The sequence below is a fragment of the Gordonia bronchialis DSM 43247 genome, from assembly GCF_000024785.1.
Taxonomy (GTDB): Bacteria; Actinomycetota; Actinomycetes; order Mycobacteriales; family Mycobacteriaceae; genus Gordonia; species Gordonia bronchialis.
In genome coordinates, this window is record NC_013441.1 from 1655400 (window position 1) to 1712197 (window position 56798).

Below are 56798 nucleotides of genomic sequence, written 5' to 3' on the forward strand. Positions count from 1 at the left end.
TCACGAGCGCCTCTTCGGCGGCGTTGCCCTCGGCGGTCACGACGGTCAGCGTGGCGCCCGCGGTCTCGTTGGGGGAGGTCTTCTCCGAGCCGAGGAAACGCCAACCGATCACGCCGGCGACCACGACGACCACCACGACGATGGCGGCGATGACGGGCCAGCGGCGCCGCCGGGCGATCTCGATGTCGCCGTCGGATGTTCCAGGTGTGTTCTCGCGTGTGGTGGAGCCGGTGGAACTGGACATGTCTGGGGGCCTCTCAGCGGTTGACGCGGCGGGACTTCTCGGGGGTGAGGGTGCGCACCAGTGCGTCGCCGACGATCTGGATCAACGCGACGGTGATGACGAGGACGATGATGGTGGCGATCATGACGGCGTGGTCGAAACGTTGGTACCCGTAGGTGACCGCGACGTAGCCGAGTCCGCCGGCGCCGATGGTGCCGGCGATGGTGGAGTACTCGATCATCGCGATCGTGTTGATCGTGAGGCCGCCGACGATATTCGGCAGTGCCTCGGGAATCTGTGCGGTCCAGACGATCTGGGCGTTCGAGCCACCCGACGCCTTGGCCACGTCCACCACCGATGAGGGCACCGAGCGCAGCGAGTTCTCCACGATGCGGGTAAAGAACGCGATACCCGCGATGGACATCGGTACCACCGCCGCGGCGATCCCGATGTTGGTGCCCGTGACGAATCGGGTGAACGGGATGATGGCGGTCATCAGGACCAGGAACGGTAGGGATCGGCCGATGCTGATCACCCACGAAAGAGGTTGGTGGAAGACGCGATTCTCGAACAGTCCGCCGGGTGCGAGGTTGTGGACGAGCGCGCCGAGCGGCACCCCGACGACCAGGACGACGGCCATCACGATGGTGACCATGAGGACGGTGTCGACAAAGGCGGGGATGAGCAGGTCGGGGATCTCGTCGACGGGCACGGTGATGGCGGCCGTATCCAGGCGGATCATGCGGCCACCTCCACCTGCGGGCTGTCGAGAACGCGGGCGGTGATGCCGAGTTGGTGGGCGGCGCCCACGAACGACGCGGCGTGGCCGCGGGCGACCGAGACGGTCAGGTCGCCGTAGGACACCCCGTCGACGGTGGACACGTTGGCCCCGAGGACCGCGACGGCGATGCCCAGGTCGGCGGCGATGCGGGTGAGCCAGTCCGCAGGTACTGCCGCGGAGTTGTAGACCACCGAGATCGCCGACTGGACTGTGGGGGTGTCAGATGGTCTGTGTAAGTCCAGTGCTCATCAGTGAGAGGAAGATCTATGAGCATGGCGTTAGACGACAAGCAGCAGGGCCACGACGATCATCAGTTGCCTGAGCTGGCCGAGCCACGTTCGACTGCGGAGGTGGCCGAGGCGTTGGCGGCTTCGGGCATGGTCGATGAGTTGTTGGCCCAGATCGATACCGGGCAGGTTCAGATCACCGGGGACGGTGGCCTAATTCCGGGTCTGATCAAACTCGCCCTCGAACGTGGGCTGAAAGCCGAACTGACCGATCACCTCGGCTATGACAAGGGCGACCCGGCCGGTCGGGAACTGCCGAATGCCCGCAACGGGTCGACCCCGAAAACGGTCGCCTCCGAAGCCGGTCCGGTCGAGCTGAACGTCCCTCGTGACCGTGACGGCACGTTCACCCCACGTCTGGTCCCCAAGGGGTCGCGCCGGCTCGGTGGCCTCGATGACATCATCATCTCGCTCTATGCCGGCGGCATGACGTTGCGCGATATCCAACACCACCTCGCATCCACAATCGGCACCGATCTGTCCCACGAGACGATCTCCAAGATCTGCGACGAGGTCCTCGACGCGGTCGACGAATGGCAGAACCGGCCGCTGGAGGCGCTGTACCCCGTCATCTATCTCGACGCGTTGGTGGTGAAGGTCAAAGACGGCGCCCACGTCCGAAACAAACACGCCCACATAGCGATTGGCGTCGACATGGCCGGTATCAAGCATGTGTTGGGGATCTGGATACAGGCCGAAGAGGGCGCGAGGTTCTGGGCCGGGGTGTGCGCGAATCTGGCCAACCGCGGCGTCAAAGACGTGCTGGTCGTGTGCTGTGACGGGCTCACCGGATTCCCCGAGGCGATCGAGGCGACCTGGCCGCTGGCCACCGTGCAGACGTGTGTGGTGCATCTGATCCGCAACGCGATGCGGTTCGTCAACTACAAAGACCGCAAGGAGGTGGCCCGGGCGATCAAACCGATCTACACAGCCCCGGATGTCGAGGTCGCCCGCCTCGAGTGGGAGGCCTTCCGCGACTCGGAGTTGGGTGTCAAATACCCCAGTGCAGCACAGGCTTTCGACCGGGCGTGGGACCGTTTCATCCCCTTCTTGGCGTTCCCACCCGAACTGCGCAAGGTCATTTACACCACGAACTCGATCGAGTCGCTGAACTATCAATTACGTAAGGTCATCAAGAACCGCGGCCATTTCCCGAATGACGTCGCGGTCCGCAAGCTGCTGTGGCTGGCGATCTGCGACATCGAGGACAAACGCGCCCGGCAACGCGAGAAGGAACGCGGCAAGCCCGCCGCCACCCGCAAAGCCCCCGGACGACTCGTCGAGGGACAGGTCGTGACGAACTGGAAACAGGCCCTCGGCCAACTCGCCCTGGCCTACCCCGACCGCATCGAACCCCACCTCACCTAGACCGCAACAGCAAGCACACAAAAATCAGGAGTCACGTTCTTACACAAACATCTTGACAAGCTCCCGACTGTCCGGGCACCGCGGACGCGCTCGGACCACGCGGCCGGAGTGCTTGTCCCAGAGCGGATTCGGGATCGAGGACGATGTCGGCCACCCGCCCGTGTTCGACGATGCGACCGTGCTCGAGCCGGCCGACGGTGTCGGCGACCCGTACCACGGTGTCCATTTCGTGGGTGATGAACACGACGGCCAGGCCGAGGTCGTCACGCACCTCGGTGAGCAGTCGCAGAAAGGTGTCGGTGGCCAACGGGTCGAGACCGGAGGTGGCCTCGTCGGACAACAGCACCGACGGCTTGAGGGCCAGCGCCCGGGCGATGCCCACCCGCTGGCGTTGCCCACCGGAGAGCTGATGCGGATACAGTCCGGCCTTGTCGGCCAGTCCGACCCGGTCGAGCAGCTCGGCGACCCGGTTGCGGGTGGAAACCTTGGTGGCGCCGAGGTATTCGAGGGGAAGCGCCACGTTGTCCGCCGCGGTCCGGCGCGAGAGCAGGCTCGCCGACTGGAAGACGGTGCCGATACGTCGTCGCGCCTCGCGAAGCCGGGTGGCGCCGAGCGAGGACAGATCCTCACCGTTGACGATCACCTTCCCCGACGTCGGGCGCTCGAGCAGATTGAGGCAGCGGGCGAGCGTGCTCTTACCGGCACCGGACGGGCCGACGACGGCGAAGATCTCGCCCTGCTCCACCCGGAACCCCACCTCGTCGAGGACGGTCGCCGGATTGGTGGAACCGACGCCGAACACCTTGGTCAGATCGACGGCCTCGATCATCGCAATCCTCCCGAGACCAGCCGCGCGGTGTGGCGGATCGAATCGTCGATGGTGGAGCCGGCACCGCCCGGCCGGAAGGTCGAGCCGCGATGATTGTCCGGCAGCAGGTCACCCCGTCCGAACAGCTTGTGGCGCAACGTTCCCGGCAGGTAGGTGCGGTCGTAGACCCCGCGTCGTTCCAGTGCGGGCACCACGTGGGTGACGATGTCCTCGAAGGAGCCCGGGGTGACGGCATAGGCGACGTTGAAGCCGTCGACGTCGGTGTCGCTCACCCAGTCCTGGAGGGCCTGGGCGACCTCGTCGCCCGATCCGATCAGCACCGGACCCATCCCGCCGATGCCGCCCCACGCGGCGATGTCGCGGACCCGCCATTCCTCGCCGCTCTCGGAGGCCTGACTGAACGCGGCGACGGCAGACTGGATGGCGTTGCTGTGCACGTTGCCGATCGGTTCGTCGATGTCGTAGGTGGACAGGTCGATTCCCATCCAGCCGGACATGAAGACCAGTGAGCCCTCCTCACTGGCGTAGGCGCGGTAGGCCTCCGCCTTGGCGCGGGCGGCCTCCGGAGTGGAGTCGGTGATGATGGTCAGCAGGGTGTAGATACGTGCGTCATAGGGGCCACGGCCGGCTCGGACGAGCTCGTCGCGGACCTTGGCGACGATGTCGGCGAGAATCGCCTTGGTGGGGGCGGCCACGAAGATGGCCTCCGCGTTCTCCGCCGCGAATCGGCGACCACGATCGGACGCCCCGGCCTGATAGATGACCGGCGATCCCTGTGGCGACGGCTCGGACAGGTGAATCCCCGGAACGGTGAAATGTGTTCCGCGATGGCCGATGTGATGCACCTTGTCCGGGTCGGCGAAGATGCCCGCCGCGCGGTCGCGGCGCACCGCGTCCCGTTCCCAGGAGCCCTCCCACAGCTTGTAGAGGACGGTGAGGTACTCGTCGGCCTGGTCGTAGCGGGCGTCGTGTTCGGGCTGGTCGTGGGCACCCATGTTGCGGGCCGCCGCCGGCAGATAGCCGGTGACCACATTCCATCCGATGCGTTCACGAGTGAGGTGGTCCAGCGTCGACAGCCGCCGGGCGAACGGGTACGGATGCTCGAATCCGGTGCCGGTGGTGATCCCGAAGCCGAGATGTTCGGTGGCATGGGCCATCGCCGAGACCAGCAACAACGGATCGTTGACCGGGATCTGGGCGCCCTGGCGGATGGCTGCCTCGTCGTTGCCGGCGTAGACGTCGTAGGTGCCGAGTACGTCGGCGATGAACAGGCCGTCGAAGCCGCCGCGTTCCAGCAGTGTGGCGAGGTCCACCCAATAGTCGAGGGTGTTGTAGTCCCACGATCGGTCGGCGGGGTGACGCCAGAGGCCTGGTGATTGATGCGCAACACAATTCATGTCGAAGGCGTTGAGCCGGATCGGGCGTCGGGCAGATGTCGGTTCGGGCACCAGGAGATGATGGAGACGATTCCGGCGACCGGCCACGGTTGCGCGCAGCCCGATCCTAGACTTGCTCCATGCGATCAATCGAGATTCTGCAGGACGGGCTGGCCCGGGTCGCCGAGAACGTGCACGCCGTCGTCGACGGCGCCGATCCGGATGTGTTGAACCGCGCGCCGGCCGAGGGTGCGAACTCCATCACCTGGCTGGTGTGGCATCTGACCCGCGTGCAGGACGCCCAGATCGCCGATGTGGCCGGAACACCGGAGATCTGGGTGAGCGGGGGCTGGGCAGACCGATTCGCCCTGCCGTTCGCGCCCGGTGAAACCGGCTACGGTCAAGACCCCGGCGATGTTGCGCGGGTCGTCGTCGACGATCCGGCGCTGTTGACCGGCTACTACGACGCCACCCATCGTGCGAGCATCGATTATCTTGCCGGACTGTCGGATTCGGATCTGGACCGGGTGATCGACGAGAACTGGGACCCGCCGGTCACCCTGGGTGTACGGCTGGTGAGCATCGTCGACGACGACGCCCAGCACATCGGACAGGCGGCCTACCTCAAAGGTCTGAACGCGCTGCGCCGATGGTGACCGTGGTGATCGCCTTCGCGATGAACATCCTCGTCGCGGTGGCGAAATCCGTGGCGGCCGCACTCACCGGGTCGGCGGCGATGGTGGCCGAGGCCGCCCACTCCTGGGCCGATGCGGGCAACGAGGTGTTCCTGCTGATCGCGGAGCGACGCGGCGCGCGCGGACGTGACCGCCGGCATCCGTTCGGGCACGGCCGGGAAACCTATGTGTGGTCGATGTTCGCGGCCTTCGGGTTGTTCACTGTCGGCGCGGTGGTGTCGATCATGCACGGCATCAGCGCGCTCAGTGACCCCGAACCCGACGCCGACTACCTCATCGGTTATCTGGTGCTGGCCATCTCTGCGCTGCTCGAAGGGGTGTCCTTTGCCCAGTCGGTCCGCCAAGCGCGCGCCGGTGGACGCCGGATGTCCATGTCGCCGTTACGTTTTGTGGTTCGGACGTCGAACACCACGTTGCGCGCGGTGTTCGCCGAGGACGCCGCCGCCCTGACCGGTCTGGCCATTGCCGCGCTCGGCATGGCCTTGCACGAGATCACCGGGGAGGCCTTCTGGGACGCGCTGGGGTCGATCCTGGTCGGCTGCCTGCTCGCCTACATCGCGGTGTTCCTGATCAAACGCAACAGCGAGTTCCTCGTCGGACAGGTGGCAATGCCGTCGATCCGCGACGACATGCTGCGCCGGCTGCGTGAACACCCCGACATCGACCGCGTCACCTATCTGCACGCCGAATACGTGGGACCGGTGCAGTTCTACCTGGTTGCCGCGGTCGACATCGTCGGAGATCTGCCCGAACACCAGCTGGCCTCCCGGTTGCGGAGTCTGGAAGCGCAGCTGGAGGAGGACGACGTGATCGTCGAGGCCGTGCTGACGTTGTCCACCGTGGATGAGCCGTCGCTGGATTGATCGTCGGATTCCGGGCCTCGGGCGTGTGCGCGTAGGTTTGGACCCGTGGACCTCCGTATCTTCACCGAACCCCAGCAAGGCGCGACCTACGAGGATCTGCTCCGCGTGGCCCGCGCGACCGAGGATCTCGGCTTCGACGCCTTCTTCCGCTCCGATCACTATCTGGCGATGGGAGTCGACGGCCTGCCCGGCCCCACCGACGCCTGGCTCACGCTGGCGGGGCTCGCGCGCGAGACCTCCCGGATCCGGCTGGGGACGCTCGTCACGTCGGCGACGTTCCGGCATCCCGGGCAACTGGCCATCGAGGTGGCCCAGGTGGATCAGATGAGCCGTGGGCGGATCGAATTGGGTTTGGGTGCAGGCTGGTTTGAGCGTGAGCACGCCGCCTACGGAATCCCGTTCCCGTCGCTCGTCGACCGGTTCGACCGGCTCGAGGAGAGTTTCGAGATCATCACCGGACTGTGGAACACACCGACGGGACGGACCTTCGACTTCGAGGGTGCGCACTACCAGCTGAGCAATTCGCCGGCTCTGCCCAAGCCGGTGCAGGAGCCGCGACCGCCGATCATCGTGGGCGGCAAGGGGAAACGGCGCACTCCCGCGCTCGCGGCACGATTCGCCGACGAATTCAATGTGGTCTTCGAGCCGGTGGCGGAGGCGGGTGCGCAGATCGGGCGGGTGCGTGCCGCTTGTGCCACAGCGGGCCGCCGGCCGGAGTCGATGCGGTTCTCGGCCGCTCTGGTGCTCTGCTGTGGGCGCGACGAGGCCGAATTCGGCCGTCGTGCGGCCGCCATCGGGCGTGAGCCCGACGAACTGCGTGCCAACGGTGCCGCCGGGACACCCGACGAGGTGGTCGCGACCATCGCGTCCTACCGCGCGGTGGGCGTGGAGCGTATCTACCTGCAGACCCTCGACCTCGGTGATCTCGATCATCTGGAACTCGTGGCTCATCGGGTGGCCCCGCAATTGAACTGACCCGTCTGCAGCCCGGCTCACCGGTCGAAGGCGGCGTGCATCTCCCAGAACAGGATCTCGGCACCGCCCTCGGTGCGAACGTCCAGAGCGTCGGAGTCGTTGGTGCGCACCGCATCCCCCTCGGTGAGCGTGGCCGACTCGGCGAGCCTCAGATCTTCGCGTGCGACGTAGAGATGCCCATGTGGCGCGGCCGGCAAGGTCACCTCAGACTCGGGATGCATCCGTGCGATGTGAAGTGCGACAGAAGAATTGGCGATCGAGACTGCGGTGCCATCGGCGTGGTCGGGAAGTCCGGACACCACCGTCACCAGCTGGCCGGACGCGAGTTCGTCGGTGAAATCCCGCTCGGCATAACCGGGTTCGAGTCCGGCACGTTCCGGCGCGATCCACATCTGGACGACACGCAGTGCCGCGCCGTCGAATCTCGACGCGGCATTGCCCTCACTGTGGCGGATACCGCGTCCGGCGGTCATCCGCTGTACGGTGCCCGGCCGCAGCTCACCGGTGTGCCCCGCGGAATCCCGGTGGTGCAGAGCGCCGTCGAGCACCCACGTGACGATCTCGGCGTCGCGGTGCTGGTGCATGTCCAGGCTCTCGCCGGCGTCCACCCGATCGTCGTTGTGTACCAGCAACACACCGTGCGCGTTGGCCACCAGGTCGAAGTTCCCGGTCGCCGGAAACGACTGCCAGGAGTCCAGCCAGGCGTCTCGCCAATGGTGCCGGTCCCCGGCCCGGATGATCTCGAGCGACATGAGCTGATCTCCCCGCAGACGTGATGGTTGGGTTCCGTTGGAGCAACCGGGATGGTCGCGGGATCTATTCCGCGGTACATGTCGATGGTGGATAATCACCAACTATGGCCGATAGGGGTACGCAGAGTCCGGGGAGTCGTCCGCCGGAGCGTCAGCGCATCCGCAAGCTCGCGCAGGCGGCGCTGAATGCCGACGTCACGGTGGAGCAGCTCACCACGATCATCGACGACATGGGTGAGACCATCGACGGGATCGGCGACACGATGGTGGGGATGAACTCCACCGTCGAGAAGCTCGACGCCACGCTCAACCGGATGTCGAACACCCTCGATCAGGTCGACGCCACGGTGGACCGGATGGCCGAGGTGGTGGCGCGGATGGAACGCGTGGTCGGACGCGTGGAGGCCATCGTCGAGATCGGTGAACTCGCGACCCGCCCGCTCGGTGCCCTCGAATCGGCCGGCCGCAGTGTGATCGCCCGGCTCGGAATCCGGTGAGCCGCATGGAGACACGGACATTCACCGGTGCGCACGGACAGCAGATCACCTACGACGTCCATCGGCCCGCCGGGACGCCGCGTGCGCTGGTGGTCATCGCCCACGGTCTCGGCGAGCACGGTGCGAGATACGCGTACGTGGCCGAGCGGTTCGTCGACGCCGGTTTCCTGGTGGCGGTGCCCGACCACGTGGGGCACGGCCGGTCGGGCGGCAAGCGTCTCCGCATCCGCCGGTTCGCCGACTTCGCCGACGACCTGGACACCGTCATCGATCAGATGGCCGGGGATCAGATGGCCGGGGATCAGACTGGGGGAGATCAGACTGGGGGCGAGTTGCCCACCTTCCTGCTCGGACACAGCATGGGGGGTGCGATCGCCCTGGATTACGCCCTGGACCATCAGGACAAACTGGACGGGCTGGTGCTGTCCGGGGCCGCGGTGGTCCCCGGCGACGATCTGCCGGCGCCGGCGATCGCGGTGGCCAAGGTGTTGGGCCGGGTGGCGCCCTGGGCACCCACCTCGGCGCTCGACTCGTCGAACATCTCCCGTGATCCGGAGGTGGTGGCCGCCTACGACGCCGACCCGCTGGTGAGCCGTGGACGTATCCCGGCCGGTCTGGGTGGCGGGCTGCTGTCGGCGATGCAGAGCTTTCCCGATCGCCTGCCGTCGCTGCACCTGCCGCTCCTGGTGCTGCACGGCGGTGCCGATGCGCTGACCGCCCCCGCGGGCAGTGAGCTGGTCGACCGGCTGGCGGGTTCGTCCGACAAGAAGTTGATCATCTACGACGGCCTCTACCACGAGATCTTCAACGAGCCGGAACGCGACGCGGTGACCGGAGACGTCCTCGACTGGCTCGAGGCGCGAATCCGGTAGGACTCAGGCGGTCGGCACCGGCGTGGTTGTGGTCGTCGTCGGAGCGGTGACCTCGGGTGTGACGTCGGTGCTCGGAGCCGGTTCCTCGGTGGTGGCCGAGGGCGCCGTCTCCGATGTCGTGTCCGGCACCCGCGGGACCTCGGTACCGGTGACCTTGTTGGTCAGGTCCGGTGTCGCGGACTCGGTGGCCGATCCGGTGGTGCTCGGCTCGGTTGCCGACGGTTCGGTTGCCGACGGTTCCGTTGCCGACGACTCGGTACTCGAGGAGTCGGTGGTGGAGGTCTCGGTGGTGGAGGTCTGGTCGGCCGCGAGGACCGCGGGATCGAGAACCGGCGACATGGCGGCCGCCTTCTGTGCGGCAACGGTGGCCTTGACCGAACCCTGCGGATCGGGGGTGCCCTCGGCCGAGACTACCTGGGTCTTGGTGGTCACCGGCGGATTGTTCCGCAGCGCCTCGAGCACATGGGGTTTGCCGTCGGCGAGGGCGCGGCCCCAGTTCTCCCAGGTGTGCCCGCCGTAGTTGGGCAGCGAGATCACCGACGCACCGCTCTGCGCGGCCTGCATCTGGAAGAGCACCGTCGATACCGCCGACAGGATCTCCAGCGCGATGGCGCTGATCTGATCCTGGGGGGAGAGCTTCTTCATCTCCGACGCGGTGAGGAAGCCGTTGCCCGAGGAGATGATCAGGACCTGACCGTTCTCCTTGAGCTTGGCGACGTTCTTGGACGGATCGTTGTCGGCCCACCGCTGGCTACCGGGCGTGCCCCACATGTTGAGGATGCCGTTGGTGTAGTTGGAGACCATCGTCTGGGAGGCGAAGACCCCGGCGTAGCCGATGGGGTTGTCGGTCTGGTAGTACCCCGACATCGCCTGGACGACCTTGAACTGCTCGGGATGACGCTCGGCCAGGGTGACGGCCGGTCCGCCCGACATCGAGAGTCCGACGATCGCGTTGTTGTTGGGGCTGACGCCGAAGTTCTCCTGCAGGTAGTCCGGCAGCTCGGAGGTCAGGAAGGTCTCCTGCTTGATCGTCTTGTTGTCACCGCCGGCCCCGCCGTCCCAATCGGTGTAGAACGACGACGCCCCGCCGACCGGCATGACCAGGGTGGTGTCGGTGCGGCCGTCATAGACCTTGGCGGCCTGCACGTCGGTGGTCCACGCCGACCGGTCTTCACCGGCGCGCATGCCGTCGAGCAGATAGATGCCCTGGTTGCTGCCGTTGGACGCACGGATCTGGACGATGACGTACTTGTTCTGCGACTTCGACCAGACCTTGCAGTTCTGCACGTAGTTGCCGGATTTGTCCCACGTGCAGCCTGGACGCAATATGTCGGGGTGTCCGGCGAGCGCGCGGGCCGGATTGGTCGCGGAGAACAGCGAACTCGCCGCGAACAGCGCCAGGGTGAGGATGGCCACCACGGACACGCCGGTGATGATGCGGCCGCGCGGGCTCAACGTTGTGGACGACATAGAACTCCTGACAGCTGCGGCACGGCGAGAAAACTGTGCCGGGGATGCTCGGAATGTCGTCGGCGAAGCGGCCGGTGTTACAAACCCGCCACCGTCCGTTGGGGTTTGGACGGTGGCGGGTGTGGGACGGGTGGGTCAGGCGCTGTAGCCGAGCAGCGACTTCACCTCGAGGAACTCGTCGAAGGCGTAGTCGCCCCACTCTCGGCCGTTGCCGCTCTTCTTGTAGCCGCCGAATGGTGCGACGGGGTCCACCTGGGCGCCGTTGAGCGAGATGGAACCAGCCCGGATCTGCGAGCCGATACGACGGACCTCGTCGATGTCGGCGCCGGACACGTAGCCGGCCAGCCCGTACTCGGTGTCGTTGGCGATCTTGATCGCCTCGTCGACCGAGTCATAGCCGATGATCACCAGGACCGGACCGAAGACCTCGGTCCGCGCGATCTCCATGTCGTTGGTGACGTTGGTGAACACGGTCGGCTTGACGTAGTAGCCGGTGGGCAGGTCGTCGGGGCGTCCGGGACCGCCGACCACGGCGGTCGCCCCGTCGGCGATGGCGCGTTCGATGAGGCCCTGGATCTTGTCGAACTGGGCCTCGGAGACCACCGGGCCGAGCATGACGCCGGTGGTGGGGTCGCCCACGGTGAAGTTCGGGGCGGTCGCCTTGATGACCTCGGCGGCCTCATCGATCCGGTGCGACGGGATGAGCATGCGGCTCGGTGCGTTACAGGACTGGCCGGAGTTGAGCATCATCGTGGCGAAGCCACCGGCGACGTTCTCGGCGAACTTGTCGTCGTCGAGGATGACGTTGGGGCTCTTGCCGCCGAGTTCCTGGGCGACACGCTTGACGCTGGGGGCCGCGCTCTTGGCGACCTCGATGCCGGCGCGGGTGGAACCGGTGAAGGAGATCATGTCGATCCCCGGGTGGCTGGCGAGCGCATTGCCCACGCCGGGACCGTCGCCGTTGACGAGGTTGAACACTCCGTCGGGTACCCCGGCGGCGTCGAAGATCTCCGCGACGATCGCGGCGCTGAACGGCGCCACCTCGGACGGCTTGAGGACCATGGTGCAGCCCATCGCCAGTGCCGGCGCGACCTTGCACATGACCTGGTTCAGCGGCCAGTTCCACGGGGTGATGAAGCCGCACACGCCGACCGGTTCCTTGACGATGCGATGCGATCCGCGGTCGTCGGAGAACTTGTACTCGGGGAGTGCGGCAGCGGCGGTCATCAAGTGGCCCAGGCCGATCGGGACCTGGGCGGCGTTGGTCAGGCCGGTCGGCGACCCCATCTCCTCGGTGACCGCGGCGGCCAGGTCACCCATCCGGTTCTGGTATTCGGCGACGATCGCGTTGAGAACCGCGACCCGCTCGTCGACGGTGGTCTGTCCCCAGGTGGCGAAGGCGCGCCGGGCGGCGTCGACGGCGGCATCGACGTCGGCGGCACCACCGAGTGCGACCTGTCCGGCCGCCTTCTCGGTGGCGGGGTTGATGACGTCGATCAGGTTGAGCTCGGCGGGCTCGACCCACTGGCCGTCGATGTAGAACTTGTTGATCTCGCGCATGCTGCCTCCGGAGTGATCCACAGTTGTACTGATCACAACTGTTGTCTGTTTCACACTCTATGTCATCTGTTCTCACATCGAGACCGACCTGGGCGGTCCGATGTTCTACGTTCGAGACATGATCCTCATCGTCGTGAAATGGCCCATCAAACCCGAATACGCCGATCAGTGGCCCGAGCTGTCGGCCGAGTTCACCGAGGCCACGCGGGCCGAACCCGGCTGTAAGTGGTTCGACTGGTCACGCAGCCTCGACGACCCCAACACCTACGTTCTCGTGGAGGCCTTCGAGGACGACGCCGCCGAGGCACACGTGACGTCGAATCATTTCAAGCAGGCGCAGGCGGAGCTCCCCAAGTACCTGGCCGCGACGCCGGACATCATCAACACCACGATCGCCGATGACGATTGGTCCAAGCTCGGGGAGATGCAGGTCGATTAGGCGCGCGTGCCGACGGCGTCCTCGTCGTGCTCGGGTGTCTCCTGCGTCTTGAGGGCCTCGCCTTCGACGTCGACGTTGGGCAGGAGGCGATCGAGCCAGCGCGGTAGCCACCACGCCTTGTCGCCTAGCAGCGTGAGCACCGCGGGCATCAGCGTCATCCGGACCACGAAGGCGTCGAAGAACACCGCGGCCGCCAGGGCGAAGCCCATCACCTTGATGAAGGCCATGTCCTGCAGCATGAAGGCGGCGAACACCGAGATCATGATGGCGGCCGCCGCGGCAACCACCCGCGCGCTGTGCCGGTAGCCGACGATCACGGCCTGCTTGGCGTCGGCGCCGTGGACGTAGGCCTCGCGCATTCGGGTCACCAGGAACACCTGATAGTCCATCGCCAGGCCGAACACGATGCCCACCATCATGATCGGCAGGAACGACACCACCGGCTGCGGATTGTTCACGATGCCCAGGGCGCCGTCGGTGAACAGCGCCACGGTCACGCCGAAGGTCGCGGCAACGCTGAGCAGGAACCCGAGGGCCGCGGTGAGCGGCACCAGGATCGAGCGGAACACGATGATCAGCAAGATGAACGCGAGGCCGACCACCACCAGCAGGTAGGGCAGCAGCGAGCCCGAAAGACGATCGGACACATCGAGTTCGATGGCAGTCTGCCCGGTCACGCCGTAGCTGACCCCGGTGGTGCGCTGGACGGTGGATTCCATCGAGCGCAGGGTTTCGACGAGCTGATGGGTGGCCTCGTCGTCGGGGGCGTGCGAGGGCAGCACGTTGATCACCGCGGTGTCGCGGGACGGGGTGAGACCGTCGGCTCCGATCCATGCGGTCGCGACACCGTCGACGTTCTTCAGGTCGTCGACGAGGGTGTTGTAGGTGCGGACCCGTTCGGCCGGGCCGTCGATGGAGCGGCCGTCGGCCACCACCACGAGCGGACCGTTGTAACCGGGGCCGTACTTGTCCGATACCAGGTCGTAGGCCTGACGCTGGGTGGTCGACGGATCCGACGTCCCGTCGTTGGGCAACGCCAGTTTGAGGCCGGCCATCGGGATCGCCAGTGCCAGAAGAACTATCACGATGCCGCCGGTGACCAGACGCGGGTGGTCCACCACGCGGCGCACCCACCGCTGTCCGTTGTGCACCCGGGCCGGGTCATGCGGGCCCACGTCGGGTGCGTTGAGGAAGCCGAGCCGGCCCGCAAAGGTCTTGCCGCCGAACACCCCGAGGATCGCGGGCAGCAGCGTGAGAGCGACGAGGACGGCGACGATCACGGTGCCGGCGGCAGCGATACCCATCGCGGTGAGGAACGGGATGTTGACGATGGCCAGTGCGGCCAGCGCGATCACGACGGTGCTGCCGGCGAAGACGACGGCCGACCCCGCGGTACCCACGGCACGTCCGGCCGCCTCCGCTCGGCTCGAGGTTTGGTGCATCTCGTGGCGGTAGCGGGACACGATGAACAGTGCGTAGTCGATGCCCACCGCGAGCCCGATCATGGTCGCGAGAATCGGTGTCTCACTGCTGAGATCGAAGAAGTAGGTGCCGACCGAGACGCCCAGCATGCCGATCGCGACACCGACGATCGCGGTGACGATGGGCATACCCCAGGCGACGAGGGAGGCGAAGGTCAGGATCAGGATCAGGGCGCCCACGGCGATGCCGATGAGCTCCGAGGTCATGCCGAGTTCGCTGGCGGTGGTCGCCGAGCCCTTCATGGCCACGGTGAGACCGGCGGCCCGGGCGTCGTCGGCGATGGATTCCAGGCGGTCCATGGTGCTCTGGCTGAGGTCCGAAGCGGTCTCGACGGAGAACGAGGCGCCGAGCTGGGCGGCAGCGTTGTCGGCACTGATCGGTGACAACGCCTGGGCGACGTCGGCCGCCTGCTGTGGCGACTTGCCGAAGATCTGTTCCTGGCTTGCCGCGACCAGCGACCGCAGTTTGCCCGGATTCTGTTGCGTCCCATACGTGGTGAAGGGGCTTTCGATGCTCGCGGGGTCCTTCACCTGATCGATCCCGCGCAGCGAGTCGACCATCTGACCGATGGCCTGCTGATAGCGGGGTTCGGTCAGCGACGACCCCTTGGGCGCCGCGACGACGTAGGTGACCTCGACGCTGTCGCCGAACTTCGGCTTGTCCGGGAAGCGCTCCACCATCAGGTTCTGGGCCTGCTCCGACGGGATGCCGGGAATGGAGAAGGATTCCGAGGTCGGCTTCGCCAGCAGGCTCGCGCCGACACCCATACCGATCAGGACGAGCACCCAGATGGCGATCGTCTTGAACCGATTGGCATACGCCCATCGCCCCACTTTGTAGAGGTAGGTTGCCACGTTCTACTGCTCCTTCAATCGGGGAATGGGTTGGGCCAGACCGGATTCGATCTGGTCCAGCGATGCATTGAGGGTGTCGCGCACGGTGGCGCGGTCGGTGATGGCGTTCGGGTCGGTGCGGGTGACCAGGAACTCGAGGGCGGTGCGGGCGGCGGCGATGGCGCCGTGCAGCACCAGGTGTGGATACAGCGCGCTGGTGCTGTGGCCGCGGTCGACGATCAGGGCGGCCACGCGCTGCTCGATCTGTCCGATCAGATCAACGTGTCGCGAGCGTGCGGTCATCAGGGGTTCGGAATCGAGCAGCCGCAGCAACGTGGCGAACTCGGCCGGTTCGCCGAGGTCCGGGGTCGCGGTGGCGACATCGACGAGGGCGAAACGGACGGACTGCCAGAAGGATTCGTCGACAGGACGTGATTCGATCCGCTCCACGATGGAGTCGAAGAGGGCTGTCGCGAAGTAGACGAGTGCGTCTTCTTTCCCGCTGAAGTAGTTGTGGAAGGTGCGCACCGAGACCCCGGCCTCGGCTGCCACCGCGTCGATGGTGACACCGTCGATGCCGTCACGGGTCGCCATCCGCAGGACTGCCCGGGCGAGTGCGAGACGGGTGGCCGCCTTCTTGGTCTCGCGCAGGCTGGTCGCAGTCACGGGTTCCACGGTAGACAAGTTGCACACGTCTGCAAGTTTGCAGTCGGATGCAAAAATGCGAGAGTGGTCACACTGTGGCGGTCGTGGTGACAAGGTCGACTCCCGTGATGGGGAACTCAACGACGCGGCCGAACGTCTTCGCCGGCCGCAATGCGATCGTGACGGGTGGCGGTTCGGGGATCGGGGCGGCGCTCACCCGCGCTCTTGCGGCCGCGGGCGTCGACGTGACCTGCGCCGACATCGACGCGTCGGCAGCCGAACGGGTCGCTACGGGCAACGACCGGATCCGTCCGGTGACGCTCGATGTCACCGATGCGGACGCGGTGACCCGCGTCGTCGAGGACGTGGTGGCCCGCGACGGCCGCATCGACCTGATGGTCAACAACGCCGGCATCTTCTGGGGTGGTCCCACCGAGGAACTGAGTCGCGACCAGTGGAACGCCATCATCGACGTCAACATCCGGGGCGTCGTGCACGGTGTGACGGCGGCCTACCCGCACATGGTGCGGCAGCGCTCCGGGCACATCGTCAACACCGCGTCGATGGGTGGGCTGACCGCCGCCGGTCTCATCACGAGTTACGTGATGACCAAGCACGCCGTCGTCGGGCTCTCGCTGGCGTTACGCTCCGAAGCCGCCGGTTACGGCGTGGGCGTGACGGCGCTGTGTCCGGCCGCGGTGGAGACACCGATCCTGGACAAGGGCGGCATCGGCGGTTTCGTCGGACGCGACTATTTCCTTTCTGGACAAGGGGTTTCGACTGCCTATGATCCGGACCGGTTTGCCCGCGACGCGCTGGCGGCCATCGAACGCGACCGCGCGCTACTGGTCGTCCCGGTGCAGGCGCGGATGGCCTGGCGCTTCAGTCGCCTCGCACCCGGCCTGATGGGGAGGATGGCGCGGCGCTTCGTCGACCAGCAGCGGCAGCGGCACCCGGCGTGACGGGGGCTCGAGCAGACCGGAGCGTCAGTGCACGCTGGACAGAATGGCCAGCACCACTCCGACGACGGTCAGCACGCCGACGATAACCGCCATCACGATGGTCAGCCGGCGGCGGCCGTGGCGGGCAGCGTTGATGCCGACCCCGATGCAGATCAGGATCACCGCGGAGTAGAGCGAGATCCCGAGCGTCAACAGTGCCGGGGAGGTCTCGGCGAGTGCGAGCGGGGCGCCGTTGGTCATGACGTGAGTACATCATGTGGGTTGGTTCTGGCCCAATTCCCAGGACATTGGCCCGACTGCTCTTGGACTGTTCTCAGCAGCCCGGACGACCTTGGACGCCGTGAACACCGAGAACTGGAACCCCCACGGCTATGACACCCCGCCGCCGCCACAGCCACAGCCGCAACCGCCGCCACAGCCGCCCCGTCGTCTCGCCGGTCCCGTGGTGGCCGCGGCGGTCATCGCCGGTCTGATCGGTGGCGGGGTGGGACTCGGTGGCAGCCTGCTGATCGATCAGGCGGCACCGAACCGAACCGCCGTGCCCGCGCTCATCGCGCAACCGAATGCCACCAGCGCCGCCGATCTGCAGCCCGGCTCGACGACCTACGCCGCACAGGTGGCATCCAAGTTCACCGCCGACATCCGGGTGGCCACCTCGCAGGGCACCGCTGTCGGCAGCGGGATCGTGTTGTCGCCGGACGGCTATGTGCTCACCAACAATCACGTGGTTTCCGGGCGTCCGATGGCAGCCAGATCCAGGTCACCACCTCCGACGGCAAGACCTACGCGGGTGCCGTCACCGGGACCTCACCCTCCTATGATCTCGCGATCGTGAAGCTGGCCAACGCCTCCGGACTGACGCCGGCCACGCTGGGGCAGTCGTCCGGACTCAAGGTCGGCGAGCAGGTGGTCGCGGTGGGGTCACCGGAGAACCTGTCCAATACCGTCACCTCGGGCATCATCTCGGCCTTGTCGCGAACGGTGACCGCCGGCAGCCAGGACGGTGGCGGCGAGGTCGCCGTCTACAACGGTTTGCAGACCGATACGCCGATCAACCCGGGAAATTCCGGTGGGCCACTGGTGAATCTGTCCGGTCAGGTCATCGGCGTCAATTCGGCCGTGGACACCGGGCAGGGGTCCACCGGTGGTGTCCAGGCCTATGGTCTGGGATTCGCCATCCCCATCGACACCGCCCGTCGGGTGGCCAATGAGCTGCTCGCCGACGGTCATGCGACGAAACCCGTTCTCGGCGTGTCCGGTTCGCTGGAGGCGCAGAACGACAACGGCGTGGCCGGTGCGCGCCTCACCTCCGTGGAGTCCGGTGGCGCGGCCGATGCCGCAGGCATCAAGGCGGGTGACGTCGTCACCAAGGTGGGGGACGCGATGATCGGCAACTACGCCGACCTGATGGCCCAGATCCTCACCCGCGCACCGGGTCAGACGGTGCCGGTCACCGTATCCTCGGGTGGACAGACCAGAACGGTTCAGGTCACACTCGGGTCCGCGGTGGACAAGCAGCAGACCGTGATCACGCGGTCCCCGTTCGGCGGTCTCGTCCCCTGACCTCACCCGCCGAAGAGCAGGTACAGTCCGCCGAAGGTGTAGGCGACCATCACCACGATCAGCCCGAGCTGTCCGGACAGCTGATGTCCCTTGGGTAGAATGCGCAGTGAACGGTCATGTGCCGCAATCACTCCGAGGACGTGTCCGCAGAGCACGAACAACATCTTCGATGTTGCCAGCACCCCCTGGTGTTCGGACAGTACGTAGGAGACGCTCAGGTCGGAGATGCCGAGGACATTCCAGCCCAGATCGGCGGGATCGGCCAGCAGGATCAGCGTGGCCTGTCCCTTCTCCACGAGATAGGAGAAGTAGTGGGCGAAGATGTATCCGACGATGATCGGCACGATCGAATGCACCAGCCGACCGGGTAATGCGCGTCGTTGCTCCCTGGTGACCCCGCCCACCATCTGCGTCGATACCCAGTAGGTGGTCGCCACAATGCCGACGGCACAGAGCAATCCGATGGTTCGCCAGGTCTGTGGTGCGCCGCTGTCCTCGACGAAACGGGCCCAATTCGGGAACGCGTTGAAGCTGTCGAACGCCGTCGATCCGAGGAGTACGGCGACCACGGCGACGATCCCCGGCACCGGCACCAGTCCACCCAGCGAATCCAGCGGATTACGCCAGGCCAGGGCGCCGTCGCGGCCGCGGCCGACGATCGCGAGATTCGACACCAGCGAGCTGTACACCTCGAACGGGTCCGCCGCGGCACACCAGTCCCGGCCGAAGATCGCCGAACCGATCAACACGACGGCCACATAAGCCAGCAACCAGGTGCGCACTGCCCACACCTCACCGTTGCTGCTGCAGGCGAGTTCGAGCCAGGCGAAGGCGAACAGCCCCAGCGCTCCGGGCCACACGCCGACCCAGCGGGGCAGCGTCAGTGGCGCCGGCCGGTCTCGAAAGAGCACGCGGTGCACCGTCCGCCACGGTGACAGCACCCGCCAGAACGGTCCGAGCAACAGTGAGGCGGGCACCAGACCGACCCACACCAGGACGTAGAGGAATCCGGGCAGGGGATTGCGGCCGGCCTCCGCCGATACCGCGAAGGCGGCGAGTCCCACCCAGACGACCAGCGCCACCGCGAGCAGCCGCAGCACACCGCGGATACGGGAGTCGTCGGAGAGCGCGGCCACCGGCGCCGGCAGCCGACGCGCCACGCGGTCGGGCTGCAGGCGCGGCGTCTTCCACACCACGATCGTGATGACGAACGACAGGGTCAGCGCCCACGCGCCGCCGATGAGTGCATAGGTGAACGGGATCGGCAGATCGGTTGATCCGCCGATACCGTGGGCGAGAAGCATCGGAACTCAGCGCACCTGCAGGGTGGCCACGGTGACGTCGGCCTCATGGAGTTCGATGGCGACCGACCCGGGCACCGCGACGGTGAACTCGAAGCGCTGCCGTTGTGCGCCCGCGGACACCTCGAAGGAATGCTCGGGAGTGGAGTGGACATGCAGCTCGTCGGCGGTGTCGGAGGTGACGTACAGGACGACCGGTTTGCCGACGGTCGCCTCGATGCGGGCGTTACGCGGGGTGACGGCGCCGTCGGCGATGGTGATGTCGACGGTGGTCGCGTCGTCCTGGGGGGAGCTGATGCTCACGGCGGTCTGCGCCGAGCTGCTGGTCGCAGGCGCGTCGGAGTCGCTGCCGCAGGCGGTGACGCCGACGCCGAGCGCGCTCAGGATCGCCACCGCACCGATCAGGGGTCGCAGCCGGGTGTTCATCGGTCTCCTTCGGTGTTGTCGTCGGATGTGTTTGTCGGGTCCGGGTTCTCGGTCGTGTCGGGGTGTGCCGTGTCCGGGTCTGTGTCTTCGAGCGCCTCGTGGGCCATCGCGTTCTCGAGGGCCTCGGCCCGGCGATCGCGGATCACGATCACCAGGATGACGACGACGATGACGGCCACCGGAAGCAGCGCCGGGATGGCGAGGAGGACCGAGTGGTCGGCCAGATAGATCGTGTGCGGTGCAGCCGATCTCACCGGGACGTTCCGGTGGTGGGTCGCTCGGGTGCTCGTGGCGCCGGCGCGGCGCCCGGGGTGGCGTCGACCTCGGCGAGCTGTTCACGGCGGGCGGCATTGACGCGTACCGCACCCCAGCACAGCAACCAGATGAATGCGAGCGTGCAGGCGAGCACCACCAGCGAAGCCATCCCGAAGGCGAGCGCCGACGCGTCGGCCTTGCGTTCACGCTGCAGGATCGACAGCTCCTGCTCGAACGGGTAGGCGGTGCCGGGCTGCGCGATCACCTCGGTGGCCCCGATGCCGGGATCGGCGGGCAGGTACACCGGCACCGCTCCCATCTCCTTGCCGTTCTGCACCCGCAGCAACGTTTTCCAACTGCCGCCCACCGGGAACGGTTCGGTGGTCTCGTAGGTGGTGGGGCCCACCTTGCGCAGGGTGTCGATGTGCAATCCACGCAGTTCGCTCTCGCCGCCCTGCCATGCCATGAGCTGCACCCACTCGGCGTCGTCGGGGATCTCGCGGCTCAATTCGATTGTCGCCGTACGCATCGTGTTGCCGTCGTCCGCGGCGGCGTCGGCGACGGTGAATGTGGCGGTGAGATCCGGTGTGTGATAGGTCAATCCGTTGGCGGTGACGATCGCCGCCACGGCCACGAAGACCACCATGATGCTGCGCCGGATCGCCGGTCGCGGTAGCGGCTCGCCGCGGACCGCCACCACGAACAGCGCGGCCACGAGCCCGGAGATGGTGGCCGCCGGCACCGCCATCAGCAATGCCTCGACGGTGAAGCCGGTGTTCCAGCCGATCGGGAACACGGCGTTCACCCAGATCCGTTCGAGGAAGAAGCCGAGCGTTCCGGCGAGCAGTCCGGCGACCGCTCCGAACAGCAAGCGGCGCTGCAGGAGTGGGGTGAAGGCCAGTACCTCGACGATGATCGCGATGCCGAGGTAGAGCGGGAAGATGCTGAACGGCGCCTCGGCCGGAACCCAGACGATCCACGCGATGACCTCGCGGATGATCGCCGCGGCCAGGACCGCGAACACCGCGGCGCCACGTCCGGCGAGCAGCCGCCCCACGACGAGGGCAAAGGCGCCGGCCGCCAGCATCAGCGTCGGATGGAAGACGGCGCGGAATTACTGTACGCCGAAGTCGAATTCGACCTGATAGACCGACATGCCGATGACGAGACCGGCAGCCATCATCGCGCGGCCGAACCACACCATGAAGCTGCCGCGGCCCGGTGGGCGCCCGTCCTCGCCCACGAGGTCACCGGCGTCGTCGCGATGGAGTCTCGGCGCGGCGGCGCCCTCCCAGTCGAGGATGATGATCGCCAGCAACGACAGGCCGGCGCCACCGATGAGCATCAGATGCGTCGGACCCCACAGGGTGACGTCCTGGCCGAAGATGCGATGCCAGATGTCGTCGAGCGGGAAGCCGATCAGCGCGTAGAGGCCGGCGGTGGCGATGAGGATGCCGCCGGTGGGGGCATACCAGGTACGGGTGATCTTCACCGGGACGCGACCGGACTGCGACCCCGGCGGGGTGCCCGGTTCCTCACGCGGCAGGATCATCGCCAGCACGCCACCGATGAACAGGAAGAACAGGCCGAACAGGATGAAGTAGTGGGCCGGGTTGGCCAGCGGCCCGGAGTCGCGGCCGCGGCCGATGTGCAGGCTGACGTCCTAGATGAACCCGAACATCGCGGTGATGATCGTGGTGGTGAACAGCAGGCTCGGCAGCGCCACCCAGGGCGGGCGCCGGAACAGGCGGCCGGCGAACTCGGCGAAGGTCTGCAGCCAGGTGATCCGCCGGGTTCGATGAAGGTAGGCGATCAGGCCCAGGCCCGCGGAGATGACGCCGGCAATGGCGGTCATCAGGAGGACCTGGTCGAGTGCGGCACCACCTCCCTCGTCGGCGGCGAGGATAGCCCAGGGTGCATCACGGCACTGTCCACCTGGTCACAATGCCCGGTCTGTCCCTATTGTGTCAATAGTCGTTGTCAGGGTTGCCTACGGAGCATTCCCCAGAACCCGAAGGCCACGGTTGCCAGCACGCTGACCACCGTGAACCACGGCAGTCCGATCTCGACGATGATCGGCACGGCGAGTGCGGTCAACAGACCGCCGCCCAGGAACGGTTCGTACGGCAGTTGCTTGTAACCGTAGGCGTCGGCCGTGGCGGTGCGCCGCTGCGGATCGACCATGTCGGCGAGCACGAAACCGGTGGCCACATTGCCCTGAGATTGGCCGAAATCGGCGATCGAGTGCTCGAACCAGTCGTCGCGATGGAAGCGCCGGCCGACGGTGAGCAGGCATACCACGCTCCAGCCGACGCCCACCACGGTGAAGACGATCATCGCGGGCACGTTGGAGCCGATTGTGGCCAGGGACATGGTGCCGATCGCACACACCAGCAGGATGTCGAGGGCGACCGACGAAATCCCCTCCACGGCACGCTTGTCCACTCGATGTGCCTGACCGGTCCGGCCCACCAGCCACTGCACGATGAACCCGCCGATGACGGCGACGGGGAACAGCGGCATCTTGTCCAGGATGTCACTGCCGAGTGCGGAAACCACCGCGCGAGCCGCCCACAGGATTCCGACGGACAGCAGGATCGCAGTGCCGATCAAGGCGAACGCGACGGTCGTGGGATGAATCCCGTTGTCGGCAGCGGGCTTACGATCGGCCGGCACGACGTGGACGTCATCGACGTCGTAGCGTTCCTCGGGTTGCAGAGGTTCGTTGCGTTTCACCGTAATTCGCGGATTGCGCACCGCCCACCGGACGAGAGCCGAGCCCACGACGACGCCGGTCACCATGCTGATCGTCGCAAGTCCCAGACCCACGTCGACGAGTTCGCCGACCCCTTGATCGTCGAACACCTGCCCCATCCCGGCGATGGTGCCGTGGCCACCGGCGAACGACATCTCCAACAGCGCACCCGCTTTCGCGGGAACGTCGAAGAACGGGCCGAGTATCAGCAGCACGGCGAGGCCACCGAGGGCGAACTGGCCGAAGGACAGGAAGGCACCGAACAGCGCGTGGGGCGCGGCGGCACGCCAGAGCTGTGCCGGCTTGGGCAGGGTCTTGCCGATCATGATGGCGCCGAAGACGACGTTGATCATCAGGCCCGGGATCACGCGCCAGATCTCGACGACGGACTCGGGGAACAGTCCGTCGGTTCCGGTGACTTCGCCGAGCACCTGTGGGCCGAGGAGAAGCACCAGGAATCCGGCGATCACGCTTGCCGGGATGAACAGCGCCCGCAGAAACGGAACATGAGCCCGGATCACCCACGCGACGAGCAACATCACGCCCAGGATCACCACGGACAGGCCGACGTTCTGCGCGTCGGTGAGTCCTTGCGGTATGCGGGGAATGGTATCGACGGCTACGCCTGCGCCGCGGGGACCCCCTGGGTTTCGGGTGCCCCGCCGATGGGTGTACGGACGTTGATCAGAAGCCCGGCCATCAGTGCGACGCCGGCCAGAATCGCGGCGGCGACGTAGAAGCCGGTGCTCTCACCGTGCACCATCGCGTCCATCTGCAACGCCATCGCATCGGCCGGGCCGCGGATCGCGGTGTGATGATCGGTGATGTAGGCGGCCGCAGCGTTCGCGGCGATGGTGTTGAGTAGCGCTGTCCCGATCGCTCCGCCGACCTGCTGAGAGGTGTTGACCATCGCCGACGCGACGCCGGCGTCGCGGGGCTGGACCCCGTAGGTGGCGAGATTGATCGACGTCATGAATACCGTGCCCATCCCGGCGCCGAGCAGGAGCAGCGCGGGGAACATCACACTCCAGTAGCGGGTGGATTCTGCGGAGATCTGACTGAGCAGCAACATGCCCGCGGAGCCCAGCAGTGCGCCGGGCACCAGCAGGAATCGGGGCGGCACCCGGGTGATGAGGCGGGCCGCGATCTGGGTGGAGCCGATCAGCATGCCGAAGACCATCGGCAGAAAGGCGACGCCGGCGCTCAGCGGCGAATAGTGGTGGACCACTTGCATGTACAGGGTGAGGTACAGGAATGAGCCGAACATCGCGATCACGGACAGCCCGACGCTGAGGTACGCACCGCCGCGTGCGCGGTCGGCCACCACCCGCAACGGCAGCAGCGGATGCGGACTGCGGGCCTGCCAGGCGACGAACACCACCAGCAACACCACGGCCGCGATCAGGCAGGTGATGGTGCCCGTGTCACCCCAGCCCTCCTCGGCCGCCCGGCTGAATCCGTACACCACCAGCGCCAGTCCGCTACCGCCGAGGATGACGCCGGGAATGTCGAGTCGGGGAGTGTGGTCGTGTGCGCGCGGTGGCTCCTTGATCTCCACGATCGCACCGAACAACGCGATGGCTGCGAAGACGACGTTGATGTACATCGTCCAACGCCAGTCCAGGGTCTGGGTGAGCAGGCCACCGAGCAGCAGGCCGATGGCCGCGCCGCCGCCCGCGATGGCGCCGAAGATGCCGAAGGCGCGGGCGCGTTCCTTGGGGGCGGTGAACATGACGGTCAGCAGGGACAGCGCCGACGGGGCCAGCAGCGCGCCGAAGGCGCCCTGCAAAGCCCGCGCGCCGAACAGCATTGCCTCGTTGACCGCCGCACCGCCGAGCGCCGAGGCGACGGCGAATCCGATGAGACCGGTGATCAGGGCACGACGACGTCCCCACAGGTCAGCGATGCGACCACCGGCGAGCAGCAGACCGCCGAAGGCGAGCGCATAGGCGGTGATGACCCATTGCTGGTTCGCGGTGCTGATACCGAGGTCGATCTTGGCGTCGGGCAACGCGATGTTGACCACGGTGCCGTCGAGCACCACCATCAACTGCGCCAGACAGATGAAGACGAGCGCCTTCCACCGTCGCGGATCGGGTTGCGACGATGGCGGTGGAACGGGTGCAGACATGTCGGGGCTCACTCTCATCATGTTTACCCCGTTGCCAACGGATACGAAATAGGCTTTATGCCTGCGACTTTCGATGTCGCAATTGCCCGATCGTGGCAGTGCCCCCAGTCGGACTCGAACCGACACTGGACCGATTTTAAGTCGGCTGCCTCTGCCAATTGGGCTATGGGGGCTCGCGCTACAGCATGGCACGACGCCGGCGGGTGTCGTCCAACCGGTCGAAGGTCATTGACCCCGCTAACTTACGGCGGATAACTTAACGGTGATAACTGTCTGACGACTCGCGGGGGAGTTCTGATGTTGGTCCGAATGACGAGGTTCGTCATAGCCGTGCCGAGGCGCGTGCTGATCGGCGCGGTGGTGTTGCTCGCGCTGTGTGGGGTGTACGGGTTCGGGGCCGCGCAGCATCTGCTGTCCGGCGGATATAGCGACCCGAACTCGGAATCGGCGCAGGCACAACAGGTCCTCGATGACACCTTCGAGCGCGGTGGCGTGCAGGTGGTGCTCAAACTCGACGGTCCACCCGGCATGGACATGGCGCAGGACGCGACTGCGCGGGCGGTCGGGACCGAATTGATCCGTGAACTCGACCAACTCGACTATTTGCAGCAACCGATCCTGTCGGTGTGGACGAGCCCGACGCTGCGCTCGGCGCTGGTCAGCCGCGATGGGTCGTCGGCGCTGATCATCGCGACCCTCGACGGCGGCGAAGAGCTCGCGCCGGCGCATGCGAAGGAGATCGAATCCCGTTTCACCGGTGAGCGACAAGGGATCTCGGTTCGCGTGGGCGGACAGGGGATGGTCTTCGAGCAGGTCAACGATCAGACGACGCGTGACCTGGCGGTGGCCGAGGGAATCGCCATCCCGATCAGTTTCCTGGTGCTGATCGTGGTCTTCGGCGGTGCCATCGCCGCGGCGCTCCCGGTGGTGATCGGCATCGTCGCGATCGTCGCGACCTTCGCCCTGCTACGGCTCATCGCGGCCTTCACCGACGTGTCGATCTTCGCGCTCAACCTGACCACCGCGATGGGGCTCGCCCTGGCCATCGACTACACGCTGCTGTTGCTCACCCGCTACCGCGAGGAGGTGGCGGGCGGACGAGAACGCCCGGACGCCATCGTGGTGACCCTGTCGACGGCCGGGCGAACGGTCGCGTTCTCGGCGGTGACGGTCGCGCTCGCCCTCTGCGCACTGGCGATCTTCCCCATGTACTTCCTGCGGTCGTTCGCCTATGCGGGACTCGGCGTGGTGGCGGTCGCGGCGGTGTCCGCACTGGTGCTCACCCCGGCCATCCTGATGGTCCTCGGTGATCGCATCGACGCCGCCGACGTCCGTAAACCGTTGCGGCGGTTGTTCCGTCGGCCCACACCGGTCCCGAAGACCACCGAGGAGACCTGGTGGTATCGCGCCGTGCAGTGGGTGTTGCGACACGCGGTGCCGGTGGCCGCGGTCACCACCGCCTTCCTGCTCGTGCTGGGTGCTCCGTTCCTGTCCATCAACTTCGGCTTCCCCGATGACCGGGTGCTGCCGCCCGGTGCCAGCGCACACGCGATCCAGCAGGAGATCCGCGACGACTTCGAGGACAACCTCACCGGCACCATCACCATCGTCGCGTCCGGCTCCACCGACGCGGCCCAGCTCGGCGACTACACGCGCGCGCTGTCGACGGTCCCCGACGTGGCGTCGGCCTCGTCATCGGCGGGCACCTTCGCCGACGGCCGGCCGATCGGGCCCGGCGATCCCGCGGCCACCAGGGGTGACAAGCACATCGTCACCGTCACGACCGACCGTGAACCGATGAGCGACGCTGCGCGGGAGCAACTCGACGCCCTGCGGGCCGTTGCGGTGCCCACTGGGTTCGCGGTGCAGATCACCGGTCTCGCGGCCACCAATCAGGACACCGTCCAATCGATCTACGATCATCTGCCGTGGGTGCTCGCGGTGATCGCGATCGCCACGTTCATCCTGCTGTTCCTGTTCACCGGCAGCATCGTGCTTCCACTGAAAGCCTTGGTGCTCAACATCTTGTCGCTGTCGGCGACCTTCGGCGCGATGGTCTGGTTCTTCCAGGACGGTCACCTCGGCGGGCTCGGCACCACGGCGACCGGCTACCTCGTCGCCACGATGCCGGTGCTGATGTTCTGCATCGCGTTCGGATTGTCGATGGACTACGAGGTGTTCCTGCTCGGCCGCATCCGCGAGGAGTGGCTGAAATCCGATCGCACCCGCGAGGCCAGCGACCACGCCGTCGCGCTCGGCCTGGCCAAGACCGGGCGCGTGATCACCGCGGCCGCCCTGCTGATGAGCATCGTGTTCGCCGGGATCGCCGCATCCGAGGTGTCCTTCATGCGCATGTTCGGCGTCGGACTGACCCTTGCCGTCCTCATGGACGCCACCCTGATCCGGATGTTGCTGGTCCCGGCGTTCATGCGGCTGGCCGGCCGGGCCAACTGGTGGGCGCCGACCCCGCTCCGGCGATTGCATGACCGGATCGGCCTGAGCGAGGGCGAACCGTCCGGCAATCCCCATGACCGTCAATCGGAGGTGTCGAGTGAGCGCACCGCGGCCGAGAAGTCCGCGTCGGACCCGGTCTCCCCGCGGCTCCGGTGAGATCCTGGCGGCCGAGATCATCGCGGCCGCATCGGAGCTGTTCGTCGAACGCGGCAGTGACACCGACGTCTCCATCCGTGCGGTGGCCGAGCGAGTGGGCGTGACCCCGCCGTCGATCTATCTGCACTTCGCCGACAAGGCGGCCCTGCTCGACGCCGTCTGCGCCCGCTACTTCGAAGATCTCGACGAGCAGATGGCGGTTGCCTCTGCCGGTGTCGGGGACCCGCTCGAGCGGGCTTTGAGTCAGGGCCTGGCCTATGTGCGCTTCGCGCAGGCCAACCCGGTCCTCTACGGCGTCGCCTTCCGCACCCCACCCACCTCCGGCAGGCACCTCAAGGTCGACGAGGTGCTCGCCGCGTCGGCGTACACGCGATTCTCCGGCATCGTGCGTGAACTGGCCGAGGAAGGCATGTTCGCCGCCGACGACGTCGATGACATCGTCCTCGAGTTCTGGGCGGCCGCCCATGGCATCGCATCGCTGATGCTCACCAAACCCGGGCTGCCGTGGGGCGATGACCTCCGGCATGCGGAGAACGTGCTGCGTTCGGTCTGGCTGGGGCGGGCTGCACTCGGGTCGCCGAACGACAAGATGGTCAAGAGAAGGTAAAGTCGCCAGGGAACGGCCGTCCGTGGGGAACCCACGCGGGAGTGCCGTCGTTGACACGACAGATATCCGCAGCGAACACAAGAGGAGCGTTTCGTGCGAGAGAGCAGCAACCCGGTGATGCGCGGCGTGGTCCGTGACAACCAGACCGGGTACGCGGGCTTCGGAGCCGGCATGGCCGGCGCCGGACAAGGCGCAATGATGAACCAGTTCGGGCAGCAGACCGCCGACCCGTACGCCCAGCCGGCGCCGCCGGCCACCCGTCAGCTCACCATCGATGACGTCGTCACCAAGACCGCGATCACCCTGGGTGTGCTGACCATCTCGGCGATCGTCACCTACTTCCTGGTCGATCAGAACGAGGCGCTCGCCATGCCTCTGATGGCGCTCGGCGCGATCGTCGGCCTGGTCCTCGTCCTCGTCGCCTCCTTCGGGCGTAAGCAGGACAACCCCGCGATCGTCCTGGCCTACGCAGTATTCGAAGGTCTCTTCCTCGGCGCCATCTCCTTCGTCTTCGCGGAGTTCGTGGTCGGCGACAGCATCAGCGCGGGCGCACTGATCGGCCAGGCGGTCCTCGGTACCTTCGGCGTGTTCTTCGGCATGCTCGTGGTGTACAAGGTCGGCGCCATCCGCGTGACCCCTCGGTTCACCCGCATGCTGTTCGCCGGCATGATCGGCGTGATCGTGCTGATGCTCGGCAACCTGGTGTTCGGCCTGTTCAGCGGTAGCGCCGGCCCCCTGCGCGACGGTGGGCCCATCGCGATCATCTTCTCGCTGGTCTGCATCGCGCTCGCCGCGTTCAGCTTCCTGCTCGACTTCGACGCCGCCGACCGGCTCATCCGCGCCGGTGCGCCGTCGCGTGCCGCCTGGGGCGTGGCTCTCGGCCTGACCGTCACCCTGGTCTGGCTCTACATCGAGATCCTGCGTCTGCTGAGCTACTTCAACTCCGACTAGTCAGCACTCGACGAGAAGGGCCCCGCACCGGTGCGGGGCCCTTCTCGTCGGTCTGCTGGTTCAGCTCAGTCGCTCGAGAACCATCGCCATACCCTGGCCACCGCCGACACACATCGACTCGATCCCAAAGGTCTTGTCGCGGGTCTGCAGGTTGTTGAGCAGCGTGGTGGTGATCCGCGCGCCGGTCATCCCGAACGGGTGGCCGAGGGCGATGGCACCGCCGGAGACGTTCAGCTTGTCGTGATCGATGCCGAGTTCGTTCGCCGATCCGAGCACCTGCACGGCGAAGGCCTCGTTGATCTCCACCAGGTCGATGTCAGAGAGCGACATGCCGGAGATGCGCAGGACCTTGCGGATCGCCTCGATCGGGCCGAGACCCATGATCTCCGGTGACAGTCCGGTTGCGGCGGTCGCCACCACACGGGCCAGCGGGGTCAGGCCGAGCTGCTTGGCCTTGCTGTCGCTCATGATGACCAGCGCGGCCGCGCCGTCGTTGAGTGGGCAGGCGTTCCCGGCGGTTACGGTGCCGTCGGGACGGAACACCGGCTTGAGCTGGGACACCTTTTCGTAGGTGGTTCCCGCGCGGGGACCGTCGTCGGTGTTGACGGTCGATCCGTCGGGCAGCGTGACCGGGTCGATCTCCCGCTCGAAGAAGCCGGCGTTGATGGCCTCTTCGGCACGGTTCTGGCTGAGCACACTCCAGCGGTCCTGATCCTCCCGCGAGATGCCGGTAAAACTCGCCACGTTCTCGGCGGTCTGACCCATCGCGATGTAGACATCGGGGATCAGGCCCTGCTCACGCGGATCGGTCCACGCCGGGGCACCGCCCTCGGCGGCCTTGGCGGTGCGGGCCTGCGCGTCGTCGAAGACGGGGTTCTTGGAGTCGGGCGCGCCGTCGGCGCCGCCGGAGATGCCGAAGCTCGACACGCTCTCCACACCACCGGAGATGAGGACGTCGGCCTCACCGGCCTTGATGGCGTGCAGCGCCATCCGGGTGGTCTGCAGCGACGACGAGCAGTAGCGGTTCACGGTGACGCCGGGAATGTGGTCGTAGCCGAGTTCGACGGCGATGACGCGGGCGATGTTGTAGCCGCCCTGACCACCGGGCTGGCCGATGCCCCAGTGGATGTCCTCGATGTCGGAGGGTGCCAGTTCGGGCACCTTTGCGAGGGCGGCGGCGACCATCTGGCGGGACAGTTCGTCCGGCCGGACGTCCTTGAGGGATCCCTTTCCGGCGCGGCCGATAGGGGAGCGGGCATGGGCGACGATGACGGCTTCAGGCATGGCCTTCACGCTACACGGGGCCACCAAGCACCTGCTTGGTGGCCTGAGTCGTCGCAGTGTGGCCGCCTCACACCCCGATCGCGCGCCGCACCCGGTTGACGAGCCGGGTCTGTTCGGCGGCCTCGGACACCTCCGGCGGCTGCGGCAGCGGCGTCGGCCCCCACTCGCCGATCGCGGCCAGCACCTCCGGCAGCAGGATCTCGGCGGCCAGCGCGTACCCGGCGGCCGACGGATGGTACTGATCGGTGGAGAACAGGTGATCGGGCTTGTCCCGGAACTCCTTGGCCAGCAGATCGGCCATCGGGACCGGCCGCCCGCCCGCCGAACGCACTGCTGCGCGCTGGGCCGCCGCGAGGCGTAAACCCCAGCGCCGCAACACCCACCGCAGCGGTTGCGGTATCGCGGTGATCACCCCGAAGTCCGGGCAGGTGCCCACCACCACCTTGGCCCCGCCGTCGACGAGCATGCGCACGGCCTCGCCGAGGCGCTGCGCCGACGCCCCGGGGCGGTTGGTGGCCGTCACGTCGTTGGCGCCGACGAGGATCACCGCCACATCCGGTTTGTCTTTGGCGATGAACGTCGCCTCCACCTGACCGGCGAGGCCCTTGGAGGTGGCCCCGACGATGGCCTTGTTGCTGTAGCGGACGGTGTGTCCGGTCTCCGCGCAGACCCGACGGGTCAGCGCGACGCCGGGCGTCTCGTCGGCGGTCTCGGCGCCGAGTCCGGCGGCCGTCGAGTCGCCGAAGACCGTGAGGTGCAGATCCACCGGTAGATCCTGGTCTCGCCGGTAGGGGATCGGACCGGTGCCGTCGGGCAGGTAGACACCGTCGCCGTCGGGGGCGTTGTCGGTGCGGTGCGGGATGATCGTGCGCGCGGTCGCGGCCTGATAGTGCAAGAAGTTGTAGAAGGCCCACGATGCGCCGGCGGTCGTGGCGGCGGCCGCTGCCGTGGCGCCGACGTCCCGGAGTACGCGATTGTCAGCCACAAGAAACCTTCACGACGGACACGGCCCACAGTGTAATCGGACGGCATGGGACGATGGAGTCATGCGCATCGCCAATCATGTCGTGGACCTGGTGGGCAACACCCCGCTGGTCAAGCTGAACTCCGTGACCACGCCGGGTTCCGGCCTGGTGGCCGCCAAGGTGGAGTACCTGAATCCGGGTGGCAGCAGCAAGGATCGGATCGCCGTCCGCATGGTCGACGCGGCCGAGAAGTCGGGTGAGCTCAAGCCGGGTGGCACCATCGTCGAGCCCACTTCGGGCAACACCGGTGTCGGTCTGGCACTGGTCGCACAGCAACGCGGATACAAATGCGTCTTCGTGTGCCCCGACAAGGTCGGCGAGGACAAACGCAACGTGCTGCGGGCCTACGGTGCAGAGGTGGTGGTCTGCCCGACGGCGGTCGAACCGTCGCATCCCGACAGCTACTACAACGTCTCCGACCGGCTGACCCGCGAGATTGAGGGCGCCTGGAAACCCAACCAGTACGCCAACCCGGCGGGCCCGCAGAGCCACTACGAGACCACCGGCCCGGAGATCTGGAACGACACCGACGGCAAGGTCACCCACTTCGTCGCCGGCGTCGGCACCGGCGGCACCATCACCGGCACCGGCCGCTACCTCAAGGAGGTGTCGGGCGGTGCGGTGAAGGTTGTCGGCGTCGACCCGGAGGGGTCGGTGTACTCCGGCGGCACCGGTCGCCCGTATCTGGTCGAGGGTGTCGGCGAGGACTTCTGGCCGGAGGCCTATGACCCGTCGATCCCTGACGAGATCATCGCCGTCAGCGACGCGGACTCCTTCGACATGACCCGACGCCTCGCCCGCGAGGAGGGACTGCTTGTCGGTGGCTCCTGCGGCATGGCCGCCGTCGCGGCCCTGCAGGTCGCCGAACGTGAGGGACCCGACGCCGTCGTGGTGGTGCTGCTGCCCGACGGTGGGCGTGGGTACATGGCCAAGATCTTCAACGACGAGTGGATGAGCAGCTACGGATTCCTGCGCACCCCGCTCGACGGCAAGACCAAGGAGTCGTTGGTGGGTGATGTGTTGCGCGGCAAGACCGGCGCGCTGCCGGATCTGGTGCACACCCATCCGTCGGAGACCCTGCGCGATGCCATCGAGATCCTCCGCGAATACGGCGTGTCGCAGATGCCCGTCGTCGGGGCCGAGCCGCCAGTGATGGCCGGTGAGGTGGCCGGTGCGGTCACCGAACGCGACCTGCTCAGCGCCGTCTTCGAGGGCCGCGCCAGTCTCGCCGACCCGGTGTCGGCGCACATGGGCGATCCGTTCCCGCTGATCGGTTCCGGCGAGCCGGTGTCCGCGGCGACCAAGGCACTCGGCGAATCCGATGCGCTGATGGTGGTCGAGGACGGCAAACCCATCGGTGTGATCACCCGCCACGACCTGCTGGCCTTCGTCAGCAGCCACCCGATCGTCGGATAGGAGAACCAGCTGTGAGCCAAGCCTTTTCGACCGGCTTCTCGACCCGCGCCATCCACGCCGGCTACGAGCCGGACCCGCAGACCGGTGCGGTCAACGTGCCGATCTACGCGAGTTCCACGTTCGCCCAGGACGGTGTCGGCGGACTGCGCCAGGGATTCGAGTACGCGCGTACCGGTAACCCCACTCGACGTGCGCTCGAGGCCAACCTCGCCGCACTGGAGAACGGAACCCACGGGCGCGCCTTCGGTTCCGGCATGGCCGCCACCGACACCCTGCTGCGTGCGACGCTGCGTCCCGGCGATCACCTCGTCATCCCGAACGACGCCTACGGCGGTACCTTCCGGCTCATCGACAAGGTCTTCACCCAGTGGGGCATCACCTATTCCGTCGCCCCGGTCACCGACGTCGACGCCGTACGCGCCGCCATCCGGCCGGAGACCAAGCTGGTCTGGACCGAGACACCCACCAACCCGCTGCTCAACGTTGGTGACATCGAGGCGCTGGCCTCGGTGGCCCACGATGCGGGTGCAAAGCTGGTGGTGGACAACACCTTCGCTTCCCCGTATCTGCAGCAGCCGTTGTCGCTGGGCGCGGATGTGGTGCTGCATTCGACCACCAAGTATCTCGGCGGGCACTCCGATGTGGTCGGTGGTGCGCTGATCACCGACTCGACCGAACTCGACGAGGCGTTCGCGTTCCTGCAGAACGGGGCCGGTGCGGTACCCGGACCGTTCGACGGATACCTGACCCTGCGCGGCATCAAAACCCTTGCGGTGCGGATGGATCGGCACTGCGACAACGCCGAGAAGGTCGTCGAGTTCCTGAGCGGGCACGACAAGATCGACGCCGTGCTCTACCCGGGTCTTTCGACACATCCCGGGCACGGCGCCGCGGCCAAGCAGATGAAGCGGTTCGGCGGAATGGTGTCGGTGCTGGTCAAGGACGGAATGGATGCGGCGCAGAAGTTCTGTGCCCGCACCGAGGTGTTCACCCTCGCCGAGTCGCTCGGCGGCATCGAGTCGCTGATCGAGCATCCGGGCGCGATGACGCACGCCTCGACGGCCGGGTCGCTGCTGGAGGTCCCGGAGAACCTGGTGCGACTCTCGGTGGGTATCGAGGACATCGACGACATCCTCGCCGACCTGGACAACGCACTCGCCTGACGGGAGCGCCGCCCGCCGCATGTTGCTCACCCCAACCGACATCGACGCCGCCACCGAGGCACTGGCCCCGGTGATGCGCCGGACGCCGATGGTGGCCTCGCGTGTGCTGTCCGAACGGACCGGCTGCGAGGTGTGGCTCAAATGCGAGAACCTGCAACGCACCGGCTCGTTCAAACCGCGCGGTGCCTACCTGCGGATCTCCCGGCTCTCCGACGACGAGCGGGCCCACGGGGTGGTGGCGGCCAGCGCCGGCAACCACGCGCAGGGGGTGGCGTGGTCGGCGAGCGAACTCGGGATACCGGCGCGGGTGTACATGCCCACCGGCGCCTCGCTGCCGAAGATTGTCGCCACCAAAGCCTATGGCGCCGAAGTCGTTCTGGAGGGTTCGACGGTCGACGAGGCGCTGATCGCCGCGCAGCGTCACGCCGAGGAGACCGGTGCGGTCCTCATTCATCCGTTCGATCATCCCGACATCGTCGCCGGTCAGTCGACCGTCGGGGTGGAGATCCTCGAGCAGATGCCCGACGTCTCCGCGGTGATCGTGCCGCTCGGCGGTGGCGGCCTGCTTGCCGGTGTCGCGACCGCGATCAAGCAGCGTCGTCCCGAGGTCCGGGTGATCGGCGTGCAGGCGGCCACCGCGGCGGCCTGGCCACGTTCGCTCGCCGAAAATCGGCCGGTGGCAGCCGAATCCATGAACACGATGGCCGACGGAATCGCCGTGGCCCGTCCCGGGATGGTGCCGTTCGAACACGTCGTGAGCTACGTCGACGACGTGGTGACCGTCGCCGAAGATCTGCTGAGCACCGCGCTGCTGCTCATGCTCGAACGCGCGAAGCTCGTCGTCGAGCCTGCCGGGGCGGCCGGGGTCGCGGCCATGATGGCCGGCGAACTCACCGACCTGACCGGACCGGTCTGCGTGGTGGTCTCCGGCGGCAACATCGATCCGCTGCTGCTGACGCATGTCAGCACCCACGGACTCGCCGCCGCCGGCCGCTACCTCACCGTCACCGCCACCATCTCCGATCGGCCCGGCGGACTCATCGCGCTGCTCGAGTTGCTGCGAGACGCCGGGGCCAGCGTCCTCGACGTGGTGCATTCCCGCGTCGTCGACGACCTGTACCTCGACGAGGTGCAGGTGACGGTCAGCGTCGAGACGCGAGGTCCCGAGCATCAGCGTGAGCTGCGTGAGATGCTCGCGGAGGCAGGTTTCCTCCGCGACTGATCGCCTCGCCGCTCAGCTCTGCGGCGACAACTGCGCGAAATGCCGCAGCGTGTCCGTTTCGACCGTCTTGAACACCTTCGACGCGGTCGGACCGGAGAAGGCGGAGACGACCTTCGCCGAGGTGGCGAGTTCGATGCCGAACAGCCAGATGAGCCGGCAGCCCACGTCGGCCGGAGTCACCTCGGTGAGCTCGCCGAAGCGTCGCAGACCCGGCGTCGACGCCGACGTCGCGTAGAAGGCGTTGCGGTAGTTGCCCGTTGCCGCATCCTCATCCCACACGAAGAAGTGCTCCGACAGGCCCGCGCCCGGCAGCGCCGCCCGGCGGGTCGTCCCCACGCCGTACGGGGCGGGGGAGGTGAACTCGATGGATTTGATCGCGCGGCACCAGTCGAGGGTGTTCTGCCGGGTCAGCTCGGCCCACGCGCGCGCAGGCGTGACCGGCAGGTTCACATCGATGCGGTAGGTGATCGGGGCGGAGTCGAAGAAGTCGACGTCGATGGGTGCGTGCCATGACTCATTCAAACATGCGGGGCTAACCTGTCTGAGTGTCCACGACCGCTTCTCCGGCCCGCACCGGAACCACCGTCGTCGGTGTGCTGGGTCCGGTCGCTGTGGACAGTTCCGGAACCGAGACGTCGTCGCCGGACACTTTGGTCGCCGTGCCGGGGGTGCGCGCTCGGCGCCTGCTGGTGGCCCTCGTGCTCGCCGGTGGCCGCGCCCGAAGCACCGAACGCCTCATCGGCGACGTCTGGGGCGACCTGCCGCCCAAGGCGCCGTCGGCCGCCCTGCAGACCCAGATCTCGCGTCTGCGTCCACTTCTCGGGTCGGCGTCGATCGAGGGGCTGGGCAACGGATACCGACTGACGGGGTGCCGCACCGACCTCGAGATCGTCGCCGATCTCATCGAGGCGGGCGACGCCGAGTCGCTGCGGACCGCGGCGCGCTGGTGGCGGGGTGCACCCGGCGAGGATCTGGGCGGTGACACCGATGATCTCGCCGGCGAATTGAGCACGCGCGCAAGGCGACTCGACGAAGAGTTGGACCGGCGGCGCATCTCGTTGGCGATCGCGACCGGCGACCACGCCACCGCCGTGGAACTCGCCGAGAAGCGTTGCGACGCAGACCCACTCGACGAGACGGCACATGTCGATCTGATGCGGGCGCTGGCCGGGTCTGGGCGGATCCCGGACGCACTCGCGGTGTTCGCGCGGCTGCGGCGTGCACTGTCCGAGCAGCTGGGCGTGGACCCGGGACCCCAGGCGGTTGCGCTCAACGCCGAACTCTTGCAGAAGGATTCGGTACCGACTCCGGCGACGCCGCGCCGCGGGCGGGTCGCCGGTCTGATCGCCGATTCCACCGAACTCATCGGCCGCGACGACGACATCGCCACCGTCCTGGGACTGCTCGAACGTCACCGGGTGGTCACCGTGCAGGGGCCCGGCGGGGTCGGCAAGACCCGGGTGGCCAACCGCGTCGGCTACCGCGTCGCCGACACCGGTCCGCAGGTCTACTACGTTCCGCTCGCCCCGGTCCGCGATGCCGACGACGTGGTGCCGGCCATCGCGGCCGCGCTCGGAGTGGGCGAAACCGACCTCGGCGGCAGTGGACGCCCACGATTGGCCGTGGGTGACCTCGCCGACCGGCTCGTCGACGCCATCCGCGGCCGTGACACCCTGATCATCTTGGACAACTGTGAGCAGGTGGTCGACCGGTGCGCTCAGGTGGTGGCCGATCTGCTGGCCGTCGAACCGCGGGTGCGGATCCTGGTCACCAGTCGTTCACCGCTGCTGCTGGCCGCCGAACGGATCTATCTGCTGCCCGTTCTGGATGCCGGTGTCACCGGACCGGCGGTGGCCCTGTTCGAGGCCCGCGCCCGGGCGATCCGGCCCGACGCGTATCTGCCGCGGGAGACGATCGCGGAGTTGTGCCGGCATCTCGACGGCCTACCGCTGGCCATCGAGCTCGCGGCGGCCCGCGTCCGCACCATGACCGTCGAGGAGATCGGCCGACGACTCGCCGAGCGCTTCGCGCTGCTGCGCGGTTCCGATCGCAGTGCCCCGGACCGGCATCGCACTCTGTACGCGGTCATCGACTGGAGTTGGGAACTCCTCGACGACGACGCGCGTTCGGCGTTGCGCCGGCTGTGCCGATTCCCGGCCGGTTTTACCGCCCGTGCGGCGGGGATCGTGGTGGGCTATCGCGGTTTTCGCCTCGACGACACGCTTGAGGCCCTGGTCAACCAGTCCTTGCTGACCGTGGCCGAGAACGGCGGTCGGGTGCGGTACCGCATGTTGGAGACGGTGCGGGAGTTCGGTGAGGACAAGCTCAGCGGAGGATCGCCGTCGGGGACCGACGAGTCACGCGATGTCGATGCGGCGATGCGGACATGGTCGATCGAGTTCGCCACGCTGGCGATGGATCACTACGACAGCGGTGTCGATGGGCAGCTGATGACGCTGCTCGATGCCGAGGTCGACAACCTGGTGTGGATTCTGCGGCGCGCGGTGACCGGGATGGAGCAGGGGGCCCGCGACGACCTCGTCGACACCGTGGTCCAGGTGTTCCCGGTGCTCACCGGTTTCTGGATGGCCCGCGGACTCAACGCCGAGGTGTTCTCTTGGGGGGCAAGAGTTCTGCCGTCGCTGCCGGTTCCGCCCCGAGATGTGCCGCCCGGACTGCGCCGGTCGTGGCAGGCGACGGTGGTGGCGTCGATGGCGCATCAGATGATGCACCGAGATCTTCGGCTTCTTGCCACCGGCCGCTACTACCTGCGCAGACTGCACCGTCCCGATCCCGTCTATCGCGTTCCCGCCGAACTGATCTCGGCCTGTGTACTCAGCAGACATCCGCTGGCCGCGATCCGCTACATCGTCCGCGGAACACAGGCGGCGGACGAGGAGGTGCGGACGGCGGCGCTGTCGATTCGGATGAATCTGCGGGAGAACTTCGGCCATCTCGAGGGCGCACTGCAGGACGGTCTCGCGATGCGGGAGCGCGCGATGACGTCCGACGACACCTGGATGGCGGCCATGGTGCACGTCAGCATCGGCAGCGTGTACGGGCAACAAGCGCAGTGGCACAAGGCGATCGAGTACTACCGCACCGGATTGCGGCGACTCGCCGAGCACGGGGCGCGCGAGGACGAGATGCAGACGCGATGCTATCTGGTGGCCAATCTCGTTGCCGCCGGCCAACTCGATGGTTCGGCCGAGCTCTTGGCCGAGGCCGAGGCGGAACTCGCCGTGATCGCCGACGGGTGGACCCCGGCCGACCCCGACCCGCAGGGCAGTCCGGAGGTCACCGCGTCGATGATGGTCAGCACGGCCGAGCTCGAGATGACGCGTGGTAACGACGAACTGGCCGCAGGCCTGTATCGACGCGCCGCCGCCGTGCTCAAGCGGGAAGCACCCGCTCGGGGCGCGCGACCCGGGTGTGGGGATGCTGGTCGCGGTGACGGTCGCCGGGCTGATGCGGGCCGGTCGTACCGACTCCGCACGCGAGTTCCTGCCGTTGCTCGAAGACGGGGTCGTCGAGACCTTCGGCGCGCTGGGCTGGCAGGATGCCCCGCAGGCCGGAACCATGTTGCTGGCCTACGGCTACGTTCTGTGCGCCGACGGCGCGACGCGGTCCACGGGTGCCCGATTGCTGGCCATGGCCCGGCGGATGCGGGCCCGCCAGGATTATTGGACGTTCTACGTGATCATGCGAGATATGGCCGACCTGTCTGGACTGTCGGCTGACGAATGGCGGGCGATCGAGACGGCCATGGCACAAACGCCGCGACACCAGGTGCGGGCACAAGCCCAGGCGGTCCTGGTGTCGCGGCGCTGATCTGCCCGGCGGGGAGATCAGGTGTTGCGCATGTAGGCCTTGACGGCCAGCGGTGCGAACACGACGGTGATGATGGCGGCGCCGAGCAGCGCCCACACGACGTGGATGCCGACATGTCCGGAGTTGGTGAGTTCACGAACTGCGGTGACGAGGTGACTCACCGGATTGATGTTGACAAAGGCCTGCAGCCAGCCCGGCATGGTCTCCACCGGCACAAAGGCATTCGACATGAAGGTCAGTGGGAACATGATGAGCATCGAGATGCCTTGGACCGCAGACGCTTTGTTCATCAGGCAGCCCATCAGAGCGAAGATCCAGGACACGGCGAAGCTGCAGATCATCACCAGTAGTGCCGAGGCGATGACTCCCCAGAACTCGGGACGCCAGCCCATGATGACACCCATGACGATGGTGAGCGTGGTGGCCACCAGGTAGCGGATGACGTCGGCGAGCAGGGCACCGGCCAGCGGACTGATGCGCGCGATGGGTAGCGACCGGAAGCGGTCGAACACACCTTTGTCCATGTCCTCGCGCAACTGGGTGCCGGTGACGATGGAGGTCATGATCACGGTCTGCACAAGGATGCCGGGGATGATGACCGGCAGATAGTCGTGCACGTTGCCGCTGATCGCGCCACCGAAGATGTAGGTGAACATCAGGGTGAAGATGATCGGCTGGATCGTCACGTCGAACAGTTGCTCGGGGTTGTGCCGGATCTTCAGCACGCCGCGGTAGGCCATGGACAACGACTGACGCACGGTTTCGGCGAAGCTCACCGAGGTCTTGGCCTCGCCGCGCGCTTCGCGGGTGGTGATGGCGCGGGACTTCTCCGCGCGTTCGATGGTTGTGGTCATCAGGCCACCTCCGCTTCCTCGGATACCGGCTGGCCGGTGATGGTCAGGAACACCTCGTCGAGGCTGGGTTTCTGCACAGTGATCTCGTCGATGGCGATCTTGTTCTCGCGCAACGCGATCAGGACGTCGGGGACAAGGTCGGAACGATGCAACCCGACGGTGACGCGGGAGGCCTCGGGGGAGAGGGTGGCGACCTCGCCGAGAACCTGCTCGGCGATCTGGCAGACGCGGGTCGCGTCGGCGCGATCGGTGGGTGTCAGTTGCAGGGTGCTGGTGCCGATGGACTGTTTGAGTTCGTCGGCGGTGCCGTCGGCGATCACCACACCGTGGTCGATGACGGCGATGCGGTCGGCGAGCTGATCGGCCTCGTCGAGGTACTGCGTGGTGAGCAGCACGGTGGAGCCCTTGGCGATGAGATCGCGGATGGTGTCCCGCATCTGGGCGCGGGTCCGCGGGTCGAGACCGGTGGTGGGTTCGTCGAGGAACAACAGTGGCGGGGTGTCGATGAGGCTGGCGGCGAGGTCGAGTCGCCGCCGCATACCGCCGGAGAAGTTCTTCAGCGGGCGGTTGGCCGCCTCAGTGAGGGGCGAACTGCTCGAGGAGTTCATTCGCGCGTGCTCGCGCGGCGGGGCGGGAGAAGCCCAGCAGACGGGCGAAGAGGACGAGGTTCTGCGTCGCGGTGAGATCCTCGTCGACCGAGGCATACTGCCCGGTGACGCCGACGAGGGAGCGGACGGCGACGGGCTCGCGTACGACGTCGTGGCCGAAGACCGTCGCAGTGCCGGCATCGGGGCGCAGCAGGGTGGCGAGCATGCTCACCGTGGTGGTCTTCCCGGCTCCGTTGGGGCCGAGCACGCCGTACACCGAACCGGTGGGTACAGACAGGTCCACACCGTTGACGGCGCGGGTCGAACCGAAGTGTTTGACCAGACCGTGCGCCTCGATCGCCAGGTCGGTACTCGTGATTGTTGTCATGCCACACACTGTGGACCGAGGTCCTGTCGTGGCGCTTGCACGCGCTTACATGCGCTGTCGCAGGTAGGGGGTCAGGCGGCGGATGCCGGACTGTGTGATCCGGACGGACGGTGCGGCAGGTCGGTGGCGTACCGGATCACGGCGGCGACGGGACCGAGGCGCTGTTCGGTGATGGCGATGGCCCCGCCGAGCTGGGCCGGGTCGTCGACGTCGGCGACGAGGGCGACGGTGTAGCCGTTGTTGCCGAGCATGAACGGCACCACGGCGGTGTAGTGGTTGCTGACGACGGCGAGCGGGACGTTCGCTTCGAACAGGGTGCGTGCGTGATCGGCGACAACGGCGTCGTCGTCGAGCACCACCAGGGTCACTTCGGGTTGGGGATGTCGGATTCTTCTCATGTCTCGATGATGAATCCGCTGGTTGGAGACGGTCTTGGGGGATCCTGTGGATCGTCTGTGGGTGAGGCGCCCGATCGCGCCTACGGTCATCGCATGGGAGGAACTCGGGGACGGCGTCATCCATCGTCCGAGCCGGCCTGGCGGCCCGGCAACATCGCACGGATTCGGCAGGGGCTCGTCGCGGGCGCCACTGCGATCCTGCGGCAGTTCGACGACCTGCACGACGAGCTCGACGCAGAGATCGAGGTGCTGACCGAGTCCGGTGATGAACACGAACGTGGACGGTGCCGGACTGCGCAGATCGGACTCGCCCGGGCGCGCGACTACATGGAGATCGCGACCGACACACTCATCAGGGAGACACCGCTGTGGGTGCCTGATCGAGCGATCGAGGTCGCCAGGCATTCGGCGTCCACAGACGGCGGGGCCGCGGGCCTGGACAGCCTGGAGGTCTGCGGATGGATGCTGTTCGAGAACACGTCCGCTACCTACCGGCGGGAGCCGTCGCCCGTCGAGTCCGACCCGCCGCCGGTTCCGGTTGACGGGGTGCTCTGGTGGTCGACGCGAGCGTTGGACGTTCCGTTGGATCCGGACATGCTCGTGTTCCACATCTTGTCCCGCGATAGTCGAATCCGACAGCAGCAACCAAAGAAGTGGCGCAAGGCACCTATCGTGGAGGCGGCCGCGTTCCCGGTGACGGTCGGACACGGTGCGCCAGCAGGGGGAGTCGAGGTGGTGTCGTTGATCGCCGGCATCGGTGCGGCGCTCGAGACCGGCGCGCTCAGTTCACTGCGTCAGCCACCACAGGGGGGTGTCAGATGGTCTGTGTAAGTCCAGTGCTCATCAGAGAGAGGAAGATCTATGAGCATGGCGTTAGACGACAAGCAGCAGGGCCACGACGATCATCAGTTGCCTGAGCTGGCCGAGCCACGTTCGACTGCGGAGGTGGCCGAGGCGTTGGCGGCTTCGGGCATGGTCGATGAGTTGTTGGCCCAGATCGATACCGGGCAGGTTCAGATCACCGGGGACGGTGGCCTAATTCCGGGTCTGATCAAACTCGCCCTCGAACGTGGGCTGAAAGCCGAACTGACCGATCACCTCGGCTATGACAAGGGCGACCCGGCCGGTCGGGAACTGCCGAATGCCCGCAACGGGTCGACCCCGAAAACGGTCGCCTCCGAAGCCGGTCCGGTCGAGCTGAACGTCCCTCGTGACCGTGACGGCACGTTCACCCCACGTCTGGTCCCCAAGGGGTCGCGCCGGCTCGGTGGCCTCGATGACATCATCATCTCGCTCTATGCCGGCGGCATGACGTTGCGCGATATCCAACACCACCTCGCATCCACAATCGGCACCGATCTGTCCCACGAGACGATCTCCAAGATCTGCGACGAGGTCCTCGACGCGGTCGACGAATGGCAGAACCGGCCGCTGGAGGCGCTGTACCCCGTCATCTATCTCGACGCGTTGGTGGTGAAGGTCAAAGACGGCGCCCACGTCCGAAACAAACACGCCCACATAGCGATTGGCGTCGACATGGCCGGTATCAAGCATGTGTTGGGGATCTGGATACAGGCCGAAGAGGGCGCGAGGTTCTGGGCCGGGGTGTGCGCGAATCTGGCCAACCGCGGCGTCAAAGACGTGCTGGTCGTGTGCTGTGACGGGCTCACCGGATTCCCCGAGGCGATCGAGGCGACCTGGCCGCTGGCCACCGTGCAGACGTGTGTGGTGCATCTGATCCGCAACGCGATGCGGTTCGTCAACTACAAAGACCGCAAGGAGGTGGCCCGGGCGATCAAACCGATCTACACAGCCCCGGATGTCGAGGTCGCCCGCCTCGAGTGGGAGGCCTTCCGCGACTCGGAGTTGGGTGTCAAATACCCCAGTGCAGCACAGGCTTTCGACCGGGCGTGGGACCGTTTCATCCCCTTCTTGGCGTTCCCACCCGAACTGCGCAAGGTCATTTACACCACGAACTCGATCGAGTCGCTGAACTATCAATTACGTAAGGTCATCAAGAACCGCGGCCATTTCCCGAATGACGTCGCGGTCCGCAAGCTGCTGTGGCTGGCGATCTGCGACATCGAGGACAAACGCGCCCGGCAACGCGAGAAGGAACGCGGCAAGCCCGCCGCCACCCGCAAAGCCCCCGGACGACTCGTCGAGGGACAGGTCGTGACGAACTGGAAACAGGCCCTCGGCCAACTCGCCCTGGCCTACCCCGACCGCATCGAACCCCACCTCACCTAGACCGCAACAGCAAGCACACAAAAATCAGGAGTCACGTTCTTACACAAACATCTTGACAAGCTCCACCACAGCCATCGGGATTCGCTCTTGCTCTAGTCGAACCGACGGACCGAACGCGTCTTCCACCAGATCGCGATACACCGACGCCTCGTCGTCGGTGAGGTTCGGGAGCCGACGGTCCACCGGCGCGGGTTCGGTGACCCAGCGTTCCCGGTGCGCGAGCAGCGTCACGCGATCCATCAGGATCGAGCGGGCGTGCGGCACGGTGACGCGGACGCGGTCGAGGATCGCGAACCCGTGGGTGTCGAGGTCACCCCAGTACAGGACCTCACGTTCGCGCAGCCACCGCAGTGAACCGATGACTGATGCGGCGTAGCCGCCGCCGAAGATCAGGGCCGATCGGGGTGTCGCGGGGAACGACAGATAGGTGGCGAGGTTCTCCACGACGATGACCTTCTCGACGTCGATAGGGGAACGCGCCAGGTCGTCGGCACGGACTTCGATGTCGTCGAAACCCGGTGTCGGGGTGCGGCATTGCTGATCGAGCAGGCGGAAACGAACCCGCAGGTGCCCGGTGGCGAAACCGAAGCGGCCGGCGATAGACTTCGCGGACGGCGTTACGAGATCCGGCTCGACGACGAGTGCACCGAGTTCGAGCAGGATGCGCTGGTGGGTTTCGATGAACTTGGTGTCGACGCCAGGTTCGTCGATCTCCCGCAGGCGCCGGCCACTTCCGGCGTTGGTGGCGAGCCAGCGCAGCGCGGCCACGATTGACGGCCAGTCGTCGTGGTGGGCGAGTGCGCGTCCGGGTTTGGTTGCGACCCAGTCCCGTACCTTCGATTGATCGGACACCGCGGCCAGCATCTCATCATGTCGGCTGATCTGGGCCGTGGTTCCGAGGAGCCGGGCGAGATGGTCGATGGTCTCGATGATCACGCGGTCAGGCAGCGTCGTCACCCCGAACTTCTTGCCGCCCACGCTTTTCATGGTCACGCGTAGGTGTGGTGAGCGGGCGGTGTCATGCCAGGCGCGAGCCCACGCGGCGACCTCGTCGTAGCGTTCACCGAGCTCACCTGGCCGTGGGCCGCGGATGGCCATGTCGATGGGGGTGAACGGTTCGCCGAGGGCACGGGCACGAAGGTAGTCGCCCCGGTCCCACCGTCGACGGAGTCGCGTGAGTACGTCGGTCGGCGCTGTCCAGGCCGGCCCGGTGGCAGACGTCATCACCTCAGCCGGTGCCGGATTCGTCGACCATGCTGATCATGTCGCGCACCCGTTTGCGCTCCCGGTACTCCTCGATGGACAGACATTGGAGTTGTGATTGTGCGCCGGAACGATTTTCGACGTAACCGACCGCCGACACGAACGGCTCGATGGTGTAGATCTTGGTCAACGGCGTCACGATCAGTAACTGCAGTCCGAGTCGTTTGAACAGCGAGAGGGCGTACCGGGCGGATTCGTCAGAACCACGGCCGAAGGCCTCGTCGATGACGACGAACCGGAAGTCGCGGGAGGTGTGCACACCCCATTTCAGATCGAACTGATAAGCCAGTGACGCGGCGAGAATGGTGTAGGCGAGCTTCTCCTTCTGTCCGCCGGATTTGCCGTCGGAGTCGGTGTAGTTCTCGAACTCGGTGTCGTCGGCGACGGTGCGTTCCGACGCCGCGAACGTCACCCAGTTGCGGACGTCGGTGACGAAGGCGGTCCATTTGCGGTCGATGTCGGTGTAGCCCTCACGCCCGCGGAACCGTTCCACCAGCGACTTGACCAGGAGGAACTTCTCTTCGGCGTAGTGATCGTCGGCGTCGGCGTCGAAGGAACCGTCGCTGCAGCGACGCAGCTCGTCGCGGAACTCGCGGATCTCGGCGTTGGGTGAGAGGGTGGCCTCGAGTCGGATGTAACGGCCCGGGTTGTATTCGATGCCGGCGAGGGAGTCGTTGATGGTGTCGATCTTGTCGTGGATCTGCTGGACCTTCTTGCCGAGCTGGGCGGAGAAGATCGCGATGTCGCGGATCGCGTTGGTGTTCAGGTAGTTCTTGAACTCGGCTTCGAACCGCGGTAGATCGTCGTCGGCGAGACGCTGTTGCAGCGACCGGAATTCGCCGGCGGCCGCGATGTCGGCATCCATCTCGGTGGTCAGCACCGGATGGTTGCGTTTGAACACCGACATCTGGTTGACCACCCGCGTGGCCAGATTCGACGCCCGACCTTGATGTTGTTCGGCCTCGGACGTCAGCTTCGACGACAATGTGGATTCGATGGCGGCGCAGTTCTGCAGGGAGAGTGTGGTTGTCGGGTCCAAGCCGGCGTCGATGCCAGCGAAATGCACGGTCGCGTCGGCGAACCCATCATCCGCGAGAATCGCGGCGGCCGCGGTGCGTGCGTCGACGGCGTCGTCACGTGCGACGGTGAGACGGGCGATCGTGTCGCGCAATTCGTCACGGCGGACGCCGGATTCGTCGATGTGTGTGACAGTGCGCTCGATCTCGGCGGTGACCCGCGCCAGCTCGTGTGAGGATTGTTCGAGTTCGGCCTTTCGCCTCTGCAGATCGGCGACCCGGGTCGCGACCGACATCCAGTCCACCATGTCGAAGGACGTGAAGACGGTCAGCTTGTCCAGCGCCGCGCGTCGACGTTGCAGCACACCGAGCCGGCGGGTGTGTTCGTCGATCTGGCCGTCGATCCGGTTGAGGTCGTTCTGGATTCGCTGTCCCTCGGCCAGCAGCGCAGCGATCTTCTGTTCGTTACGCCAGCCGAGGACGTAATTGCGTCGATCGTCGACGCGATGCGAGTCGTCCTTCTCGTGACGCCCACCGCCGGAACGGATCTGGCCGGCCGTGGTGACCGCGAACTCCTCCCGACGGAACTCGTCCAAGGTCTCAGCGCAGACGTGCCGGGCGCGTTCGTAGAGCTTGCGTTCGAGCCAGTCGTAGAACGGGCCGTCCTTGATATCGAGTTTGTGGGCGAGCGCGGGAGGCGGTGGCGTGGTCACCCCTTGCATCGACGTCCGGGGCGGCACCTTGAAGTAGACGACGCGGCCACCGAGATGATTGTCGTTGATCCACTGCGAGACGGGGTCGTAGCAGTCACCCGACACCAGCAGCGAGAGACCGAAACCGCGCAGTACACGTTCGGCCGCACCTTCCCAACGGGTTTCGTCGTCGCGGATGCCGATCAGCTCACCCACGAAGGGCAGGTCCTCGGCGGCGATGCCGGTGCCTTCGCAAATCATTTGCCGGATGCGGAGATTGCGGTCGGGGATGTTGGAGGTGCGGCCGCGGAGACTGGCGATTTCCTCGGCGAGCTTGCGGCCGTCGACGTCGAGCTGCCGGCGGTCGACCGACAGCTCGGTGACCGCGTTGCGGCGCTCGGTGACCTCGGTGTCGAGTTCGGTTGTGAGGCCCTCGATGTCGCGGACACGCTGATCGAACTGGGCACGGTCGGTGACGGTCGGCAGGTCGGCGTCGGTGAGGAAGCCGCTGAACCGGTCGTATTGGCGTTGTCGTTCGTCACGCTGCTGCCCGGCTTCGGTGATCCGCTGCTCGAGGGTGGCGATCTCGTTGCCGCCGAGTCCCGCCTGCTCCAATCGGAGTTCGTCGAGGCGGGTGCGCAACACGGTAAGCGACGCATCAACCTCGTCGAGGTCGGAGTGCGCGGCACCCAATGCCGCCTCGTGGCCGGAGATCTCGGCTTCGAGCAATGATTCGCGTCGTTGCGCGAAGTAGAAACGCAATGCGTCACGGCGCGAACGTAATTCGTCGACCTTCGCGGTGTGTTCGGCGTATCGATCGTGGTCGGCGAGCAGGGGTTCGAGCTCGGCGAGCTGGGTGCGGGCCAGCACCACCGCATCGTGCGCGGCCGTCAGATCCTGGAAGTGGGTGACGAGCGTGTCGACCCACGAGCTGGAGTCAAAGGACTCCAGCATGTGCTCGCGCACAAAGCTGTTGAGGTTGCCGACGGCTTTCATCGACACCGTCTGATGGAATAGTTCCATCGCCTGCTCGGATTTGATGGCCAGGGCACGACGGTAATCGCGCCCGTACTCCGGGAAGTGGTCGTGGATACGTGTCCCGTTCTGGCGCAGGCGCTTGCGCAATGCCTTGAGCTCCGGACCGAAGTCGGTGAAGTCGGCGGTGATGTCGAGGGCACGGTCAGCGACGGTGAAGAAGCGTTCCGGCTGGCCGTTATCGTGGCGCATGGAGAACACTTGCGCGAGGGTGACCTCCTCGTCGAATCCCTCGTTGACGAAGACGCCGAGGATGACCGAGTAGCTCGACGTCCCGCGCAACGCGACCGGCCGCGAACTCCCGGTCACCTCGTTGCGTTCGGACTTGTAGTAGCCCAGCACATACGAGCGCAGGTCACGCTCGCGGATGTCGGCGCCGGCGGCCTTGTTGTAGGCGACGCGATTGGCGGGCAGGAGCAATGTGGTCAGCGCGTCGACGAGAGTGGATTTACCCGAACCGATGTCGCCGGTGAGCAGGCCGTTGCGGCCGTCCAGCGACAGCGTCCACACGCGACCGTCGAAGGTGCCCCAATTGAGCACCTGAAAGCGGTGTAGCCGAAAGCCGGTGAGGGCGTCGGAGTCGTGGAGGTCGGTGGTGGAGAACAATGCGGTCATCAGCGGTCCCCGGCGAGTAGCTCGGCGTATTCGGACAGATGGGAGTCGAGGTCGGACAGCCACTGGGCGTCGACGAATGCCTTGATCACGCGTCGGACCTCGAATTGGTTTTCCTGCTTGGGGATTCGACGTACCAGTCCCTGTTCGACGACGCGGCGCAACGCCGTCTCCACCTGATCGGCGGCGCGCGCCTCGTTGGTGGTTTGCGGCAGGAATGGCGTCATCATCTCGACGATCTGTTGCCCGCTCAGCACGAGCCGGGTGCCGGAGTCGCTGCTGTCGAATTCGGCGAGGCGTTTTCGGAGAAGTGCCAGCAACAGGCTGGTGTGCAGCGACAACTGGTGGCGCGGAACCAGGCGCGGGATGCCGCGTTCCTCGAGTTCGTCGTCGGGGCGCGATCGAAGATAGGCGTACCCTTCGGCCTCGTTGATCTCGACGGTGAGACCCAGGGTGGCGACGTAATCGCTGACCTGCGCCGCCAATCCGGTGAGGTGCTGCCAGATCACCTCGTGCGAGTCGCGGTACACGACACCCTTCATGAGGGTGGTGACGGCGAGCGACAGGTTGAGTTCGTCGCGAGCTACGTTGCGGCTCATACTCGTTGCCTTCCGGGACTAGCGCGCGTGTAGATGACACGTGGGATGCGTGCGGTGCGTTCGGTCCCGTTGTCGTCGGTCCAGGTGATGGCGTCGGTTGCGGTCTCGTCAAAGAGTTTCGCGAAGGCGTCGTCGGAGAGTGACAGGTAGGTGACGAGTTCGGCGAGCCCTTGGCGCAGCGGCTCCGCATCGATCATCTCGGCCAGTGTCACCTGCGATTGACGACGAAGGCGGTGTCGCACACCATCGATGAGGGGCTGCGGGTCGACGTGCATTTGCTCGAAGAGAGCATCGGACGAGCTGTCGGCATGACCGGCCTGGATTCCCTCGCTGTCGACCGACGCGGCCGCCGGTTTGCGGTACAGCGGTCGTTCCAGCGGAAGTGTGATCGCCGGTGTGAGAGCGTCGATCTCGTGGGTGAAGCCGGCCGTTCGCTCATCGCGCAGCGCGATCGCGGAGGTCTCGATGTTGCGGAGCAGGTCCATCACGCGACGGTTCTCCAGCCATACCTGATCGTCGAGGAAGCGCCGAAGTTGTTCGGAGAGTTGACGCACCGTCGCCTGTGCACGGCTGCCCGCATCGAGCCAGTCGTGGTGGATGTGCCCGAGCCGGTCGTCGGCGCCGGCGATGTCGTCGAGCGACTGCACACGTCCGATGAGTTCGGTGAGTTCGTCGAGCCGGTCTGCGGACAGCAGCAGATCATAGAAGCCCTGGAAGCTGCGGCCCTGGTCGGAGTCGCTGATGAGATTGCGGGTGCCGACGATCTCGTCCAGCAATTCACCCTTGGTGCCGTCCCAGGTGGCGATGCGCTCGCGGGTCTCGCGGTCGAGCGCACGGAAGTTGGCCTCGACCTCGCGGAAGTCGGACAGTAATGCGCGGGCGGTGTCGGCGAACTGCTGATAGCGATCACTGCGGCTCGTGGCATCCAGCAGCCGGTAGTCGCCCCGTTCGACGGCGTCGATCTCCGCGTCGATCTCGGCGCGGCGGCGGCGGAGTTCGGTCAGGCGCACCTCGGGATCGGTCTCGGTGCCGTAGACGATCTGCCGCAGCAGCTCGAAGACGGTGTTGAGGCGCGATTCGGTGCCGACGAAACTGCGCTCACGCAGCGAGTTCACCCAACCGACGGCCCGCTCGACGGCCGGAGTGGCGTCATAGTGGGGTTCGTCGCTGCCGGAGACGTAGTACTTGCGTAGCCAGCCGACCTCCCCGGCCGACCAGTCGTCGAGATAGGCCTTGGCCGACTTGGGGTGCGTGTCGGCACCCAGACGCTCGCTGAGCGCGTAGAGCTCGTCGTCGAGCAGGGCGATGAGCTGCGACGACGACATCTCGCGGACGTTGTCCTCGACGAAGACGCGGCCCAGGAACGACAAGATCAGCGGCGCGTTGTCGGCGCGCAGGAGCCGCCAGGCAGCGCTGGATTTGCGCAGCGAGGCGATCTCGTCGTAGTTCACGGGCACCAGGGTAGTGGGCGCCTACGACATGGTCGCGGATGCCGGCTCGGTGTCGGGCTGACCTGACCTGGGGTGACGACGTCGGTCATTCGGATGACGTTCCGCGGAACGCGGCGCCGGAATTGTCAGACCTGTCGTGTTGCATTCGTCGCACGGTGGTTCCGACTTCCCGGGAACCGCACTTGCAGAAGGACTTCCGATGACCAATCCGAATACACCTCAGTACGGTGCCCCCACCCCGCCGCCGGCTGGAATGCCGCCGACGGGGGTGCCGCCCCAGTACGGCGTTCCGTTCCAGCCGCCGAAGAAGAAGGCGAAGAAGTGGCCGTGGATCGTCGGCGCGATCGTCGTGCTGTTCATCATCATCGCCGCGGTGTCCGGTGGCGGTGGCGACGACAAGAACAGCACGGAGACCGCGGGTGCGCCCGGTGCGACCACGGCCGCGAAGGAGACCGCGACGCAGGAGCGCGAGGATGCGCCGGCCGGGATGAACACCCCGGTGCGTGACGGCAAGTTCGAGTTCGTGGTTACCGACGTGCAGTCCGGTCTCGAATCCGTCGGCGACAATCCGTATCTCACCGAACAGGCACAAGGGCAGTTCGTCATCGTCACCATGACGGTGGAGAACACCAGCGACGCGCCCAAGGGATTCTCACCGTCGGATCAGAAGCTGTTCGACGCCCAGGGCCGCAGCTTCGAGCCGAGCCCGACGGCCCAGATCGCCCTCGGCGGTTCCGATATCGCTGTGTGGGACAACATCAATCCCGGCAACAAGGTGACCGTCAAGGTCGTCTACGACATGCCGAAGGGTGCTGTTCCGGCGAGCATAGAGTTGCACGACTCGGCATTCTCCGGTGGCGAGAAGGTCTCCCTGAAGTAGTCGACGACGTTCCGCGGAACGCGCCTGAGTGTGGCGCGTTCCGCGGAACGCGTTTTGTCGGTGGCCGCGGTTATGTGGTGGATGTTCGGTTTCCGGCTGGATGGGGGTTGTGGTGGCGAATGGGTCGGTATCGGTGTTGGGGCGCAACACTTTCGACGGCACTCCGGTGGGGGAGTTGTCGGACGGTGAATTGACGGATCGGGTGGTGGGATTCGCCCTCACTATCGCCGGCACTGACCGCGCCGAGGAGCTGGCCGAGGTTGAAACGCTTGGTCTTTCGGAGTTCACCACCCCACCAGTTGGCGGACATGCGGTGTGCCTCGTCGACGACGACCAGGTCCCATTCGCTGCGCGCGAGCCGGTCGGTGATCTCCTCATCGCGCGCCAGCTGATCCATGCGGGCGATCATGATCGGATGTGCGGCAAACGGGTCGGCGTCGATGCTGGCGTTGATCAGCTCACGTGTGAGGATGGTTGGGGCGATGCCGAACTTGGAATCGAGTTCGTCCTGCCATTGATCCACGAGCCCGCCGGGCGCGACGATCAGCAGACGCGCGAGGTCGCCACGCAACATCAGTTCCTTGGCGTAGAGCCCGGCCATCACCGTCTTGCCGGCGCCGGGGTCGTCGGCGAGCAGGAACCGTAACGGAGTGCGCGGCAACAGTTCTCCGTACACCGCCCGGATCTGATGGGGGAGCGGTGAGATGTCGCTGGTGGCGACCGCGACCATCGGATCGTGGTTGCCCGCCATACGAATGCGGAGTGCTTCGGTGGCGAGTTTGAAACCGGTCGGTTCGGCGGTGAAGGACCATCGCGCGGAGTCCTCGGCAATGAACAGCTCGCTCAGGTCGTCGGCGAAGATCATCTCCTCGTCGAAGGTGCCGTCGGCATGACGGATGGTGATCGACGCGGCCGAATCTCCGTGCCGGGTCACGGACCTGACCTCGACCGGGGCCGGCCAGCGACCGGCGAGCCGCATGCCCGAAGCCAGTTCCTCCAGTCGGATCACCACGCACCTCCGTCACACATCTTGTTGTGCAGACAATACGTTGTGCTTCGGACAGATTGGGGAAGTGCCTGCCCGCGAACGAGGATCCCTGGAGTGGGGTACCTACGGAGACTCGTTCGGCAATCGGCTGCGGACCATTCGGCGCGAACGTGGACTCTCCCAAGAGGAGTTGGCCCATCGATGCGGAATGCATCGGAACCAGATCTCACCTGGAACGCAACACCAGCAACCGTGAGCCGAAAATCGCCGACCCTCAGTTGTCGACGGTCTACCGGTTGGCCAAAGCGCTGCGGGTTCCGCCTGTCTACCTGCTCCCGGACGCCGACAGTCAGGTGCATCGCAAATCGCCCGAGCAGGCAACTACAGCCGCCATGTCGCGCGTCGAACAGCATCTCGCGAGGCTGCTCGCCGAACTGCCGAACTAGCGGCACTTCAGGGGCCATCACCAGCACAGACGGCGTAAGCTCGGCCACGACCTGCCAGATTCACGTCGAGAAGGGAGGTGGCCGATGACGGATCAGTTGTGTGTAACTGTGGCTGACTACCCACAGCTTCGGCTGCTCGCCTGGCATCTTGGCGACGACAGCGTGCTCACCGAGCTCGACGCGCTTCATCTCTACGAGCGCAACTGGCGTTTCGTCGGCGATCTCGAACGCCGTGAAGCCGAGTTCGTGCAGTACCTTGCCGATACGTACAGCTCGGGGCGGCTACTTGTTTGAGCGATTGCAGCATCGCAGCATCGAGGATCTGCTCGTCGAGTTGGACGGTGAGCGTCTTCGCGCCGCGCACTGCTACTTTGGCGGTGGCACGGCGATGGTCATGAGGTTCGGCGAGTGGCGGGTGTCCTCTGACATTGACTTCATGGTCTCGGATTGGGCTGGTTACAAGGCGATTCGCGCGCAGATCGTCGAGCGCGGCATTGGCGTTGTCGGTGCTCTCGACCCGCTTCGCGAGGTGATCGCCGACCGCTACGGGATTCGGACCCTCGTCACCTCTGGCACCGGTCCAATCAAGTTCGAGATCGTCCACGAGGGGCGGATCGCTTTCGACCCGCCATCTCAGGGCGATGAAGTGTGTGGGATCACCACCCTGTCGGTGGGCGACATGGTCGCGAGCAAGCTATTAGCCAATGATGACCGCTGGGCCGATCGGGCCTTGTTCAGTCGTGACGTCATCGACTTGGCAATGCTGCCCGCGGACGCCGCGCAATGGTCAGCCGGGCGCGGTAAGGCTGTCGGGGCCTACGGCCCGAGCGTCGACAAGAACCTCGCCCGCGCTGTCGATGATCTGCTCACTCGCTCGGAATGGCTCGCCACGTGCATGCGCGAACTGCAGATCGAGACAGTCACCGACGAGAACCTACGTGCACGCCTCGCCGATCTACGAGCCCGATGACGAACTCCGCCCCTCGCGATCCATCGCGAGGGGCGGAGTCATGGTCTACCGCCGAGGATCAGCCGTGATAAGGCTCGGCGCTGACGAGGGTCACCTTGACGGTTGCGCCGGAGGGCACGCTGTACTCGCGGGTCTCGCCGACCTTGGCGTCGATGAGTGCGGAACCGAGCGGCGAGCTGGGGGAGTAGGTCTCGAGGTCTCCGCCCTGGGCGCCCTCTTCGCGGGTGGCGATAAGGAAGGTCTCGGTGTCTTTCTCGTCACCGTCGTAGTAGACGGTCACGACTGAGCCGGGCAGCGCAACACCCGACTGGGTGGGCGCTTCACCGACCTTGGCGTTGTTCAGCAGTTCCTGCAGCTGGCGGATGCGAGCCTCTTGCTGGCCCTGCTCCTCGCGTGCCGCGTGGTAGCCGCCGTTCTCCTTGAGGTCGCCTTCTTCGCGTCGCTCGTTGATCTCGGCAGCAATGACCGGACGGTTGGCGATCAAGGAATCGAGCTCGCCCTTGAGGCGGTCATGCGATTCTTGTGTCAGCCAGGTCACCTGGGTGTCGGTCATCGGTCACTCCTTTGTGTTGTCCGCGCCCGGGCGCGTTCTCGACCCGGACATGTGGACTGCTCCCGCGCGCCTCACAGCGCGCTCTAAATGCAGCAACACGACCCCTCGCGGAGCCGTGTATCGAACCAGGATACCAGTCGCTGAGAGCTAAAGCACATCGCCGTCGGCGGCAGAGGCCGATCGGAGAGCTTCCTGATAGGAGGGCTCAGCACGTTTGAGCCGTCTGACGACGAAGTAGGTGATGGGCATCACGAGCAGCTCCACCAGCGTCTTCCAGAGGAAGCCGATCAGCGTGTAGTTGATGAAATCGCCCCAGGTGGAGATGCCGAGCGCCGAGGCCGCGATCGAGCAGAAGACCAGCGTGTCGGCGAATTCGCCGACCACCGTCGAGCCGATAAGGCGCGCCCACAGACGTCGCTCGCCGGCACGTTCCTTCATTTTGACCAGCACGAATGAGTTCAGGAACTCGCCGACGACGTAGCCGGCCAGACCGGCGAGCAGGAACTGCGGGACCACGCCGGCGACGCGTTCAAAGGCTTGTTGACCGTCGTAGAAATCGGCTGCCGGTAGGTGGATGGTCAGCCAGAAACACAGCGACGCCAGGATGAGCACCGCGAAACCGGCGTAGATGGTGCGGCGCATCGCGCGGAAGCCGTACACCTCACTGATCACGTCGCCGAGAACGTAGGCGAGCGGGAAGAGGAAGAACGCGCCGTCGGTGACCAATCCGGTCATGTGGATCGGTCCGACGTCGAGATGCAGCCAGCTGTCGAACAGCACTACACCCTTGGTTCCGGTGACGTTGCTGATGAGCATCACGCCGACGAACAACGCGACCAGCAGCGGGTAGTACGGACTTGACACCGTGGCGAACACCGCGCGCGGACGAGCCTGTCCCGTGGTCGGCCGATCCGTCGTCATCCGGTGGGTTCCCGCAGGTAGGCGGGCACGGTGACGGTGCAGCCGAAGACCTCGCCGATGACCGGCGGCTGGGATGTCTTGACCAGGGCGCGGACGCCCTGCTGACGGTCGGGGCCGGCGGCGATCAGCACTTCTCGACGCCCGGTCTCGCTGCCGTCCTTGGATCGGCCGCGAACCACACAGACGGCGGGTTTGCTCGGATCGGACCGGGTCAGGGTGAACTGCACGGCCACGGTGGAGGAGTCGATGAGCTCGTAGCCGGTGCCCTCGCCCTTCACGTCCTCGTCGCCGAACTTCGTGTAGCCGAGCGCGGCGATCGCCACTCCGGCGACCACGACGAGCACCGACAGCCCGACGAACCATCGCCGCCGGCTGCGGGTGGACCCACGTTGCTCGGGATAGGTGGCGCGCGGACCGCTCTGCGGGCGCGGCGCGGTCCCCCCGTCCGAACTGTTCACGGGTCAATACCTACCATGGGTGGAGTAGCGATCCGAAGGCGAGGAACCGTGACCGAATCCCAACCAGGCGGCGCCGGGGCCGGTGCATTCCGTCTGATGGCGGTCCATGCCCACCCCGACGACGAGTCCAGCAAGGGTGCGGCGACGTCGGCCCGGTATGCGGCCGAGGGCAACGAGGTGTTGATCGTCACACTCACCGGGGGCGAGCGTGGCGACATCCTGAATCCGGCGATGGACCGGCCCGGAATCAAAGAGCGCATGCCGGAGGTCCGGCGTGAGGAGATGGCCAAGGCCGCGGCTGCGCTCGGCGTACAGCAGACCTGGCTGGGTTTCGTCGACTCGGGCCTGCCCGAAGGCGATCCGTTGCCCCCGCTGCCGGAGGGGTCGTTCGCGACCATCCCGCTCGAGGTCGCCACCGAAGCCCTGGTCAAGGTGGTCCGCGAGTTCCGACCGCACGTGATGATCACCTACGACGAGCGTGGTGGGTATCCGCATCCGGACCACATCCGCTGCCATGAGGTGTCCGTCGCCGCCTACGAGCAGTCCGGTGATCCAGAGGCCTTCCCCGACGCGGGCGAACCCTGGACCGTCTCGAAGTTGTATTACACGCACGGCTTCATCCGCGACCGCATGGTGCTGTTCTCCGACGAGTTCGCGCGGCACGGTCAGGAGAGCCCGTTCACCGAATGGCTCAGCAAGTGGGACCCGAGCCGCGGCGACCTGATGGGCCGCGTCACCACGCAGGTGGAGTGCGGAAAGTACTTCCCGCAGCGTGACGACGCCCTCCGCGCGCACGCCACCCAGATCGATCCGAACGGGGTGTTCTTCGCGGTGCCGCTGGAATGGCAGCAACGGCTGTGGCCGACCGAGGAGTTCGAGCTCGCGCAGACGCGCGTGAAGACATCGATCCCCGAAACAGACCTCTTCGCCGGGATCGAGCAGCCATGAACCTCATGATCTTGGCCGCGCAGCAGCAGCCGCAGGGACC

52 protein-coding genes, 1 tRNA gene and 4 pseudogenes (2 of these 57 cut by a window edge) are annotated in these 56798 nt (G+C 66.4%); 25 read left to right on the forward strand and 32 right to left on the reverse strand.

Annotation, left to right across the window (positions count from 1 at the left end):
• The 3 genes in view from GBRO_RS07785 to GBRO_RS07795 are tightly spaced (at most 13 nt apart) and all read right to left on the reverse strand, a layout consistent with a single transcriptional unit that may run on beyond the window.
• Window positions 1–244, reverse strand: partial view of a MetQ/NlpA family ABC transporter substrate-binding protein gene (locus GBRO_RS07785; RefSeq protein ID WP_012833429.1) — the 5' end (the start) only. It extends 677 nt beyond the left edge of the window; 244 of the gene's 921 nt are visible here — the first part of the coding sequence; its start codon is at window positions 242–244; its stop codon lies off the left edge, out of view.
• A gap of 13 nt (window positions 245–257) precedes the next feature.
• Window positions 258–965 (reverse strand): methionine ABC transporter permease, encoded by a 708-nt coding sequence (locus tag GBRO_RS07790; protein ID WP_012833430.1) that lies wholly within the window; start codon window positions 963–965, stop codon window positions 258–260.
• Entirely contained in the window at window positions 962–1195 is a 234-nt protein-coding gene (locus GBRO_RS07795; RefSeq protein WP_041919794.1) for an NIL domain-containing protein, read from the reverse strand. Before GBRO_RS07795 ends, GBRO_RS07790 begins: the two co-directional genes overlap by 4 nt.
• A 75-nt stretch (window positions 1196–1270) precedes the next feature.
• Between GBRO_RS07795 and GBRO_RS07800 the strand changes: the two genes are divergently transcribed.
• On the forward strand, window positions 1271–2659 hold the full coding sequence (locus tag GBRO_RS07800) for an IS256 family transposase (RefSeq protein WP_012833431.1): 1389 nt from the start codon (window positions 1271–1273) through the stop codon (window positions 2657–2659).
• A 64-nt stretch (window positions 2660–2723) separates the two neighbouring features.
• Here the strand turns inward: GBRO_RS07800 and GBRO_RS07805 are convergent.
• A pseudogene (locus GBRO_RS07805) lies at window positions 2724–3488 on the reverse strand (methionine ABC transporter ATP-binding protein); the annotation flags it as partial.
• The gene (locus GBRO_RS07810; RefSeq protein WP_012833432.1) at window positions 3485–4936 is read right to left on the reverse strand and encodes an LLM class flavin-dependent oxidoreductase; all 1452 of its coding nucleotides are present in this window, start codon (window positions 4934–4936) and stop codon (window positions 3485–3487) included. The gene GBRO_RS07810 and the pseudogene GBRO_RS07805, both read right to left, overlap by 4 nt.
• Before the next feature lie 68 nt (window positions 4937–5004).
• Here GBRO_RS07810 and GBRO_RS07815 point away from each other — a divergent pair, with 68 nt between their 5' ends.
• Genes GBRO_RS07815 through GBRO_RS07825 form a run of 3 tightly spaced genes read left to right on the forward strand, consistent with a single transcriptional unit; the run spans window position 5005 to window position 7397 of the window.
• Window positions 5005–5520 (forward strand): mycothiol transferase, encoded by a 516-nt coding sequence (locus tag GBRO_RS07815; protein WP_012833433.1) that lies wholly within the window; start codon window positions 5005–5007, stop codon window positions 5518–5520.
• Entirely contained in the window at window positions 5514–6422 is a 909-nt protein-coding gene (locus GBRO_RS07820) for a cation diffusion facilitator family transporter (protein WP_012833434.1), read from the forward strand. Before GBRO_RS07815 ends, GBRO_RS07820 begins: the two co-directional genes overlap by 7 nt.
• Before the next feature lie 45 nt (window positions 6423–6467).
• The gene (locus GBRO_RS07825) at window positions 6468–7397 is read left to right on the forward strand and encodes an LLM class F420-dependent oxidoreductase (RefSeq protein WP_012833435.1); all 930 of its coding nucleotides are present in this window, start codon (window positions 6468–6470) and stop codon (window positions 7395–7397) included.
• Between the two features lie 17 nt (window positions 7398–7414).
• On the opposite strand, the gene GBRO_RS07830 is transcribed toward GBRO_RS07825, so the two are convergent.
• Window positions 7415–8149: a pirin family protein gene (locus GBRO_RS07830; RefSeq protein WP_012833436.1), complete on the reverse strand. Its 735-nt coding sequence runs from the start codon at window positions 8147–8149 to the stop codon at window positions 7415–7417.
• Between the two features lie 104 nt (window positions 8150–8253).
• Between GBRO_RS07830 and GBRO_RS07835 the strand changes: the two genes are divergently transcribed.
• A complete protein-coding gene (locus tag GBRO_RS07835; protein ID WP_012833437.1) occupies window positions 8254–8646 on the forward strand; it encodes a hypothetical protein in 393 nt (130 codons plus the stop codon).
• A 5-nt stretch (window positions 8647–8651) separates the two neighbouring features.
• Entirely contained in the window at window positions 8652–9518 is an 867-nt protein-coding gene (locus tag GBRO_RS07840) for an alpha/beta hydrolase (protein ID WP_012833438.1), read from the forward strand.
• A 3-nt stretch (window positions 9519–9521) separates the two neighbouring features.
• On the opposite strand, the gene GBRO_RS07845 is transcribed toward GBRO_RS07840, so the two are convergent.
• Complete coding sequence (locus tag GBRO_RS07845) at window positions 9522–10988, reverse strand: alpha/beta hydrolase (protein ID WP_012833439.1); 1467 nt, start codon at window positions 10986–10988, stop codon at window positions 9522–9524.
• A 135-nt stretch (window positions 10989–11123) separates the two neighbouring features.
• The gene (locus GBRO_RS07850) at window positions 11124–12548 is read right to left on the reverse strand and encodes an aldehyde dehydrogenase family protein (RefSeq protein WP_012833440.1); all 1425 of its coding nucleotides are present in this window, start codon (window positions 12546–12548) and stop codon (window positions 11124–11126) included.
• 118 nt (window positions 12549–12666) lie between these two features.
• Here GBRO_RS07850 and GBRO_RS07855 point away from each other — a divergent pair, with 118 nt between their 5' ends.
• Window positions 12667–12987, forward strand: coding sequence for a putative quinol monooxygenase (locus tag GBRO_RS07855; RefSeq protein ID WP_041920329.1), 321 nt, complete (start codon window positions 12667–12669; stop codon window positions 12985–12987).
• Here GBRO_RS07855 and GBRO_RS07860 read toward each other — a convergent pair.
• The gene (locus GBRO_RS07860; RefSeq protein WP_012833442.1) at window positions 12984–15323 is read right to left on the reverse strand and encodes an MMPL family transporter; all 2340 of its coding nucleotides are present in this window, start codon (window positions 15321–15323) and stop codon (window positions 12984–12986) included. The genes GBRO_RS07855 and GBRO_RS07860 overlap by 4 nt on opposite strands.
• A gap of 3 nt (window positions 15324–15326) precedes the next feature.
• Window positions 15327–15968 (reverse strand): TetR/AcrR family transcriptional regulator, encoded by a 642-nt coding sequence (locus GBRO_RS07865; protein ID WP_041920330.1) that lies wholly within the window; start codon window positions 15966–15968, stop codon window positions 15327–15329.
• Between the two features lie 107 nt (window positions 15969–16075).
• On the opposite strand from GBRO_RS07865, the gene GBRO_RS07870 reads away from it, so the two are divergent.
• Window positions 16076–16909, forward strand: coding sequence for an SDR family NAD(P)-dependent oxidoreductase (locus tag GBRO_RS07870; RefSeq protein ID WP_012833444.1), 834 nt, complete (start codon window positions 16076–16078; stop codon window positions 16907–16909).
• Between the two features lie 24 nt (window positions 16910–16933).
• Here the strand turns inward: GBRO_RS07870 and GBRO_RS07875 are convergent, their stop codons facing one another.
• Window positions 16934–17149: a hypothetical protein gene (locus GBRO_RS07875; RefSeq protein WP_012833445.1), complete on the reverse strand. Its 216-nt coding sequence runs from the start codon at window positions 17147–17149 to the stop codon at window positions 16934–16936.
• 91 nt (window positions 17150–17240) lie between these two features.
• Between GBRO_RS07875 and GBRO_RS07880 the strand changes: the two are divergent.
• A pseudogene (locus GBRO_RS07880) lies at window positions 17241–18472 on the forward strand (S1C family serine protease).
• 2 nt (window positions 18473–18474) lie between these two features.
• Here GBRO_RS07880 and GBRO_RS07885 read toward each other — a convergent pair.
• The 7 genes and pseudogenes from GBRO_RS07885 to GBRO_RS07915 form a co-directional block, all read right to left on the reverse strand.
• Window positions 18475–19776: a hypothetical protein gene (locus tag GBRO_RS07885; RefSeq protein WP_012833446.1), complete on the reverse strand. Its 1302-nt coding sequence runs from the start codon at window positions 19774–19776 to the stop codon at window positions 18475–18477.
• Window positions 19777–19782: 6 nt separating this feature from the next.
• Window positions 19783–20199 carry a hypothetical protein gene (locus GBRO_RS07890; RefSeq protein ID WP_012833447.1) on the reverse strand — a complete coding sequence of 139 codons (417 nt, stop codon included), beginning with the start codon at window positions 20197–20199 and terminating at the stop codon, window positions 19783–19785.
• A complete protein-coding gene (locus GBRO_RS07895; RefSeq protein WP_012833448.1) occupies window positions 20196–20453 on the reverse strand; it encodes a hypothetical protein in 258 nt (85 codons plus the stop codon). The genes GBRO_RS07890 and GBRO_RS07895 overlap by 4 nt, the downstream gene beginning before the upstream one ends.
• A pseudogene (locus GBRO_RS07900) lies at window positions 20450–22309 on the reverse strand (hypothetical protein). Before GBRO_RS07900 ends, GBRO_RS07895 begins: the two are co-directional and overlap by 4 nt.
• Before the next feature lie 125 nt (window positions 22310–22434).
• On the reverse strand, window positions 22435–23766 hold the full coding sequence (locus tag GBRO_RS07905; protein ID WP_012833449.1) for a sodium/glutamate symporter: 1332 nt from the start codon (window positions 23764–23766) through the stop codon (window positions 22435–22437).
• A 62-nt stretch (window positions 23767–23828) separates the two neighbouring features.
• Window positions 23829–25340 carry an MFS transporter gene (locus tag GBRO_RS07910; RefSeq protein WP_012833450.1) on the reverse strand — a complete coding sequence of 504 codons (1512 nt, stop codon included), beginning with the start codon at window positions 25338–25340 and terminating at the stop codon, window positions 23829–23831.
• A 99-nt stretch (window positions 25341–25439) separates the two neighbouring features.
• A tRNA-Leu gene (locus tag GBRO_RS07915) sits at window positions 25440–25513 on the reverse strand.
• Window positions 25514–25637: 124 nt separating this feature from the next.
• Here GBRO_RS07915 and GBRO_RS07920 point away from each other — a divergent pair.
• The 3 genes from GBRO_RS07920 to GBRO_RS07930 all read left to right on the forward strand — a co-directional run bounded on the left by GBRO_RS07920 (window position 25638) and on the right by GBRO_RS07930 (window position 29508).
• On the forward strand, window positions 25638–27950 hold the full coding sequence (locus GBRO_RS07920; protein WP_012833451.1) for an MMPL family transporter: 2313 nt from the start codon (window positions 25638–25640) through the stop codon (window positions 27948–27950).
• Window positions 27868–28557 carry a TetR/AcrR family transcriptional regulator gene (locus GBRO_RS07925; protein WP_052298236.1) on the forward strand — a complete coding sequence of 230 codons (690 nt, stop codon included), beginning with the start codon at window positions 27868–27870 and terminating at the stop codon, window positions 28555–28557. The genes GBRO_RS07920 and GBRO_RS07925 overlap by 83 nt, the downstream gene beginning before the upstream one ends.
• Window positions 28558–28650: 93 nt before the next feature.
• Window positions 28651–29508, forward strand: coding sequence for a Bax inhibitor-1/YccA family protein (locus GBRO_RS07930; RefSeq protein WP_012833453.1), 858 nt, complete (start codon window positions 28651–28653; stop codon window positions 29506–29508).
• A gap of 60 nt (window positions 29509–29568) precedes the next feature.
• Here the strand turns inward: GBRO_RS07930 and GBRO_RS07935 are convergent, their stop codons facing one another.
• Together GBRO_RS07935 and GBRO_RS07940 are read right to left on the reverse strand one after the other, a co-directional pair.
• The gene (locus tag GBRO_RS07935; RefSeq protein WP_041920331.1) at window positions 29569–30792 is read right to left on the reverse strand and encodes an acetyl-CoA C-acetyltransferase; all 1224 of its coding nucleotides are present in this window, start codon (window positions 30790–30792) and stop codon (window positions 29569–29571) included.
• A gap of 67 nt (window positions 30793–30859) precedes the next feature.
• Window positions 30860–31777, reverse strand: a complete 918-nt coding sequence (locus tag GBRO_RS07940; protein ID WP_012833455.1) for an SGNH/GDSL hydrolase family protein — start codon at window positions 31775–31777, stop codon at window positions 30860–30862.
• A 61-nt stretch (window positions 31778–31838) separates the two neighbouring features.
• Between GBRO_RS07940 and GBRO_RS07945 the strand changes: the two genes are divergently transcribed.
• From GBRO_RS07945 to ilvA, 3 genes are read left to right on the forward strand one after another with little or no spacing between them, the layout of a single operon-like run.
• Window positions 31839–33233 (forward strand): cystathionine beta-synthase, encoded by a 1395-nt coding sequence (locus GBRO_RS07945; protein ID WP_012833456.1) that lies wholly within the window; start codon window positions 31839–31841, stop codon window positions 33231–33233.
• A gap of 11 nt (window positions 33234–33244) precedes the next feature.
• The gene (locus GBRO_RS07950; RefSeq protein WP_012833457.1) at window positions 33245–34396 is read left to right on the forward strand and encodes a cystathionine gamma-synthase; all 1152 of its coding nucleotides are present in this window, start codon (window positions 33245–33247) and stop codon (window positions 34394–34396) included.
• 19 nt (window positions 34397–34415) lie between these two features.
• Window positions 34416–35618, forward strand: coding sequence for a threonine ammonia-lyase (gene ilvA / locus GBRO_RS07955; RefSeq protein ID WP_012833458.1), 1203 nt, complete (start codon window positions 34416–34418; stop codon window positions 35616–35618).
• Window positions 35619–35630: 12 nt separating this feature from the next.
• On the opposite strand, the gene GBRO_RS07960 is transcribed toward ilvA, so the two are convergent.
• Entirely contained in the window at window positions 35631–36140 is a 510-nt protein-coding gene (locus GBRO_RS07960; RefSeq protein WP_012833459.1) for an SRPBCC family protein, read from the reverse strand.
• 23 nt (window positions 36141–36163) lie between these two features.
• Between GBRO_RS07960 and GBRO_RS07965 the strand changes: the two genes are divergently transcribed.
• Complete coding sequence (locus GBRO_RS07965; protein WP_012833460.1) at window positions 36164–39358, forward strand: BTAD domain-containing putative transcriptional regulator; 3195 nt, start codon at window positions 36164–36166, stop codon at window positions 39356–39358.
• 108 nt (window positions 39359–39466) lie between these two features.
• Here GBRO_RS07965 and GBRO_RS07970 read toward each other — a convergent pair whose 3' ends face one another.
• From GBRO_RS07970 to GBRO_RS07980, 3 genes and pseudogenes are all read right to left on the reverse strand, one after another.
• The gene (locus GBRO_RS07970) at window positions 39467–40303 is read right to left on the reverse strand and encodes an ABC transporter permease (RefSeq protein WP_012833461.1); all 837 of its coding nucleotides are present in this window, start codon (window positions 40301–40303) and stop codon (window positions 39467–39469) included.
• A pseudogene (locus GBRO_RS07975) lies at window positions 40303–41278 on the reverse strand (ATP-binding cassette domain-containing protein). Before GBRO_RS07975 ends, GBRO_RS07970 begins: the two are co-directional and overlap by 1 nt.
• Window positions 41279–41349: 71 nt before the next feature.
• Window positions 41350–41676: a hypothetical protein gene (locus GBRO_RS07980; RefSeq protein ID WP_041919796.1), complete on the reverse strand. Its 327-nt coding sequence runs from the start codon at window positions 41674–41676 to the stop codon at window positions 41350–41352.
• A gap of 93 nt (window positions 41677–41769) precedes the next feature.
• On the opposite strand from GBRO_RS07980, the gene GBRO_RS07985 reads away from it, so the two are divergent.
• Both GBRO_RS07985 and GBRO_RS07990 read left to right on the forward strand, forming a co-directional pair.
• The gene (locus GBRO_RS07985) at window positions 41770–42507 is read left to right on the forward strand and encodes a hypothetical protein (RefSeq protein ID WP_041919797.1); all 738 of its coding nucleotides are present in this window, start codon (window positions 41770–41772) and stop codon (window positions 42505–42507) included.
• A 30-nt stretch (window positions 42508–42537) separates the two neighbouring features.
• Window positions 42538–43926: an IS256 family transposase gene (locus GBRO_RS07990; protein WP_012833431.1), complete on the forward strand. Its 1389-nt coding sequence runs from the start codon at window positions 42538–42540 to the stop codon at window positions 43924–43926.
• A gap of 39 nt (window positions 43927–43965) precedes the next feature.
• Here the strand turns inward: GBRO_RS07990 and GBRO_RS07995 are convergent, their stop codons facing one another.
• From GBRO_RS07995 to GBRO_RS08010, 4 genes are read right to left on the reverse strand one after another with little or no spacing between them, the layout of a single operon-like run.
• Window positions 43966–45150 (reverse strand): DUF3322 domain-containing protein, encoded by a 1185-nt coding sequence (locus tag GBRO_RS07995; RefSeq protein WP_012833464.1) that lies wholly within the window; start codon window positions 45148–45150, stop codon window positions 43966–43968.
• 4 nt (window positions 45151–45154) lie between these two features.
• On the reverse strand, window positions 45155–48547 hold the full coding sequence (locus GBRO_RS08000; RefSeq protein WP_012833465.1) for an ATP-binding protein: 3393 nt from the start codon (window positions 48545–48547) through the stop codon (window positions 45155–45157).
• The gene (locus tag GBRO_RS08005) at window positions 48547–49143 is read right to left on the reverse strand and encodes a DUF4194 domain-containing protein (RefSeq protein WP_012833466.1); all 597 of its coding nucleotides are present in this window, start codon (window positions 49141–49143) and stop codon (window positions 48547–48549) included. The genes GBRO_RS08000 and GBRO_RS08005 overlap by 1 nt, the downstream gene beginning before the upstream one ends.
• Window positions 49140–50594, reverse strand: a complete 1455-nt coding sequence (locus GBRO_RS08010; RefSeq protein ID WP_041919798.1) for a DUF3375 domain-containing protein — start codon at window positions 50592–50594, stop codon at window positions 49140–49142. Before GBRO_RS08010 ends, GBRO_RS08005 begins: the two co-directional genes overlap by 4 nt.
• Window positions 50595–50793: 199 nt before the next feature.
• Here GBRO_RS08010 and GBRO_RS08015 point away from each other — a divergent pair, with 199 nt between their 5' ends.
• Complete coding sequence (locus GBRO_RS08015; RefSeq protein ID WP_012833468.1) at window positions 50794–51474, forward strand: DUF4352 domain-containing protein; 681 nt, start codon at window positions 50794–50796, stop codon at window positions 51472–51474.
• 70 nt (window positions 51475–51544) lie between these two features.
• Here the strand turns inward: GBRO_RS08015 and GBRO_RS08020 are convergent, their stop codons facing one another.
• Window positions 51545–52486: a DEAD/DEAH box helicase gene (locus tag GBRO_RS08020; protein WP_321573981.1), complete on the reverse strand. Its 942-nt coding sequence runs from the start codon at window positions 52484–52486 to the stop codon at window positions 51545–51547.
• Here GBRO_RS08020 and GBRO_RS27525 point away from each other — a divergent pair.
• The 4 genes from GBRO_RS27525 (at window position 52452) to GBRO_RS08035 (ending at window position 53878) form a co-directional block, all read left to right on the forward strand.
• Window positions 52452–52718, forward strand: coding sequence for a helix-turn-helix domain-containing protein (locus GBRO_RS27525; RefSeq protein WP_317629961.1), 267 nt, complete (start codon window positions 52452–52454; stop codon window positions 52716–52718). The two genes, GBRO_RS08020 and GBRO_RS27525, sit on opposite strands and share 35 nt — an antisense overlap.
• Window positions 52633–52908, forward strand: a complete 276-nt coding sequence (locus GBRO_RS08025; protein ID WP_012833470.1) for a hypothetical protein — start codon at window positions 52633–52635, stop codon at window positions 52906–52908. The genes GBRO_RS27525 and GBRO_RS08025 overlap by 86 nt, the downstream gene beginning before the upstream one ends.
• Window positions 52909–52992: 84 nt before the next feature.
• On the forward strand, window positions 52993–53202 hold the full coding sequence (locus GBRO_RS08030) for a hypothetical protein (RefSeq protein WP_012833471.1): 210 nt from the start codon (window positions 52993–52995) through the stop codon (window positions 53200–53202).
• Window positions 53203–53206: 4 nt separating this feature from the next.
• Complete coding sequence (locus tag GBRO_RS08035) at window positions 53207–53878, forward strand: nucleotidyl transferase AbiEii/AbiGii toxin family protein (RefSeq protein ID WP_083775558.1); 672 nt, start codon at window positions 53207–53209, stop codon at window positions 53876–53878.
• 58 nt (window positions 53879–53936) lie between these two features.
• On the opposite strand, the gene greA is transcribed toward GBRO_RS08035, so the two are convergent.
• The 3 genes from greA to GBRO_RS08050 form a co-directional block, all read right to left on the reverse strand.
• On the reverse strand, window positions 53937–54431 hold the full coding sequence (gene greA, locus GBRO_RS08040; protein WP_012833473.1) for a transcription elongation factor GreA: 495 nt from the start codon (window positions 54429–54431) through the stop codon (window positions 53937–53939).
• A 147-nt stretch (window positions 54432–54578) separates the two neighbouring features.
• Complete coding sequence (locus GBRO_RS08045; protein ID WP_012833474.1) at window positions 54579–55352, reverse strand: queuosine precursor transporter; 774 nt, start codon at window positions 55350–55352, stop codon at window positions 54579–54581.
• Window positions 55349–55810, reverse strand: a complete 462-nt coding sequence (locus GBRO_RS08050; RefSeq protein ID WP_012833475.1) for a DUF4307 domain-containing protein — start codon at window positions 55808–55810, stop codon at window positions 55349–55351. The genes GBRO_RS08045 and GBRO_RS08050 overlap by 4 nt, the downstream gene beginning before the upstream one ends.
• 96 nt (window positions 55811–55906) lie before the next feature.
• Between GBRO_RS08050 and mca the strand changes: the two genes are divergently transcribed.
• The gene (gene mca, locus GBRO_RS08055; RefSeq protein WP_370452948.1) at window positions 55907–56758 is read left to right on the forward strand and encodes a mycothiol conjugate amidase Mca; all 852 of its coding nucleotides are present in this window, start codon (window positions 55907–55909) and stop codon (window positions 56756–56758) included.
• Window positions 56755–56798: the beginning of a hypothetical protein gene (locus GBRO_RS08060; protein WP_012833477.1), read on the forward strand. It continues 238 nt past the right edge of the window; 44 of the gene's 282 nt are visible here — the first part of the coding sequence; it begins with the start codon at window positions 56755–56757; the stop codon falls past the right edge of the window. The genes mca and GBRO_RS08060 overlap by 4 nt, the downstream gene beginning before the upstream one ends.

Bases quoted from the DNA above. Each gene is read 5' to 3' on its own strand.
- GBRO_RS07840 (WP_012833438.1), top strand. From the start codon at position 8,652: ATGGAGACACGGACATTCACCGGTGCGCACGGACAGCAGATCACCTAC.
- GBRO_RS27525 (WP_317629961.1), top strand. From the start codon at position 52,452: ATGCCCGAAGCCAGTTCCTCCAGTCGGATCACCACGCACCTCCGTCAC.
- GBRO_RS08015 (WP_012833468.1), top strand. From the start codon at position 50,794: ATGACCAATCCGAATACACCTCAGTACGGTGCCCCCACCCCGCCGCCG.
- GBRO_RS07890 (WP_012833447.1), bottom strand. From the start codon at position 20,199: ATGAACACCCGGCTGCGACCCCTGATCGGTGCGGTGGCGATCCTGAGC.
- GBRO_RS07990 (WP_012833431.1), top strand. From the start codon at position 42,538: ATGAGCATGGCGTTAGACGACAAGCAGCAGGGCCACGACGATCATCAG.
- GBRO_RS07855 (WP_041920329.1), top strand. From the start codon at position 12,667: ATGATCCTCATCGTCGTGAAATGGCCCATCAAACCCGAATACGCCGAT.
- GBRO_RS07850 (WP_012833440.1), bottom strand. From the start codon at position 12,548: ATGCGCGAGATCAACAAGTTCTACATCGACGGCCAGTGGGTCGAGCCC.
- greA (WP_012833473.1), bottom strand. From the start codon at position 54,431: ATGACCGACACCCAGGTGACCTGGCTGACACAAGAATCGCATGACCGC.
- GBRO_RS08045 (WP_012833474.1), bottom strand. From the start codon at position 55,352: ATGACGACGGATCGGCCGACCACGGGACAGGCTCGTCCGCGCGCGGTG.
- GBRO_RS08005 (WP_012833466.1), bottom strand. From the start codon at position 49,143: ATGAGCCGCAACGTAGCTCGCGACGAACTCAACCTGTCGCTCGCCGTC.
- GBRO_RS07835 (WP_012833437.1), top strand. From the start codon at position 8,254: ATGGCCGATAGGGGTACGCAGAGTCCGGGGAGTCGTCCGCCGGAGCGT.
- GBRO_RS07830 (WP_012833436.1), bottom strand. From the start codon at position 8,149: ATGTCGCTCGAGATCATCCGGGCCGGGGACCGGCACCATTGGCGAGAC.
- GBRO_RS07970 (WP_012833461.1), bottom strand. From the start codon at position 40,303: ATGACCACAACCATCGAACGCGCGGAGAAGTCCCGCGCCATCACCACC.
- GBRO_RS07920 (WP_012833451.1), top strand. From the start codon at position 25,638: ATGTTGGTCCGAATGACGAGGTTCGTCATAGCCGTGCCGAGGCGCGTG.
- GBRO_RS07925 (WP_052298236.1), top strand. From the start codon at position 27,868: ATGACCGTCAATCGGAGGTGTCGAGTGAGCGCACCGCGGCCGAGAAGT.
- GBRO_RS07845 (WP_012833439.1), bottom strand. From the start codon at position 10,988: ATGTCGTCCACAACGTTGAGCCCGCGCGGCCGCATCATCACCGGCGTG.
- GBRO_RS07885 (WP_012833446.1), bottom strand. From the start codon at position 19,776: ATGCTTCTCGCCCACGGTATCGGCGGATCAACCGATCTGCCGATCCCG.
- GBRO_RS07980 (WP_041919796.1), bottom strand. From the start codon at position 41,676: ATGAGAAGAATCCGACATCCCCAACCCGAAGTGACCCTGGTGGTGCTC.
- GBRO_RS07945 (WP_012833456.1), top strand. From the start codon at position 31,839: ATGCGCATCGCCAATCATGTCGTGGACCTGGTGGGCAACACCCCGCTG.
- GBRO_RS08000 (WP_012833465.1), bottom strand. From the start codon at position 48,547: ATGACCGCATTGTTCTCCACCACCGACCTCCACGACTCCGACGCCCTC.
- GBRO_RS07910 (WP_012833450.1), bottom strand. From the start codon at position 25,340: ATGTCTGCACCCGTTCCACCGCCATCGTCGCAACCCGATCCGCGACGG.
- GBRO_RS07935 (WP_041920331.1), bottom strand. From the start codon at position 30,792: ATGCCTGAAGCCGTCATCGTCGCCCATGCCCGCTCCCCTATCGGCCGC.
- GBRO_RS07995 (WP_012833464.1), bottom strand. From the start codon at position 45,150: ATGACGTCTGCCACCGGGCCGGCCTGGACAGCGCCGACCGACGTACTC.
- GBRO_RS07800 (WP_012833431.1), top strand. From the start codon at position 1,271: ATGAGCATGGCGTTAGACGACAAGCAGCAGGGCCACGACGATCATCAG.
- GBRO_RS07870 (WP_012833444.1), top strand. From the start codon at position 16,076: ATGGGGAACTCAACGACGCGGCCGAACGTCTTCGCCGGCCGCAATGCG.
- GBRO_RS07985 (WP_041919797.1), top strand. From the start codon at position 41,770: ATGGGAGGAACTCGGGGACGGCGTCATCCATCGTCCGAGCCGGCCTGG.
- GBRO_RS07820 (WP_012833434.1), top strand. From the start codon at position 5,514: ATGGTGACCGTGGTGATCGCCTTCGCGATGAACATCCTCGTCGCGGTG.
- GBRO_RS07790 (WP_012833430.1), bottom strand. From the start codon at position 965: ATGATCCGCCTGGATACGGCCGCCATCACCGTGCCCGTCGACGAGATC.
- GBRO_RS07815 (WP_012833433.1), top strand. From the start codon at position 5,005: ATGCGATCAATCGAGATTCTGCAGGACGGGCTGGCCCGGGTCGCCGAG.
- GBRO_RS07875 (WP_012833445.1), bottom strand. From the start codon at position 17,149: ATGACCAACGGCGCCCCGCTCGCACTCGCCGAGACCTCCCCGGCACTG.
- ilvA (WP_012833458.1), top strand. From the start codon at position 34,416: ATGTTGCTCACCCCAACCGACATCGACGCCGCCACCGAGGCACTGGCC.
- GBRO_RS08030 (WP_012833471.1), top strand. From the start codon at position 52,993: ATGACGGATCAGTTGTGTGTAACTGTGGCTGACTACCCACAGCTTCGG.
- mca (WP_370452948.1), top strand. From the start codon at position 55,907: ATGGCGGTCCATGCCCACCCCGACGACGAGTCCAGCAAGGGTGCGGCG.